Source organism: Leptolyngbya sp. GB1-A1, from assembly GCF_039962475.1.
In the GTDB taxonomy this organism is placed as follows: domain Bacteria; phylum Cyanobacteriota; class Cyanobacteriia; order Elainellales; family Elainellaceae; genus Leptolyngbya_A.
The window spans coordinates 1-46,643 of record NZ_JAMPLI010000042.1 but is presented as its reverse complement, the minus strand read 5'-3'; the positions used below and the strand labels follow the sequence as shown (position 1 = coordinate 46,643).

At 49.6% G+C, this 46,643-nt stretch carries 37 protein-coding genes and 1 pseudogene; 15 read left to right on the top strand and 23 right to left on the bottom strand.

The genetic code is table 11. The features are described from left to right. A partial coding sequence (locus tag NDI45_RS24640) for a tetratricopeptide repeat-containing protein (RefSeq protein ID WP_348249269.1) occupies positions 1-1,726 on the bottom strand: 1,726 nt, incomplete at its 3' end. A gap of 467 nt (positions 1,727-2,193) precedes the next feature. Here NDI45_RS24640 and NDI45_RS24635 point away from each other — a divergent pair. Continuing rightward, on the top strand, positions 2,194-2,472 hold the full coding sequence (locus tag NDI45_RS24635) for a hypothetical protein (RefSeq protein ID WP_348249268.1): 279 nt from the start codon (positions 2,194-2,196) through the stop codon (positions 2,470-2,472). 46 nt (positions 2,473-2,518) lie between these two features. Here NDI45_RS24635 and NDI45_RS24630 read toward each other — a convergent pair whose 3' ends face one another. Both NDI45_RS24630 and NDI45_RS24625 read right to left on the bottom strand, forming a co-directional pair. Then, positions 2,519-3,433: a ParB/RepB/Spo0J family partition protein gene (locus tag NDI45_RS24630; RefSeq protein ID WP_348249267.1), complete on the bottom strand. Its 915-nt coding sequence runs from the start codon at positions 3,431-3,433 to the stop codon at positions 2,519-2,521. Beyond that, entirely contained in the window at positions 3,417-4,055 is a 639-nt protein-coding gene (locus tag NDI45_RS24625; protein WP_348249266.1) for an AAA family ATPase, read from the bottom strand. The genes NDI45_RS24630 and NDI45_RS24625 overlap by 17 nt, the downstream gene beginning before the upstream one ends. 142 nt (positions 4,056-4,197) lie before the next feature. Here NDI45_RS24625 and NDI45_RS24620 point away from each other — a divergent pair, with 142 nt between their 5' ends. Continuing rightward, on the top strand, positions 4,198-5,241 hold the full coding sequence (locus tag NDI45_RS24620) for a PDDEXK nuclease domain-containing protein (RefSeq protein WP_348249265.1): 1,044 nt from the start codon (positions 4,198-4,200) through the stop codon (positions 5,239-5,241). Between the two features lie 370 nt (positions 5,242-5,611). On the opposite strand, the gene NDI45_RS24615 is transcribed toward NDI45_RS24620, so the two are convergent. The 3 genes from NDI45_RS24615 to NDI45_RS24605 all read right to left on the bottom strand — a co-directional run bounded on the left by NDI45_RS24615 (position 5,612) and on the right by NDI45_RS24605 (position 9,197). Further along, the gene (locus tag NDI45_RS24615) at positions 5,612-6,910 is read right to left on the bottom strand and encodes a protein kinase (RefSeq protein WP_348249264.1); all 1,299 of its coding nucleotides are present in this window, start codon (positions 6,908-6,910) and stop codon (positions 5,612-5,614) included. A 228-nt stretch (positions 6,911-7,138) separates the two neighbouring features. After that, complete coding sequence (locus NDI45_RS24610; RefSeq protein WP_348249263.1) at positions 7,139-8,200, bottom strand: hypothetical protein; 1,062 nt, start codon at positions 8,198-8,200, stop codon at positions 7,139-7,141. Positions 8,201-8,987: 787 nt separating this feature from the next. Beyond that, positions 8,988-9,197, bottom strand: coding sequence for a hypothetical protein (locus tag NDI45_RS24605; RefSeq protein ID WP_348249262.1), 210 nt, complete (start codon positions 9,195-9,197; stop codon positions 8,988-8,990). Between the two features lie 429 nt (positions 9,198-9,626). Between NDI45_RS24605 and NDI45_RS24600 the strand changes: the two genes are divergently transcribed. Next, positions 9,627-10,112, top strand: coding sequence for a site-specific integrase (locus NDI45_RS24600; protein ID WP_348249261.1), 486 nt, complete (start codon positions 9,627-9,629; stop codon positions 10,110-10,112). 327 nt (positions 10,113-10,439) lie between these two features. On the opposite strand, the gene NDI45_RS24595 is transcribed toward NDI45_RS24600, so the two are convergent. Next, complete coding sequence (locus NDI45_RS24595) at positions 10,440-10,652, bottom strand: hypothetical protein (protein WP_348249260.1); 213 nt, start codon at positions 10,650-10,652, stop codon at positions 10,440-10,442. Positions 10,653-10,878: 226 nt separating this feature from the next. Then, a complete protein-coding gene (locus tag NDI45_RS24590; RefSeq protein ID WP_348249259.1) occupies positions 10,879-11,280 on the bottom strand; it encodes a hypothetical protein in 402 nt (133 codons plus the stop codon). A gap of 379 nt (positions 11,281-11,659) precedes the next feature. Between NDI45_RS24590 and NDI45_RS24585 the strand changes: the two genes are divergently transcribed. Together NDI45_RS24585 and NDI45_RS24580 are read left to right on the top strand one after the other, a co-directional pair. Continuing rightward, the gene (locus NDI45_RS24585; RefSeq protein ID WP_348249258.1) at positions 11,660-12,268 is read left to right on the top strand and encodes a hypothetical protein; all 609 of its coding nucleotides are present in this window, start codon (positions 11,660-11,662) and stop codon (positions 12,266-12,268) included. Positions 12,269-12,348: 80 nt separating this feature from the next. Then, a complete protein-coding gene (locus NDI45_RS24580; RefSeq protein ID WP_348249257.1) occupies positions 12,349-12,582 on the top strand; it encodes a hypothetical protein in 234 nt (77 codons plus the stop codon). 57 nt (positions 12,583-12,639) lie between these two features. Here the strand turns inward: NDI45_RS24580 and NDI45_RS24575 are convergent, their stop codons facing one another. Next, positions 12,640-13,272: a hypothetical protein gene (locus NDI45_RS24575; protein WP_348249256.1), complete on the bottom strand. Its 633-nt coding sequence runs from the start codon at positions 13,270-13,272 to the stop codon at positions 12,640-12,642. Between the two features lie 89 nt (positions 13,273-13,361). Between NDI45_RS24575 and NDI45_RS24570 the strand changes: the two are divergent. From NDI45_RS24570 to NDI45_RS24550, 5 genes and pseudogenes are all read left to right on the top strand, one after another. After that, positions 13,362-13,475, top strand: a pseudogene (locus NDI45_RS24570) (phage integrase N-terminal SAM-like domain-containing protein); the annotation flags it as partial. A 6-nt stretch (positions 13,476-13,481) separates the two neighbouring features. Continuing rightward, positions 13,482-13,604, top strand: coding sequence for a hypothetical protein (locus NDI45_RS24565; protein WP_348249255.1), 123 nt, complete (start codon positions 13,482-13,484; stop codon positions 13,602-13,604). A gap of 186 nt (positions 13,605-13,790) precedes the next feature. Beyond that, positions 13,791-15,752: an NACHT domain-containing protein gene (locus NDI45_RS24560; protein ID WP_348249254.1), complete on the top strand. Its 1,962-nt coding sequence runs from the start codon at positions 13,791-13,793 to the stop codon at positions 15,750-15,752. 45 nt (positions 15,753-15,797) lie between these two features. Further along, entirely contained in the window at positions 15,798-16,367 is a 570-nt protein-coding gene (locus NDI45_RS24555) for a tyrosine-type recombinase/integrase (RefSeq protein WP_348249253.1), read from the top strand. Positions 16,368-16,637: 270 nt separating this feature from the next. Next, complete coding sequence (locus tag NDI45_RS24550; RefSeq protein WP_348249252.1) at positions 16,638-17,612, top strand: restriction endonuclease; 975 nt, start codon at positions 16,638-16,640, stop codon at positions 17,610-17,612. 35 nt (positions 17,613-17,647) lie between these two features. Here NDI45_RS24550 and NDI45_RS24545 read toward each other — a convergent pair whose 3' ends face one another. The 3 genes from NDI45_RS24545 to NDI45_RS24535 are packed head-to-tail and all read right to left on the bottom strand — an operon-like array spanning position 17,648 to position 24,184. Next, positions 17,648-20,869 (bottom strand): type I restriction endonuclease, encoded by a 3,222-nt coding sequence (locus NDI45_RS24545; RefSeq protein ID WP_348249251.1) that lies wholly within the window; start codon positions 20,867-20,869, stop codon positions 17,648-17,650. After that, positions 20,862-22,214: a restriction endonuclease subunit S gene (locus tag NDI45_RS24540; protein WP_348249250.1), complete on the bottom strand. Its 1,353-nt coding sequence runs from the start codon at positions 22,212-22,214 to the stop codon at positions 20,862-20,864. The genes NDI45_RS24545 and NDI45_RS24540 overlap by 8 nt, the downstream gene beginning before the upstream one ends. Further along, the gene (locus NDI45_RS24535; protein WP_348249249.1) at positions 22,211-24,184 is read right to left on the bottom strand and encodes a class I SAM-dependent DNA methyltransferase; all 1,974 of its coding nucleotides are present in this window, start codon (positions 24,182-24,184) and stop codon (positions 22,211-22,213) included. The genes NDI45_RS24540 and NDI45_RS24535 overlap by 4 nt, the downstream gene beginning before the upstream one ends. Positions 24,185-24,642: 458 nt before the next feature. Here NDI45_RS24535 and NDI45_RS24530 point away from each other — a divergent pair, with 458 nt between their 5' ends. Next, complete coding sequence (locus NDI45_RS24530; RefSeq protein WP_348249248.1) at positions 24,643-24,993, top strand: hypothetical protein; 351 nt, start codon at positions 24,643-24,645, stop codon at positions 24,991-24,993. A 186-nt stretch (positions 24,994-25,179) separates the two neighbouring features. On the opposite strand, the gene NDI45_RS24525 is transcribed toward NDI45_RS24530, so the two are convergent. Further along, positions 25,180-27,912 carry a hypothetical protein gene (locus tag NDI45_RS24525; RefSeq protein ID WP_348249247.1) on the bottom strand — a complete coding sequence of 911 codons (2,733 nt, stop codon included), beginning with the start codon at positions 27,910-27,912 and terminating at the stop codon, positions 25,180-25,182. 901 nt (positions 27,913-28,813) lie between these two features. Between NDI45_RS24525 and NDI45_RS24520 the strand changes: the two genes are divergently transcribed. Next, positions 28,814-32,170, top strand: coding sequence for a pentapeptide repeat-containing protein (locus tag NDI45_RS24520; RefSeq protein WP_348249246.1), 3,357 nt, complete (start codon positions 28,814-28,816; stop codon positions 32,168-32,170). An 81-nt stretch (positions 32,171-32,251) separates the two neighbouring features. On the opposite strand, the gene NDI45_RS24515 is transcribed toward NDI45_RS24520, so the two are convergent. The 7 genes from NDI45_RS24515 to NDI45_RS24485 form a co-directional block, all read right to left on the bottom strand. Then, positions 32,252-34,027: a peptidoglycan DD-metalloendopeptidase family protein gene (locus NDI45_RS24515; protein ID WP_348249245.1), complete on the bottom strand. Its 1,776-nt coding sequence runs from the start codon at positions 34,025-34,027 to the stop codon at positions 32,252-32,254. After that, positions 34,024-34,476 carry a hypothetical protein gene (locus tag NDI45_RS24510; RefSeq protein ID WP_348249244.1) on the bottom strand — a complete coding sequence of 151 codons (453 nt, stop codon included), beginning with the start codon at positions 34,474-34,476 and terminating at the stop codon, positions 34,024-34,026. Before NDI45_RS24510 ends, NDI45_RS24515 begins: the two co-directional genes overlap by 4 nt. A gap of 3 nt (positions 34,477-34,479) precedes the next feature. Then, the gene (locus NDI45_RS24505; RefSeq protein WP_348249243.1) at positions 34,480-34,866 is read right to left on the bottom strand and encodes a hypothetical protein; all 387 of its coding nucleotides are present in this window, start codon (positions 34,864-34,866) and stop codon (positions 34,480-34,482) included. A gap of 193 nt (positions 34,867-35,059) precedes the next feature. Then, on the bottom strand, positions 35,060-36,526 hold the full coding sequence (locus tag NDI45_RS24500; protein ID WP_348249242.1) for a hypothetical protein: 1,467 nt from the start codon (positions 36,524-36,526) through the stop codon (positions 35,060-35,062). A gap of 4 nt (positions 36,527-36,530) precedes the next feature. Further along, positions 36,531-37,358 (bottom strand): hypothetical protein, encoded by an 828-nt coding sequence (locus tag NDI45_RS24495; RefSeq protein WP_348249241.1) that lies wholly within the window; start codon positions 37,356-37,358, stop codon positions 36,531-36,533. Between the two features lie 72 nt (positions 37,359-37,430). Then, on the bottom strand, positions 37,431-37,931 hold the full coding sequence (locus tag NDI45_RS24490; protein ID WP_348249240.1) for a hypothetical protein: 501 nt from the start codon (positions 37,929-37,931) through the stop codon (positions 37,431-37,433). Further along, positions 37,918-38,190, bottom strand: a complete 273-nt coding sequence (locus NDI45_RS24485) for a hypothetical protein (protein ID WP_348249239.1) — start codon at positions 38,188-38,190, stop codon at positions 37,918-37,920. The genes NDI45_RS24490 and NDI45_RS24485 overlap by 14 nt, the downstream gene beginning before the upstream one ends. A 161-nt stretch (positions 38,191-38,351) precedes the next feature. Between NDI45_RS24485 and NDI45_RS24480 the strand changes: the two genes are divergently transcribed. From NDI45_RS24480 to NDI45_RS24470, 3 genes are all read left to right on the top strand, one after another. Further along, a complete protein-coding gene (locus tag NDI45_RS24480) occupies positions 38,352-38,531 on the top strand; it encodes a hypothetical protein (protein WP_348249238.1) in 180 nt (59 codons plus the stop codon). Between the two features lie 12 nt (positions 38,532-38,543). After that, entirely contained in the window at positions 38,544-38,930 is a 387-nt protein-coding gene (locus tag NDI45_RS24475; protein ID WP_348249237.1) for a hypothetical protein, read from the top strand. A gap of 577 nt (positions 38,931-39,507) precedes the next feature. Further along, the gene (locus tag NDI45_RS24470; protein ID WP_348249236.1) at positions 39,508-42,678 is read left to right on the top strand and encodes a plasmid replication protein, CyRepA1 family; all 3,171 of its coding nucleotides are present in this window, start codon (positions 39,508-39,510) and stop codon (positions 42,676-42,678) included. A 265-nt stretch (positions 42,679-42,943) separates the two neighbouring features. On the opposite strand, the gene NDI45_RS24465 is transcribed toward NDI45_RS24470, so the two are convergent. The 3 genes from NDI45_RS24465 to NDI45_RS24455 form a co-directional block, all read right to left on the bottom strand. After that, on the bottom strand, positions 42,944-43,930 hold the full coding sequence (locus NDI45_RS24465; RefSeq protein ID WP_348249235.1) for a hypothetical protein: 987 nt from the start codon (positions 43,928-43,930) through the stop codon (positions 42,944-42,946). A gap of 8 nt (positions 43,931-43,938) precedes the next feature. Then, positions 43,939-44,322: a hypothetical protein gene (locus NDI45_RS24460; protein ID WP_348249234.1), complete on the bottom strand. Its 384-nt coding sequence runs from the start codon at positions 44,320-44,322 to the stop codon at positions 43,939-43,941. A 35-nt stretch (positions 44,323-44,357) separates the two neighbouring features. Then, positions 44,358-46,643, bottom strand: a 2,286-nt coding sequence (locus NDI45_RS24455) for a CHAT domain-containing protein (protein WP_348249233.1), incomplete at its 5' end; no start/stop codon positions are given.

Below are 46,643 nucleotides of genomic sequence, written 5' to 3'. Positions count from 1 at the left end.
TCACCGTCAAGGCTTGCTGGCAGGCGTCAATGGCTTGCTCCAGGTTGTCGGCTCGATTGCCTCGGATGCGGTTGAAGTAGGCACTTGCCAAGTTATTCATGGTTTGTGCCCAGTCCACCGGCATGTCCTGCTGGGTCGTCACCGTCAAGGCTTGCTGGCAGGCGTCAATAGCTTGCTCCAGGTTGTCGGCTCGATTGCCTCGGATGCGGTTGAAGTAGGCACTTGCCAAGTTATTCATGGTTTGTGCCCAGTCCACCGGCATGTTCTGCTTTGTTCTCACCGTCAAGGCTTGCTGGTAGGCGTCAATGGCTTGCTCCAGGTTGTCGGCTCGATTGCCTCGGATGCGGTTGAAGTAGGCAAGTGCCAAGTTATTCATGGTTTGTGCCCAGTCCACCGGCATGTTCTGCTTTGTTCTCACCGTCAAGGCTTGCTGGCAGGCGTCAATGGCTTGCTCCAGGTTGTCGGCTCGATTGCCTCGGATGCGGTTGAAGTAGGCAAGTGCCAAGTTATTCATGGTACCCGCCCACTGCACCGGCATGTCCTGCTGGGTCGTCACCGTCAAGGCTTGCTGGTAGGCGTCAATAGCTTGCTCCAGGTTGTCGGCTCGATTGCCTCGGATGCGGTTGAAGTAGGCAAGTGCCAAATTATTCATGGTGGCTGCCCAGTCCACCGGCATGTCCTGCTTTGTTCTCACCGTCAAGGCTTGCTGGCAGGCGTCAATGGCTTGCTCCAGGTTGTCGGCTCGATTGCCTCGGATGCGGTTGAAGTAGGCACTTGCCAAGTTATTCATGGTTTGTGCCCAGTCCACCGGCATGTCCTGCTGGGTCGTCACCGTCAAGGCTTGCTGGCAGGCGTCAATGGCTTGCTCCAGGTTGTCGGCTCGATTGCCTCGGATGCGGTTGAAGTAGGCAAGTGCCAAGTTATTCATGGTACCCGCCCACTGCACCGGCATGTCCTGCTGGGTCGTCACCGTCAAGGCTTGCTGGTAGGCGTCAATGGCTTGCTCCAGGTTGTCGGCTCGATTGCCTCGGATGCGGTCCAAGTAGGCATTTGCCAAATTATTCATGGTGGCTGCCCACTGCACCGGCATGTCCTGCTGGGTCATCACCGTCAAGGCTTGCTGGTAGGCAGCAATGGCTACCTCCTGGTTGAGCCAGCGCTGCCCTAGGGGAAATTGATTGATTAAGTTGCCAAACTCAACAAGAACAGCCGCTACAACTGGTCGTTGCTTAGGGTTGCTTGCTAGTAACGCTGCTGCAAGCTGGGGCAGGATTTGTAAGAGCGCTAGATTGAGCTTGTCTTGATGCTGTGCCAAAAACTGATAGACTTGCTGAGTATTACTTTGACTATCTACAATCAGCTGCAAGACTGCGCATAGAAATTGCTCTGCATCCTCTGGTCTCTCCTCAGTCTGAGTATTCATGCCTCCCAAGTGTGCTGCCAACTGTTGAGCAAACTGCCGTAACCATCCTGCTGCTTGTGTATTGCCTTGCTGCTCCAGCGAATCGGCATATTGCTGCATTATCACCAGCAGCCCTCCATCGACCAGTTCAGCTTGCTCTTGCAAAATTGCAGCTTCCTCGCCGCTCGCACAACTCAAGAGCTGCTTAATAAGGGCTACATATGCCTGAACGTGCTGCTCATCCATGCTTTTTACTCTGCAAGTCGTCTTACCCAACTTCACCAAGTTTCCCCAGTTTTCCAGCCAATTCGGGCTGAGCTTCATACAAATCTGTAAAAATTCGTCCCTATATTAGCTTTCCTATATCAGAAGCTTCAGCCTGATTCACCTAATGGCTTATTAGGGCTTTCACTCAAAAGCATCTCAAGCAAGGCGGAAGTACCATGCAGCTACAGAGGAGCGATCACCTGCGTCAAATCCTCCGGCGTCGCCTCTACATAACGGCAAAGTAACCGATCTATTGCAAGTTGATGATAGTGAACCCAAAGAGGGCAGTCCTATTTCTTAAAGAAGGATGGAGAATAATCGCCATTCCTAGAGAACTCTCCAGATGAGGCTCCTAGAACCAGTCATTTGTCTCTGCTCATTACGAAAATGGAGTACCTCCAAAAAGTAGCGGCTGGGCACGACGGTAAGGTTTTCCGTAATTTGCATCCTGGAAAACCTGCTGTCTTCTCTTGCAATCAAGAAGGAATTTTTGTAGCCTTAACATACGTTTGTACTATTCGCTTATGGCTACTCACGACCCCACCTCTGCTCCTAACTACTCGCTTGACCGAGAGGAGTTGTTACGGATTCGCAAGTTGAAGCTTCTGACCAGCGATCGAGACTACGTTTTCTTTGCACTACAGATTGACTACCCAGGTAAGCTCAATCCTGCCATTGACGTGGCTGCCTTTTGCAATCGCTGGAAGCTAGATGACGGCGACCTCTACAAAGCTCTAGGTGACCTGCGGAAAAAGGGCATTGTCGTCTCTATCTCCAGTCGCCTAGACATTGAACTGTCCTAGATTTTTCTAGCCCGTGTAATTGCTCTGTCAGTCAACAATCCCTGCTTCAACGTGAGTCATCAGCAAGTAATGCTTTAAGATCTGCCAATATTTTTTCCAATCGTCGCTGCTTCTTGGGGTTATCCCATACTTTAGACCGCCTTGCTAAATACAAAACGTCACCAATCTGGCTCTTTAAAGAAGGCTCACTGTCATTATTCGGTCTAGGGGATTTGAGGATAGCTATCCTATCCTTAATTTGATTTAGGGATAAGTCTTGAGAAATTGCTTCCTCTAAAAGTTCTTTACGCTGGTCGTCATTCTTCACACGAGCAATCGCTTGCGCCTTGGTGTAGGCGATCTTGCCACCTCGGAGTGCCTCAAGGATTTCTGGCGGCAGCCGGAGCAGAGGTAGGCGGGTCGTTGCAAAGGACTCCCAGGTAATCGTTCCTACTTCAGCAAAAACAGCTTGAACTACCTGAGCTTCTGAGTTAATCAAAACGTTTTGATTAACTGTGCCGATCGCCTCATTCCGCATTTTATACAGGAGTGGAGGAACGTCGATCGGTGGAATTTTGAGCCTTAGAGCTAGCAGTTGAAGGATTCCTTCTGTCTCCTCAACAGGGTTCAGATCCTCACGCTGCAAGTTCTCAACCAGAGCAAGCTGTAGTGCTTCCTCATCACTCAGTTCTCGAATTGTCACTGGGATATCAGTCAGTCCCACTTCCTGGGCTGCTCTAAATCTTCGTTCCCCAGCGACCAGTTCATACGCCCCCTTCTTCCTAGAAGGTCGTACTAGGACCGGCTCAAGGACACCGTGCTGCCGAACAGACTCCGTAAGCTGCCGAAGCTTTTCAGGGTCAAAGTAGCGCCGAGGCTGACTCGGTGAGAGGGTGATTAAACTAATTGGGAGGCTCTGCTTATCTGAAGTGCTTTCAGTCTCAAACTGCCACTCATCCTTCAAACTATTTCGTCTTGCCATAGCTCAAAGCCTCTTCAAACAGACTGTCATAATCCTTAGCCGCTGAGGCTGCAGCTTCTCCCGACATCGTAAATACTGTTGCAGCTTGTCCAGGTGCATCAGCGATCGCTTGGCGCTGGTAAATTACAGAATTCATCAGAACAAAGCCCTGAGTATTACTCAAAGCTTCCTGTGCTTCCCGCATTAGTACCGTCCCCCGCGCTGCACGGCTCAGAAACATCGCAGCCTTGGGTGTACCCTTTCGGATCTTCTGTGCCTGATGGACTAGGCGCACAATGTCCTTAGCAGAGAGCAAGTCTAAGTTGGAAGGCTGTACTGGGACGATCGCCAGATCCACACTGAGTAATACAGACTTAGCTGGCTCACCTAGAACAGAGGGGGAATCGACAACGACTGAATCATACTCCTCAGATAGCTTTGCGATCTGGTCAAACAGGTCATCGGGATCATCAATTACGACAGAGGGCATATTGAGCTTCTTGAGCCACTGACTGGAACTCATCTGACCATCTGAGTCAATCAGGATCACACGTTGCTGCTTCTGAGATAGCCAATATGCTAGATGGACAGCCGTCGTTGACTTACCACATCCCCCTTTTCTGTTTAAGACGCCAATGAGCATTGCTGTTCTGATAACCTCTTTGCTCTTTATGATGCCAGGAATTGCATCTTTGGTTGACTAAAATCCTGCTAATTTTAAGCCAAAAACATAAGGTTGTGTCACGATAAGGGACTGAACCGCAGATTTCCAGAGTGCTAGTTTTGTGAGCGATCGCCGGCTTTCCCTGCCCCAGGGCTACGATGATTTTCTAAATCGACTCAAAGAGCGCATTAAGACTGCTCAGGTAAGGGCAGCGCTGGCTGTAAATCAGGAACTGATCTATCTCTACTGGCAAATCGGGCGATCCATTCTTGAACAGCAACAGAGTGAGGGATGGGGAACCAAGGTTATTGAACGTTTGGCGAAGGACTTACGGAAGGAGTTTCCAGAGATCAAAGGGTTTTCCCGCTCCAACCTGGGTTACATGAGGGCTTTTGCAGAGGCATACCCAGATGAAGCAATTTACCAACGCAGCGTTGGTAAATTACCGTGGCGGCACAACATTACCCTCCTCGACAAGCTAAAGACCCAGGAACAAAGACTTTGGTACGCAGAGAAAGCTATTGAAAATGGCTGGAGTAGAGATGTCCTAGTCTGGCAAATTGAAAGCAATCTCTTTGGACGGCAGGGTAAGGCTGTCACCAATTTCGATCGCACCCTGCCTCAACCTCAGTCAGACTTGGCAAAGGAGTTAATCAAAGACCCCTACAACTTTCAATTCCTTTCCATACAGGGTAACGTGCAGGAACGCGAGCTTGAGCAGGCTCTTGTCCACCACATCCGGGACTTCCTGATAGAACTGGGCATTGGATTTTCCTTTGTGGGCAGTCAGTACCATCTTGAGGTTGACGGTGAAGACTTCTACCTAGACTTGCTCTTCTACCACCTTAAGCTACGCTGTTTCATCGTAATCGACCTAAAGATGGGAGAGTTCCAGCCTGAATACTCTGGCAAGATGAATTTTTATGTGTCAGCGGTGGATGACCTCCTACGCCATCCTACTGATAACCCTACGATCGGACTGATCCTTTGTAAGTCTAAACGGAAGACCAAGGCAGAGTATGCCCTGCGAAATTTGAACACCCCGATCGCGGTGGCAACCCATGAGCTACCTGGAGGGCTTCAGGCAAGCCTCCCTTCTATAGAGCAGTTAGAGATGGAGCTAGAGGCGATCGCCTCTGATATAGAGAAAAATTTACCAGAGTGACGTGGTTATTATCCTGCATGACTTTGCACGTATCCTGTCTCATCCCCTTGTTTTTTGGGTTTGCAGGAAGATATATCCGTCGTTCTGAAACTTTGCCGAAAATAAGTGTTGAGCGGATTGTTGTAGTACACCCGAAACTCGCTCTATTGCGTTGACCCTATTAGATAAACTGCCGAACTTACTCATTTTCAGCAGTGTTCCCAAGTATTACGATACGTTAGCAGGGCTGCGACCAACTTGTATGGATTTCAGAAACTGCGCGACCCATAGCTTCGGTTGAACCGATTGTTAGCTGTCATCTGCTGTGGTGGCCAATTCGTTTGAACCTCGCAGCTCATTTTGAAATAAGGCACACCTCCCTCGCACTACCTCAAGGAAGCTGCCTTGCAGCTTTCATCAAAAACTCGAATATCAGATCGCTTCGATAGGGTTCGCTCGAATTCTGCCCGTCTGAGTAACGAAAATCTGCCCGTGTCTCATCAGAGTTTCCGAGAACCGTCAACTCTGATGAGGCGACACGGGCAGTCTGGTCTTCAACACGAGCGACGAAACGGATGGGAGTGTTTGCGTTGGCTGGAAAGAAGCGTGTGTTGAGGAGAGTCTTCTGGAAGAAGACATTTGACACTGGAGCATCCGATTCGTGTTCGGCTACTTGATTGATGAGTGCCTGTTGTGACTGACCGCGAATCTGAGTTTCATTAAGCCATTCACGGAAAAGTGCAGACTGTGGCAGGGCGTTGTGCAGTCCATCTATAGCTTGAAGGAAATCGGCATGGATAGCGCACACGAATTGTGCCGCAAACGCTTGCCGCTGTTGATACTCAATGTCCCTCTGCGCCTCTTTGCGCAACATAGCTGCGTTTAACTCATTATCGTTCAACGAAAATTCTCCCGTTTCTGTCAAGGTCAGTTTTCGAAAATTCGTTGCCAACTGGGCAAGCGTGGGTCTTACCTCAGGACGGATGTGGCTGGTTTGGGCAATTAAGACCATCGTGTGATGAATCCTAGGTATCGCAGGAAACTTTCGCGTGAGGTCGAACTCGTCCAAGAACCAGACAGGTCCTGGAAAGACCACATGTCGCTGCCCATTCACCATTGCCCAGAATACCTTTCCGAGACTGAAAACATCACCTTTCTCGTCGACAGTCTCGATGCGCCCGATGCTGTACTCCGGTGGCCGATAAGCCCATGCGCCGATAGCGCGATGAGTCGGTGTCAATCGCTCATCCTCTGCAAGGTATGCGCAGCCGAAGTCGCTAAGAGCAAGTTGGATTTTGCCATTACGTAACCGATACAGAAGATTCTCTGGCTTGATGTCCCGATGGTGAACCGGCTGTGGTCTGGATGCCAACCGCGCAAGTGTCTCGACAATTGGAAGCAGCGCATCTGCTACTTTTTTCGGCTGGCCAGCAAACTCACCAATCACTGTAGCGAGGTTGCCATCGAGCAATTCCATAACGATTTCGATTTCTCCAGCTCGCTTCCGCACTTCGACGATAGGAACAATTGCAAGTTCAGGCTCTCCAGCCAATTCTCTCAGGATCTGAGCTTCGCGAGCAAAGCGAGCTACGGGCTCCCTCGACGCGTTAGGCCTCAAGCGCTTGATGGCATATGTGCCATCTGTCCAAACATGAGCGTTGCCACCGTCGCCTTTGTGTTTCCAGGACAAAGGTATTCCCTCGTGTTTAGGATTCCACGGGGGTCCCTCAGCATCAACTTCCTTTATGTCCATGAGTCATTGTCTACAAGAAAGACGTCTATTGTTCATATGAATGGCAGCTAACGCTCCGCTTCACCCACCGTTAATAACTTTTCGGACTCAACCAGCTATTTTATACGGTCGGCGTGCAAGCGGAGCGTTAGCTTGCATAACTTTTAGTTTTAGCAAAAACTAATTCTAATCACCTCTATAAAATCGATTAAGCCATCTCCATACGTTGAATCTTACGAAGCGAAGGAGAAATACAAATATAAAGCAAACATATAAGGTTAGTATCAACGAATTAACCATTGTTGTTTCTGTAATATTTTTAGGAATGAGAATATCTTGAATACCCCACAAGCCAAACAGAATGCCGACCGAAACTTCAAGAAAAGTTCCATTATCTGCTATAAAAAACAGAGAAGTAATCAATAAAAACAATGATCCGAGTAATATTAATGTCAAGGCTCTATAGGCAATTGGTCTATAAAAATAAACTTCGATATACGGTTCTTTCCCATCGATGTTTTTGAGCAAGATCTTCTCATCTGATTTAGGTGCTGTAACCCAGCCAGCGATCTCATAGTCAATTATTCTTTGTTTCTCACCATTATTTTCATATAGGGTGATAGCTGGAAAAATTGTTACAGATCGCTCATCAAATGGAAAATAGTAAATAGATTGCTCACTTATTATAAGCTTTTGTTTCAGCCCTTCAGAATTATTCTTATTCCTCAGTAAATTATATCCATTCAACCGAATTTGCTCGCTTCTTGAACAGCCATAAACATCATATCCTCCAATATCCCCTGCGCCCCAACCAGAGGAACTGCCTCCGAAAGAAGGGCTGACCCTGTAAGGGAGTTCATAACCAGAATAAGCACCCAAAAGGGTCATTCCGTCAACACAGATATTGGGGGGAAGAACAATGTGGTCTAGCTCAAAACCTATAGAGTTTGACGACTTTTCAATCTCATAAATATGAAAAACAATTAATGGTTTACTTACTTTCTGTAAGTAAAGATTTCCAAATTCAGATATCCCTAGGTTTTGACCAGTAATTAAAGGGATGATTAATGATAGGAGTAGAAAAAGAGTCAAAAGAAGAATACTGACAATACTTGTCTTTAATATTATTACTATTACTTGTCGTGAACGATGTATCGCTTCGCGTGTATTAGCAATTCCTGTCTTTAAAGCAGTTACTATCACTCGTCGTGAGCGGCGCATTAATTCGCGTATGGTTCTCTTGATCATTGACTTTTGTTAATTTGGTAGAATTATGAAAAGTCACTTCCTATCTACAGACTCAAAAACTGATCTGAGGTTAATCGCCTATAGTATCTTTGTCTAAAGTTATTCTGGGGATAGTCATAGACCTTATTCTAACGGGCGATTATCATTAATTTGATTCTCATGCCAACGTGTAACTTTCAGATGGTACCCCCAATAACTCAGCTAACTATTATTATTATTAGAGAGATTTTTTCTGCCAACCCAACCCAGAACCGGGCAGATCGGCAGAATTTTTTTGCTAATCATTCCAAATCAGGTGGATCGACAGAATTTTTTCGCATAATAGGCTTTTTTAGGTGGATCGGCGGAAATTTTCCGGATATCTTCACTTACGTCCTAAATCGAGGGGGCAGGAAGTGTGAATTTCACTGGACTTGTGAGGATTCATTGAGGCTCAACAATTCCAGAATCTATCCATGCATTGGCATAGCCGAAAATGCCTCTTTTCGGCGAAAAGCTGTGCATACCTAGCTGCCGTCGCTACTCTAAATAGACTTCCAGGTACGATCGCGCCTCCCGGCTGAATGCCACCTCACTCACGTTTTGCCCCTTCGATCGATGAACCGTTAAAATCTTGCCGTTCCAACGCATACTTTCCTGTATTCAAAAACCTTCTGCTAACTGTGAAGTGCATTAGACAGCAGACTGAAATGTCCTCCGCTCAATTATGAGGAAAATTTGATGCGTGTCAGATTTGAAAGCAACAGTCAAATTTTGACACGCATCAAAACGATGATGCAAACTCAGCTTAATCAGGTAGCTCCAACCCTAGCTCAGCTGCCTTCGCTACCCATTGCGCCATCTTCGCTTTAAGTTTTTGCTGTTCCCGCTCCAGTTTCTTGAGCTGCCGACCCTGCTCGATCGCTGCTCGCGTTTCTGCCACCTGGGCAGCTTTCAAATAGCGCGCTTTTTGCCCCTGCACTCTCAAGCGATACTGAACTGAGGGTTGCCCTCGCACCGTTGTTCTGCCTGGAACTGAGGAGTCAATTCGAGCACTCAGCAGGATCTCTCCCGCTGCTTGAAGGGCAGCGATCTCGGTTTCTAGCTCTGCGAGTCTGGCTTTCAGTTCTTGATAGCTCAGTTTTGATGCGTGTTAGATTAATCATGCTTGAGCTTATTTTGACACGCATCAAATTGAACTGAGGTTTAACAAGATCCCGATCGCCTTCAAAGGCTTGATGAGAGGGACTTTGAGCAGATCGGGAAGAAAAGTTGTCTTAGAATTGTCAGGTAGAGATAAGTGATGTTATCTCTACCTAAAACTGAAATAACTTGACGATCGACGATAACTGACTCCCCCATTGACCCTGTTCTACCGATCGTCAGCGTGCCCCTTGAGGGCGGGAAGAAGGAGGAACCCTAGGCGGATCATCTGGAGACTGAGGATTTGAGCTTGCTCTGGGAAGCCTTGAATTTTGATGATGCGACACGGGTACGCGATCGGGCGATCGTGGCGGTGCTGAGTCATGGACTGCGAGCCTCAGAAGCATCTGCTCTCAATGTCGCGCATTGGAACGGCAAGATTTTGACGGTGCATCGATCCAAGGGGCAGAACGTGAGTGAGGTGCCATTGATCCGGGAGGCGCGATCGTACCTGGAAGCTTATTTAGAGTGGCGACAGCAGCAGGGCGGCGTATTTGAACCGCTGCTGGAGAGTCCCATGTTTCTAGCGCAGGACCCAAAGAACAAGGGGCAGCGGTTGGGTTACAAAGGGCTGCATAAAATGGTGCGGAAGCTGGGAGCAGTTGCTGGAGTGGAAGACATTAATCCCCATCGCTTCCAGCATACGTTTGGAATGGAGGTGACGCGACGCGGGGTTGATCCCCTGTTTGGCAAGGAGTTGATGGGGATCAAGAGCGTGCAGCTTCGCTGATCCGGAACGGATCGCGTGTTTCAGTGGTACACGAAAGGGGTGTTCAAGCAGGCAGCAGCTGAGGCGTATCTCAAGGCGATTGGGGAAGCGGACGGTGAGCGATGACGGTTTCATTGTTTCAGGCGGATACGCCTAATTGACTTTCAGTGCACGCTTGCTTCAATTAGGCGATGTTGAGGCGCCTCAAAAACGCTGGTTTATTTTGCTAGCGGCATGGAGATAGTCGGTAACTCCAGAAAACAAAGTTAGGAAGCGCTTCGCTAATTTTATATGTCTCCTACTGACTCAGCTTGACGAGTTTTGCGACACAACCGGAATGGAGCGAGGCTAGAGCAGGAGCAGTAACAGTAGTCCGATCGGCAACGTAATCCAACCGAGAATACTGCTATTTCCCGTCTCCGATAAATCACGCCGAAAGCCGCACCAGAGACAGTCAAAGCGATCGTTGTCTCGCTGCACCAGGGATTGCTTAGAACACTTGGGGCATTGATGGAAAGGTTCTTTCCCTCGCTCTCGAAACTCTATAATTTCACTTCTCATCGGCGCATTCCTCCAGGGTTTAGTCACTTATTAATAAGTGCAGAAATAGAGGAGCCGTGTGACATTACGCTTTGCTGTTTCTGAACAAGTTAAACAAACTTGAGAAATGATTGAATGAAAAAAAGGAGCATAGCGATCATACGCTCCTAGTATAGTTTCAGCTTTACTCTAAACCTTAAAAAGCAGTTGCTCGCGGATATTACCTGTCTAACCAGTCTTGTCTACTCTATGAATATCCCATTCTGCCATGTTGTGTGTCCCTTCCATTCCCGAAAATCTTTGCATTGATCAATTTGCCCAACGCGTCCTTGTAAGGACCTGGATGCACTGAAATCGTTCGTTCGTTCGATGAGATAGTGTCGCCCTGATTCCAACGTAAGGTGTTTCCAAGTCGAAGCTGTTGTTGTTGGATAAATGCTGGATTAACTAGCTCCATTTCGTGTGCCAGCATATGATCAGCTTCATCAATGAGAAAACTGAGATAAGGATCGATTTCAGCTTTTGCTAAAATTTGATCAATCTGCTCTGCTTCGGTATCGGTTAAGGTAGGTTTTGCACAGAGGACGCAATATCGATAAAGTAGCTCTTTATACGGTGTAGACTTCTCCATCAGGTTCCAACTATTCATAAATTTCACTCCAGCGTGTTCCAGGCTTCATAGGGACTAGGTTCGTATTCCGCTCCTATAGTCGCCTGGTGATAGGCAATTCAGAATCCTGTAGTCTGATTACCTGTTGTCCGGATCAAGGCTCATCCTCAGTTGAGGACAATGAAGGATTAGACTAAGGCATCGCTCCAGAAGGAGTGCGTCGCTAGACTACTATGTATCTAGTGTCCAAACGGCATCAGTGCGTGACGGCTTCTATGTAAAGATTTTGTAAAGAAGCTAAAGCAATGTTGCAATTACTGTAAAGCGAGGCGGAACGGGCATAGCGCACGAAATTAGAAAACCTTGTCACATTAGAGTGGGGTTTTAACACTAAGAGGTATATACTCACGCCTCGCCTATGCGTCCTAATTCTTCCAAAGACGTTTTAGACCTTGCAATTCATGACATCCTGGCTCCGAATAGCCCCTATGCTTATTCCACCCTGACGTTCATTCAGAGAATACTTCACCAATTTAAACTTACATCTCGCCTAGAAGCCTCTGATATTCTTGCTGACGCCTACCTGCGGGGCAAGAAGTTCTTGCAACAGGGAGGGGAAATTCAACATGCTCATGCTTGGCTCAAGCGTACAGCTTATAACATTATCCGGGAGCAAAGCAGGCTGTTGTCACCCCAATATTTAGTTCAGCCAGATTCAGTTGAAATTTTCTGCCGCATCATTGATGAAAGTTGGCAAACATCCGAGGTGTTGAGCGATCGGCTCACTATGCTGTGGAGAGCATTTGAGGTTTTTCAAGCGACAGACCCGGAAGGAGCAGAACTCATAGACTTGAAATGTTTGCAGGGTCTCCCGTGGAGCGAGGTACGCCAGCAGTTGATTGAGCAGGGGCGGGATGTTCCGGATGTTACTGCGCTAAGGCAAAGAGGCAGTCGAATCAAAAAAACGCTAAGACGGATTTATCACGATCTCTGCCAATCCGATCAGCAGCAGGGCATTAGTGTCTGAAGAGTGAATCTGATAATAATGACGTAATGACGGTCTACCAGGATTAGCTTCATCGCCTGTCAGCTAGAAAGCGAATTCCGGTGTGGTTTGGCGAAGCGGTGGTGTGCGGAAGATATTGGCTCGATAGTGGGCTAGTGGGGTATTTAGAAGAAGTGCGGGTGATGCGGGGACGGATGGGGTGGTATGAAGTGATGAACTTTGTGCTGCTGTTGAATGTTTATACGACACAACCGGACGGCGGAGCTTTCTTTGTTTTTCTACATTTGACCTCGCCCTACCCGCCGCCAAGCTCAGCGGCGCGTATAGACAATTGATGATAAAAGATCGGCTAATTGCGCGTTTGCTACATGCCGATGTTAGAGCGTGCTGAGTTACACATGAGCCTTCATTTCCGGAAGGGGAATCGTAGAGCACTCATTGAGAATAGATTGCACAACTCTCCCTATGTCATTAAGGATTCTTCCGGCCTCAGAGCCCAGCTGAGCCACTTCCAACATATTGATTGATTTTATTGATTCAAGCAGTGAAAGCCCATCCAAGTCACGATGAGCAGCCGACATACATCGGACATCACTGAGCTTTTTCTGATGCTGCTCCCAGAATTTATCAAGCGGCTGACGCACTCTCCGAAGATCAGAATCAAACTTCGGCAACAGTCCGAGAGTTTCAAGAGGCTTCCTTATCTTTTTGCCTAACAGTTGAGTCATGTCTTTGGTAACTTCATAGATTGTTAAGACTATATGGCGAGCTATCTGTCTACGAGTCCAGGAATCTCGCTCAAAATGAAGCTGCATGACCAAAACAGAAAGGTCATGGGCAGCAATGTTCATGTAAATTCCAACATTCCAGAGCTGGGAGTGAATATCCCATCCACGATTCCTACAAACTTCCAACGCTTGCCTGAAGACCTCCGTTGTGGCAATAAGCTGATTATGCTTTTCGGCAAAGGTTCGCTCTAACTCTGCTCGGTCTTGGTCAACAAGACGATCAATCTCTTCCATCATCCCTATCTAACTCCTCAATCTGCAAAAACATCAATCAGTACCCTAACAGTTTGGGTCAGCAATTGCCGAGATCTTTGCATTAGACCCACCGCTTCATCCTATTTCACAACAAATGTCATCCGAGTGAGATGGGAACAGCAGAAGTCACTCAATTTCTCACCCATCTCGTTGTACAGGAGCAGGTTGCAGCTTTGACCCAGGATTAAGCCTTGAGTACGATCGTCTTTCTCTATCGAGCGGTTTTGCAGCAGGAACTTTTGGAACACAAGGACGTGACAATGACAATGATTTACACCTACGTTTTGAGCCGAAGTGGACGAGGCGTGATCTAAGCTTGCTTAGTCTCACTTTGTTATTACTAGGTCATCTATTTGCAACAATAGGGAGGTATTCTCAATAAGCAGCATTCTTTTCTGCACCGATTCCTTAGAAGAATGAAGTATCAAGGCTTTGACCCCTTTAGATGAACAAAGTATAATTTCTTCATCTACTCCTAAGTCCAAATCAGTCGGCTGCTTATGTCACGTCTCAACTTGTATTGGCAGTCTTTCCTGATTGGAACGACGGGCATGTTGGCTGGATGGGCTGTTAATAATTTGCCCTCCGCTAAAGAACTGAATCTTCCGCTTCCCGTGTGGGCAGTGTTAGCGATCGCGATAGGAGCATCGGCTGGGCTGAGTCTTCTGCCTGCCCTGCTGGGAAATGACAACCGGACAGATGCACGGACTAGTGCTTGGTCGTGGCTCAGTTGTCTACTGCCCCTACTTGCGAGTGGTGCACTGTTTTTCCTGGTGAAAGCTGGGCAGATCCCTCCAGAGATGACAGCAGGATGTCTGTACACCTCGCTGGGGCTATTCGTTTTTGCAGCGGTCTTTCCACCAGTGCTAGTTCTTTTGAATACTCGAACGCGATTGCCGAGCGCAACTCAAGCGATCACCTCTGCTTCTACTAAGCCTCAAGATGAATTGCGAATTCGTGCCGAATTACTCAAGGCAGTGTCCGGTGAAGTTGAGGGGCGATTAAAAACAGCCTTCCATAATCGCATTCGTTTGCTGTTGGGAAAGGAGGAGCATCCGGCAGCGGTTCAGCGGCCTTGGGACCAAGAGGTAAAATTTCGCAATGAAGCACCGCTGCCCCTACCGGCGGGAACTAGTGTTGTTACTGTTTTTGATCGGACTGAGGTTGCAGGTCGATTGCTCATTCTCGGCAAGCCTGGAGCTGGGAAAACAACGACATTATTGCAGCTGGCGGCTGAATTGGTTAAGCGAGCACAAAGCCAGGCTGAGGGACCAATACCAGTAATTGTCGGGCTATCCTCCTGGAAAGGTGAGCGACAGCTAATTTCAGACTGGTTAACAGCAGAACTGAAGTTGAAATACGGATTGCGGGAGGCGATCGCCCAGCAGTGGTTGAGTGAAGGAAAGCTTCTGCCGTTGCTGGATGGACTGGATGAGGTAGCTCCTGAACAACAAACGGACTGTGTGCAGGCAATTAACCGCTTTCAACAGGACTATGCTGGCAGGCAACTGGTTGTGTGCAGCCGCATTGATGAATACCAACAAATGCAAGCGCAACTACATTTGAATGCAGCAGTGTATCTGAAGCCCTTAGGACCCAACCAGATTCAAGAGTATTTATTACAAGCTGGTGGGTCAAAGTTGTGGGCAATGGTGGAAGCTGACTCGTCCTTGATGAGTTTGGTCCAAACTCCGTTTTTTCTGAATGTGGTGAGCCTCGTATGGCAGAATATTGCTTTCCCATCCAAGCAACAACATCGGGCTATCCCAGAGTGGCGGCGGCAGATTCTTGATGCCTACATTAACCGGATGTTAGAGCGGTCAACGTCATGCACAGCATATGCTAGGAATGCTAAACATTGGCTCAGCTGGCTGGCGAACGGTTTGCAGAACCAGAGCCAAGATGAATTTTATATTGAGAAATTGCAGCCGACCTGGCTATCAAACTCGATGTTGCTGAATTGCTATCGTGTTTCCAACTATCTGATTGGTGGGCTGATTGGTGGGCTGATTGGTGAGCTGAGTTTTGGGCTGTTTTTTGGGCTGATTTGGGGGCTGGAAAGTACAGATTTAGAAATTAGAATGAAGCCGAATCAAGGTATTTGGGTTGCACAGTCAAACGCTTTGATTTGGGGGCTGATTTTTGGGCTGGGTTTTGGACTGATTTGGGGGCTGTTTTTTGGGCTGGGTTTTGGGCTGATTTTTGGGCTGATGAATGGGCTGATTTCTGGGCTGATTTTTGGGCTGATTTTTGGGCTGCTTCGTGGAGGTGCGACCGTCATCCAACATCTTGTCCTGCGTATTACTTTAAAACTCTGTAACTATGCGCCTTGGAATTATGCTCAGTTTCTCAATCATGCAACAGACGATCTTATCTTCCTACAACGGGTAGGTGGTGGATATCGGTTCATTCACGCGCTCCTGCGCGATCGCTTTGCCGAACTTTGGAGGGAGTCTCAGTAGATTCAGTTTGTAGGTTGTGTCGTTCAATAGGAATGCAGTGAATCTATGAAAATCGATCGCCACGGTCAAGCCAAAGTGTTATTGCCGGATGAAGCGAAGCTGCTGTTCGATGCGTTCCCCTCCGATCGCGATCGGGCTTTGTTCGGAATCTGTCTGTTCACAGGCTGCCGTGTGAATGAAGCCTGCACGATGTTGAGTGCCGATGTATTCGATGGCTCCGGCAATGTGCGAGCCAAAGTGACCATCCGAAAGGCAAACACAAAGGGCAAAGCAGAGACGCGACAAGTTATCACCCATCCCACGCTGCGAGGGTATCTGGAAGCCTACAGCAGCGATCGGGGTAAAACTCACCTGTTTCCAGGGCGGCACGGGCGCGGGCACATTAACCCACGGTCAGCCGATGCCATTCTGCGGGAAACGTGCGATCGGCTCGGTCTAGAGGGCATCTCGACACACAGCTTCAGGCGAACCGCATTAACGCAGATGAGCAGTGCTGGCGTTCCCCTGCGAGTGATTCAGGAGATTAGCGGTCATCGCAGCCTGCAAGCTTTGCAGCGGTATCTGGAAGTATCGGAGAAGCAAGTTGAGGCAGCAGTAGGGGCGATCGGCTTCTGATAGTGTCTGGTACGTTAGAATCGATAATCCAGAACGGAATTTTTTGTCGTGAAGTCTCCTGCATCTACTGAAGGCATGGGTTTCTATCAAGACACCAATCGATCGCTGCTGAATTTGATAGCCCCTTGGGATAAGCAACACGATAGCCAACCATATTGATGCCATCTAAACAACAATTGTCGCGCCCTGCAATCGCATTAGCTGATCCCACCTTGGTACACTCTTCGAGCACCTCGTAGACTAGAGATGGAATCGCGAAGCAGAGACCCGATGATCCCGGTAGAACGACTCCTTCAGTTATTGCGCTCACTACCTGATCAGATAGTTGAGCGCGAGATAGACTTTATTCGCCTGGTAGTGCCACCGCTAACGGAGATTCTAGGGTACTCTGCCAACGAAACATTCTATGAGTATCGTATAGAGCGTAGACTAGCCGACGTGGTTCTCTCAGCTTCGATCACGTCCAAGCCTTGGATTGTATTGGAACTGAAGAAGTATCTACCCCGGAACACAGCAGATTGGTTCTACCAACTCAAGTACTATCTAGACGCGTTTGACAACTGCATAGGAGCTGTCCTGTCGCCACAGATGCTCTTGCTCTCCATTGATGGCAGAGACGCTGAGCGCTTTGATCTCCGGACAATTACGCGTGAGCAAGCTGAGCAGCTTTACGCAGTCTTACGGCGTAAAGCCCAGCTACCTGCCGTGGAGCAGTCCGAGAGCAATAATCCGCTCATCCCGTTGATTGAGGCCGCCGAGAAGGCTACTACGGCGAACGAGAAGGGCAAGACCTTTGAAGAGGTTGCCAAGTTTGTCCTGGAAAGTGTGCCTTCACTTCGCTGCAAGTACACGAATCTTTACACCCGCAGTAGCGAAATAGACATAGTGGTTGAGTACGACCGATCGAGAGGAGGTATCCCGCTATTCGACGAACTGGGTCGATATGCACTGATCGAGTGCAAGAATTGGAGTAAGCCTGTAGGAGTTGGTCCCGTGCGCGACTTCATGGGTAAGCTTGACAAGTGCAAGGCACGTATGGGTATCATCTTCGCGCGAAACGGCGTCACCGGCGTAGACGCCGGGGTGGACGCCCTGCGAGAAATTCAGAGCAGGTTCGACCGCGACGGAGTATTCCTCGTAGTCTTCTCCTTGGAGGAGTTACGCGCCATAAAGAACGGACTAGACTTTGTGGCTGCACTTGATCAGAAGGCGGATACGCTTCGCTTCGACGCGGAACTTGCGTAATGCCTGCACCTAAAGAGCCAGATTCCTACAGGTTATCATCCCGCGCTGGGATTGCTTTCATCGTTTCCCTTACTAAATGCGCGGTTAGCCGTGGCTAGAATTTGCAGGACAAGTAACGCAAACTTGCGCCCTGACTCCTCATTATCCAGAACTTCCAGCGAGAGCTTTTCATGGTCGGTCATAGCATCGAGCACTGTATCGACCACCCGCTGAGGAAACAGCCCATGCATGACCTGCTCAACACTATGGTTTTTGACCTGGGCCATCACTTCATCCTGACGGCTAATACGCTGGGCGATCGTGTTGAGGAACTGCACCTGGTCTTCGTCGCTGACTTCTGCACCAAACAGATCGTTTAACGCCTGAATGATTTCTGAAAGACGCTTTTTCTCAGGGTCATGAGCTTTGCCAGTACCGATCGCACTCCCTGGTTTTAAGGGATAATCCCCTTGATTGTCGTCCAGTCGGAGCTGCTGCTCCTTGCGTTTTGTGAGCCGATAGTGGGTCAGCGAAAGTTCAGAGACATCAATATCTTCCTGCTCCAAACGATCGCGCCGCAGCAACGGGTGAAGGTGCTTGGCGTAGACACAGAGCTGTTCTAACTCCCGATCTTCGTAGTCAATGATCTGAGAGAGGAACTCATAGAGCCGGATGAAACTCTTGAGGTTCTTTTTGAACAGGTCGAGCTGGTCAATCTGTTCACCTGCCGCCTTGATTTCATTCTCAGCTTGCTTAAGGGCAGATCTGTTACCGCTGGCTTCAGCACTGCGTTTTTGATCCAGAGCCTGACGGCGGGCGGTTTCTGCCTGTTTATAGCGATACTTGAAGCGGTCTACAGCAGGCTGGCAGTGGTAGGAGAGTTTGGCGTTGGCGGCTTTCGGGTCAAAAAAGGCGAGGGCAAAGGCTGTCACTTCATTCCAGTGGTAAATACCTTCCTCATCAAGGGTCGTTTGCAGGTCGTAAATGGTCTGTGGGTCAGAGACATCTGCAAGTTCAGCTCGGTTGTAGTAAGGCAGGAAGGCTGCAAGGATGTCTTCAGAGTCGTTGAAGAAGTCGAGGACGAAGGTTTCTTTGCCAGGAAATGTGCGGTTGAGACGCGATAGGGTCTGCACACAGTCCACGCTTTGCAGTTTCTTATCGACATACATGGCACAGAGCTTGGGCTGATCGAAGCCTGTCTGGAATTTATTGGCGACGATCATGATGTTGTAGTCAGCGGTGTCGAAAGCATCTCGCATATCGCGCCCGTTCAGGTCAGGATTTAACAGTTTGCTAGTTTCGCTAACTTCTTCAGGAATGACATCATCCGGTAGAACTTTGCCAGAAAACGCTACCAGGGAATGGACATCGGTATAACCCTTCTCTTTAACGTAGGCTCTGAGGGCAAGGTGATAGCGCACGGCTTCTGGGCGGCTACTGGTGACGAGCATCGCTTTTGCCTGCCCATTCAGCAGGTGGCGCACCTGATCTCGGAAGTGCTCGACAATCACTTCAACTTTCTGACTGATGTTGTAGGGGTGCAGACGGACCCAGCGAGCTAGTTTAGTGCGAGCCTGTTTGGAATCAACTTCCTGATCTTCCCCGTTAGGATGGGCAATCTTCCAGGCAGTGGCGTAGGTGGTGTAGTTGAGCAGCACATCGAGAATGAAGCCCTCTTCAATGGCTTGCCGCATGGAATAGACGTGAAAGGCTTCGGGCTTGTTGTCTGAACTGGGGGGCAGATTTGGGTTGGGAGAACGACCAAACAATTCCAGAGTTTTGGACTTGGGTGTGGCGGTAAAGGCGTAGTAGCTGATTCGATCGCTCGGACCACGAGTCTGCACTGCGGCATCTATCAGATCTTCGGCACTGATTTCTTCCTGTTCGGGATGGTCGCTGACGAGGATCGCTTTGAGCTTGCTGGCGGCGGAGCCAGTTTGGGAAGAGTGAGCTTCATCCGCAATGACGGCATAACGACCGCTGGCAAGGGCAGGGTATTTATCTAGAGCATCGAACAGAGCCGGGAAAGTCTGGATGGTGACGATGATGATGCGGGTTTTCTTAGTGAGGGCTTCGGCAAGTTGTTCAGACTTGCTCTGGCTCGTACCCTCGCGGGTAATGGGGACGACAACGCCCTGAGCGTGCTCGAACTGGTAAATGGTGTCTTGCAATTGGCTATCAAGGACAGTGCGATCCGTGACAACAATGATGGAGCTAAACAGCTTTTGCCCCATGTCACCGTCAGGATTGTTGTCGGGGTCTGCATAGAGTGAGGCAAGCTGGTGAGCAGTCCAGGCGATCGAGTTGGACTTGCCCGATCCGGCACTGTGCTGAATCAGATACCGTTTGCCCACCCCTTCGCAGCGGGTAGCATCAATTAGTTGGTTTACCACCTGCCACTGGTGATAGCGAGGGAAGATCAGCGTTTCCTTTATGGTGGTGCTGCCATCGAAATTCTCCTCTTCGGTTTTCTCGAGGTGCAGAAAGCGACCCAGCACCTTGAGCCAGGCATCGGGCTGAAAAAGCTGTTCCCACAGATAGCGGGTGGCGTAGTCATCTTCGTTGTCGGGGTTTGGGTTTCCGGCTCCCCCGTCGGCAGTGCCCCGGTTAAAGGGCAAGAAGGAGGTGTCTTTCCCTGCCAGCCTGGTAGTCATGGCAACTTCTTGTTGACTGACGGCAAAGTGAACCAGGGCACCTCGCTTAAAAGTCAGCAGCGGTTCGGCTTTGCGGGTAACGGGGTCTTTAACGGGGCGATCGTCACAATACTGCCGTTTGGCGTTTTCGATGGACTGCTTGAATTTGCTCTTGAGTTCCAGGGTAGCAGTGGGGATGCCGTTAACAAACAGCACCAGGTCAAGGCGGGGATTATATTCATCAGAACGAGCATGGGGTGAGTAGGAGACTTCGGGCACGACCCGCAGCCGATTAGCTTGGTAACGTGCCAGGGTATCAGGGTTCATACCGTGGTCGGGCTTGAAGCTGCACAGATCGACCTTCACTCCCGGCAGTTTGTAGCCGTGGCGCAGCACATCGAGGGTGCCGTTTTTCTCCAGGGCGCGGACGGTTTGCTGAATCAGGAAACTTTCGGGATCGCTGGGGTTGTTTTTGCAGAGTTTTTGCCAGCGATCCGACCACGCAGTTTGAAAGTACGCCAGCAGGTCTTCAGTGTAGAGAGCGGTGGTGGGGTTATAACCCGCAGAAGTGCCAACAAGCCAGCCTTGGGCTGCGAGGGCGTTGATGATGTCTTGCTGGAAGGCGGGTTCTTTACTGTCAGCCATAGGCAGCCTCTAGGGTAGCGGTGGGGGTATCGCTCTCTGGAGCTTTCCAGCCCCGTACATCTATCTTTCCCGTCACTGCAGCAGAGATCAGGGCTGAGCGGCGTTCTTGGAGAAGGGCTACCTGTTTTTCAGCTTCATCTGCCAACACCTGCATTCTGTTTAACGCATTGCTAATGTATCTTTGAATTTCGTCCTGCTCATCATTCGGTGGAACAGGTAGGAGTGCTAATGAAAATTTTGAATATCTAAAACGTGGTGCTCTTTCTCTTACCGCTTGACACAATACAAAAATGAAATTACGTTGAGCCATAACCCTAAGAACATGTGCAAAGTATTCGCAATTAATGCCCTGGTCATAAGGTTTTAAAACGACATATTCTGGTGTAGATTTTCCATCATCTTCAGAAACTCCAATTGCCCCAGCAAAAGCATCCATACTATGAACTACTAAATCACCCTTACGAATACCTTGATATCCGTGTTCAAGATCTGCCAAGGTGAAGCCACTTTCCCTCCTTCGTGATCGTAAGCAAACCTGACCATCTCTAAATACAGTGACAATCTCATCGCACTCACGGACAGGTCTGCATTGTTCTTCAAAGAGAAAATTTGCTTTTATAACTCCCCAGTGCTCAGGCACTTCGCCTAACCACTCGATGCCGGAATCTTTCATCGGGACGGTGGGGTCGAGTCCCTTAGTGACAGCATGGGAAATCACCGCCTGACGCTTTTCCTTGAGCAGTTCAATCAGCCGCTCCTGCTCCGCAATCAATGCGTCAATATGGGCAGTTTCATGGTCTAGGAACCGAGCAATTTGGGTTTGTTCAGATTTTTCGGGCAGTGCAATAGAGAAATTGTTGATTACTTCACTCGGAACTCTCTGTAATCCGGCTACACCTGTCATGGATGCGATGCAAAAGTCCATGAAATTGTTTTCTTGCAGACGATAGTAAAGAAATCTATTTGAAATAGCATTAAAGGCTCTCAGCACATTAATTTCACTAGACCCAAATCCAACTCCATTAGTCAAATTTTCTGCTATTGCAATATTTTTGTTTTCAAAACACGGCGTTACTTTAGCTTGAAGGACATCACCATTCTCAAAGTAGGTATAACCTGCATACACATCTGAAATAGTGCGTTCTTCATCCAGAATGAGCGTCCCTGTTTTAAGCTTTTCCATTGGTACAAAGCTGCAAAGTTGGCTCTGATCTCCTTGATAGTCTGATTTCTTAGGATTCAGAACTGCCAGATGCTTTATGGGTACACGAATCCAATGCTCAGGCATTTCCCCCAACCATTCCACCCCAGATTCCTTATACGCCTCATACTTCGGAAACGTCATGCCGATAGCTCCTCGATCATCTGCTTAATCCGATCCGTACAAGCCTTCAGAGCGTGGTCTATCTCCTCCAACGGGCGAGGCGGCTGAAACACATAGAAGTGCCGATTAAACGGAATCTCAAACCCGACAGTACCCACTTCCCCATCTAGCTCATCGCGCTTGTCCTCATCAATCCAGGCATCCGGCACATGGAGCTTCACTTCCCGCTCAAAGTAGTCATAGATTGACTCGCCCAGGGGCACATTCTCATAGTCCCGTAGTCCTGCATCTGGCTCTGGCTTGCCCTTGCTCTTACAAATCTCCGCCTCTGGATGTCGCTCTCCCAACGCATTCAGCAGCGCATTGAACTGCGGTGGTTTCAGTTCCACATTCTGCGCTGCCAGGGCTTCCTTCAGGACTTTGGTAAACTTGCTTCGGTTGAGGTACACCGTCTCTCCATCCATTCCGTTCAGTGCCGTGATCAGACGGCTTTGCTCATCCCCCTCCAGCTTTTGGATCGCCTTTTCTGCCAGTGACGCCTTCACCCGCTCTGGCGTCACCTGAAACGCCAGTCGCAACGGACGCTCAACTGTGATGCGGCGATAGCCAAATGCTTCCACTGGAAAGATCTTGCTCTGGGGCGTTTCTTCAAACCGACCATAGAGGCGCACCAGGGCGTCAATTTGTTCCTCGCTGAGGTACCGGCGCTTGCTGCCCAGCGACTTCATCTTGCTGAAAGGCTTGGTGCCATCGATCAGCTGCACCTTGCCTCGGCGCTTCTCCGGCTTGTGGTTCGACAAAACCCACACATAGGTAGCAATACCCGTGTTGTAGAACATATCCGTCGGCAAAGCGACGATCGCTTCCACCAGATCGTTTTGCAGCAGGTGGCGACGAATTTCTGACTCCCCACTACCCGCCCCACCTGTAAATAGCGGCGACCCATTGAGAATAATGCCAATGCGAGAACCACCCTCGCGGGGGTCACGCATCTTGCTTACCAGGTGCAGCAAAAACAATAGCGACCCATCTGACACACGGGGCAACCCAGGACCAAAACGCCCATCAAACCCTCGCTGGGTGTGTTCATCTGTGACCTGCTTCTGTACCTTCTTCCACTCCACCCCAAACGGCGGGTTGCTGAGCATAAAGTCGAAGCGGCTACCTGAAAGCTGGTCATCTGATAGGGTATTGCCAAACTTGATATTGCTGACCGTCTGCCCCTTAATCAGCATATCTGCCTTACAGATGGCATAAGATTCTGGGTTCAGCTCCTGCCCGTGCAGCGATACCGTTACCTTCTTGCTGATGGATTGAATATATTCATCTCCCTCTGACAAGAAACCGCCTGTCCCCGCCGTGGGATCGTAGATCGTGACAATACTGTTGGGCTTGAGCTTGTCGTCCTGCCCCGTAATCACTAAAGAGGTCGTCAGGTGGACGATATCGCGAGGGGTGAAGTGTTCTCCCGCAGTTTCGTTTGAACTCTCGGCAAACTTGCGAATCAGCTCCTCAAAGATGATGCCCATGCCAAAGTTGGAGATAGTCTGCGGGCTGAGGTCTGTTGCCGCGAATCGCTGCACCACTTGATAAAGCAGGTTGCTGACATCTAACTGCTGAACAAACTCCTCAAACCGAAAGTACTCAAAGATCTCCCGTGCATCACGGCTGAACGACTGCACGTAGCTCATCAGGTCATCTGCCGTTTGAGTATCTGACAACGTGCCCAGAGTCAGGGACGAGGCATTGTAAAACTGCTGTCCTGCCACCCGCAGCAGCAGCTTTTCCCGCACCAGATCAGGCTTATCCTGATGCTTCCTGGCTTCATCAATTACAGCTTGTCTAGTAGGCTCCAACACACATTCCAACCGTCGCAGCAGGGTAAACGGGAGAATGATGCGACCATACTGGGATTGCTTAAAATCGCCTCGCAGCAAGTCAGCAATGGACCAGAGAAAAGCAGCAGTTTGGGAGTGGTTCGTCGTGTTCATGCAAAAGTAGGACGGACTGGCTAAGGAAAAGTATGAGGAGATGCACTTTGGGCTTTAGATAAGACCATGAAGCGGTTGGTTATCCCAAGGAGAAGAGCTGAAGTTTAGATTGCCCTCTGAGTTCCCTAATTTCCCAAGTGTGCATTGAGCTTCATCTATTTGACTGATATGGAGCATATCCAGGTTAGCAATGAGCATGGCCGATCCGTACAAAAATCAACACTTCTCACTGATATCTCTAACTCGAACCCGAGCGATTTTCCATAGCCCTACGGAGTCCCATGAGAGGACTCGCATAACCAACGCAGTAATGCCTTAGCACAAAGCTAGCAACTTCAAAGAACCTTCTCCAATCCCCCCTCCCCTCCTGCCTAGTACGCTTGGTGCAATCGCCCTTTCTCCCCTCCTTTTTATTCGTGTTACATTCTACTTGGTCTTTTCAGATGTAACACGAATAGATGAACCTTTCAGAACTGAAGGCACGGCTGGCAGAATTGGAGCAGGAAGCCGCAGAACTTCGGGGATCGGGAGACTGCCTACAAGGTGTGCGACTTGAGTTTGCGCCTGGTGGTGGAACTGCATCTGTATCGGCAAAACAATCACTCAAATATGCACGGCTCCGGGCAGGACGGGGGAAGCTGCTGCCCAGTGGCAAACGATCGCAGTACGTTCCCCTTGCCGATATCTCCCGCATTGAAGCAGCGATCGAACGAGGGAAAAGGCTCACGGCGATCGAGAAAGAGATCGGGCGAGTGCAGGTGAAAATTGAGCGGGTAGAAGTAAAGGTAGCTGCTCTAGAGGGAAGATAGCAATTGCGCGACCGCACGCTACTACTGCTCATGTTTCGTCATGAGTTACGGGCAGGAGAAGCGTGCCTACTGAAGTGGGATGCTTTGATGTTCGATGAAAAGGCGATCGCCTTCAACCAGACGAATTGGAAATGTTACAGCAGTTAAAGCAACAAGATTCAGGTAGCTATTATTTGTTAGTGAAACCTATGCAGTACCAGGAGCAATTGCCTTTATACTGCTCAAAGTTTTATAAATAAAACCTTCGTTTGCTTCCATTACGGGTCGCATTTTGTCAACAGTTTGTCGCATATCATAATGTGTCATGTGCATTCTTTCAGAGTGTTGCAGCAACAATGCTGCGCTTTCTGTATATTCTGGAAATTCACTAGTAAAAATCTTACGAACATTCTTTGGTGAAACTGGCACACCCGTCCACCGTTCAAAAATTGTTTTGATCCGACTGTTCCAATTACAAACTTCCATAGGGCCTGGGCTTCGTTCTTTTCGGAAGAAGAAATTGTGAGGAACTGTCCCTTGCATTGCCCGTCCCCATTCCAACCAGCGCCGAATATAGTCATAGAGACAGGTATTACCAAACGAGATATTAGTTATTTCAGCCCACCACCCCTCGCTTTCCAGCAATGCAGGTGTCATTGACTTACCTACTTTGAAATCCTCTTTTTCATGATGGATGTAGAAGCGAATTTCGTCCTTATATTGCTCCCATAGACCTTGTTTCTGAAGATCTTGAATTGATAATAGACCTAACTTAGTTAAGACCCCCTCCTTAAAAGTTTCTCCAATACGAAGGTCATAAAAAGTTCGCGAACGAGAGGGAATAATAATACAAAATGCGATACTCAGAAAACATTGTAGGTCGTTTGCAATTGCTGTGTCAGGTCGTCTTTGAGTCTTGTACCCTTGACGCATTCGGCTATTTCTGACGTAGATGGTAACTAGATCAGCACGTTGCCGTTCTTTCTCCATAGCTCTAACAAGTTGCTCCCATGAAGTTGAAGTTTCGCTGTACTTCACGGTTTGCTGAGTTGCTTTACCTTTTTTCTTAAGATCCGCTTGAATATCCAATAAACGACGAAGGATAGGAATGTCCCTATCCTCTGGATAATCATCAGAACCGAGTACATCCCTATACAGAAACTTAGCGATTGACAGCGCAATGAACAAGCGACGAGATCTAGAATTCGGATTTTCGCCTGTAAAGGCTAGATATCGTTCAACACGTTCTTTATCCTCATCTGCTCGCTTACGAGCTTCTTGAATACCGATCTCCTTTCTCATGAGGTACTCCTCATAAGATGAGTACTCAAATGCCCAAAATACTAATTTGTTCCTAGTAATCAGGTGTTCAAAAGATAACTCACTTAGGGGAATACTTTCATAGCGATGTAGCCATCCTAAAACTTGAAGAATTTGCTCTTCCTCTGTAGTGAGTGCTCCAGGAGTAACATCGTTATCTCGTCGCCATTGTTTATACGTATTCAACTGTTCCTTTAAACCATCATTCAAATAATCATCAGGAAATTGTTTCGCGCATAATGCATGGACAGGACAACGTTTCTCATGTAGCTCCATTCCAGGCTTCTTATACTCACGCTTTACACCGTTAGTGTAGAACGTATTGAAAACTGGTTGAAATTCTTTACCTTCTATAGTCTCTCCATTTCGCTCCATCGCCCAATTAAACCATGCTCGTAATCGCGATCGAATTGAGCGGCGCTTTTCAAGAGGGACATTAAGCCGATCGAATTCTGTCTCAGTTAGCTTAGTACCATTAGAAAGTTGGTTTAGTGGTACGGTTTTTAAGTAGGCTAATGCTGCTTGAACTTCGTTTGCAGTAGCTCTTGTATGTACTGGTGCAGGACCTCCACAACCTGGAACAAAGTAGCGGATAATGGCTGTTCTTAAGGCGTTGAGCTCTGTTGATCTACCGATCTGTTCTAGATGTCGGCAGTATTCCTCATAATACTCAAATAAAGTTTGTTGCTCTTCTTGTACTACTACTCCTAACATCTCTTGAGATGAAATATCCCCACCCCAAGGAGCAACAGAGTTTGGCTTAGGCAAATATTGTTCTGCCACAGCCCACTTGATTAGGTCACGCAAAGCATTACGAATACGGGTTCCATGCCTCAGTGTGAGACCCAAGGCATCTAGAGCAACAGTCGCGATCGCAGGAGATTCATTGAGATACTCCAAAGGGATTGTTTCAAGATATTGAAGTCCAGCCTCAACTTCAATATCTAGTGCGGGTTTGTGATGGGGCAGCGGTCCACCACAAGCAGGAACAAAGAATCGAATAATTGCGTTGCTCGTATCCAACGTAACTTCCTGATCCTCAATCTGCTCTAAGTATTGCTCCAAAATCTGACGAGCATTTGCAGGTTTTAGATTTAACCCTTCAAACAGTCCTACTTTGATATGGCTACAAGCCCCGGCTGGAATTGGATTCTCTGGCAACTCAAGGTAAGCTTGTTTTTGTGCCCATTCTACTAAGCCTCTGAGGCTGTGGCGCACCCTCTCTCGCTGTGATGGCGAACTGTCCAATTTCTCCAGAACGCTTAGAACAATATCTGGTGCATTTGAGAGTATGTTCAGAGGAACAGTTTTTAGGAATTCAAAGCCTTGCTGAAATTCACTTAGAGAAATTGATTTGTGCTTTTTGGCTGAAGGTGTAGGACCGCCAACACCAGGCACAAAATAACGGATTAAGGCATTCTTAGTATCATTAATATCCTTTTTATCTTGAAGTGAAGCAAGATATTGAGAACAAATATATAGGGTATCAATAGGGGCAGTTTCATCTGTTGCAAATATTTCTATTGAATCTACTGCGATCAAATCACTAGAATCTGCTGCATCTAAATTATCAAACAAATCTAACTGAAAGCTAGTTAAAGCACTTGCCGTATCAACCATAGAAAAGTGCTAAATTGAATTAGTATGTAGTACATAAATTCTAATTTACCCTGTTTCCAGAAAATTGCAAGGATATTTTGCAAAGATTAAGTTAGATGTATAAATAAACTTCGACGATATAAAAATTGAGCGGAAGCAAGATTTCTTGTAGGTTAGGACATAGTTTATCAAAGCTCACTGTAAACAGTGAGCTTTGAATTTTGCACACTAAAGAATAAGCTGCTTTTGCTTTTAGGCGTTGTATAAGTGTGCAACGCCTGTTTTTTCTTGCAAAAATTCTGAAACCTTTTTCTGGCAATCATTCTAGCTGATAAATTGATAGGTGCTAAGCGATAAAGGTAACGGTGATAGGATCTTTGAAAATAGTGATAGATGCTCACCCAAAACTTGCATAATGAATTTTTTAGTAAGGTACTCTAGCTCACCAGTGTTAGGGTAGAGCATTAACTATAGGAATTAGGTTGTTAGCCAGAAAATCTACTGCTCTTTTGGCTAACTAGGAAACCCTTTTGCACAGACAACCGTTATTAGAATTGGAGAACTATATAGCCAAGTTCATACGAGAGTTTGGCTTAGGCTCATCAGGAGGTAGTGTACAAAGCAATATCCACGGATTGCGGAATTAAATGGAGCCGCTATTTTGGGTATATATTAACTTTAAGTATCGAGACAATCGCTAGCAAAGCTGACTGGATACACGGATTGCGCCCAAGGGAATGTAGTAGTGGGATCAGTAAAGTACTTTTCCCAGATATCGCAGTCTTACTTGATCATGGTGCTTGCTGAAGGGGGGCAATTGAAATGAGTTCGTTTAATTACAGAGACACAGGTACTTCACATATTTTCATTCTGCTGGTAAATAGGCTAACGTCGAGTCAGACTGTACCAGAAGAGACTAGCCATGAAGCTCTGGACGTTTTTGACCAAGGACATTCGCGAGCTAAACTTGCAAAAAGTTGAGGAAGTGACCAAGACGGGAACAGATGCAGCAAAAGCAGTGCTGGATTTAGCAAAAGCGGTTAATGAGCAGGGTAATAAGGTTGACACCCTGCGACCCTATGTAGGCGAAATCTCTTCACTGCTGGATGTGCTGAACTCACCTCTAGCTCAGGTCATTAAGGACACCATTCCGTTTGCACCCCTTGCAATCACAGCCCTTAAACTTGTCGCTGAGTCAACCAAGAAAGAGCCAACTCTAGAGCAGTGCATGATGCTGGTGAGCCAAACAGCATATTTGGACAGTCTTCGATTGCTCTTAACACCCTATGCTCAGCTAATAGCTCAAAGAACGCAGAAAAAAGCTTCAGAGGCGATTGCCCGTCAACTTAAACAGCTAGGGGAAAAGGAGTTCAGTGATCAGGATGTGAAAGACGCACTGCTGAATTTTCCTAACTCAAAGCTGGCAGAAGAATTTAATAAGATTCTCAAAGCACGACTGGAAGAGGCAGGAATCTCAAAACATTGGGCAGACAGCTTAACCAACCGAATTGCTTGGAATACGCCCCGCTATATCAACGCAGCACTTGCCCAGAACGCAGATATCCTCAAGCCTCTAGCAGAATTGCATCGAAATGGTGGGCGAGAAGTGCTGGAGCGCTACAACAGCATTGACACCTACTTGACTGAAAAAATTAAGCCTTGCCCGAAAGAGAAGGTTTTTGCAGAATCATTTACCTTTCAAGATATTTATGTCCCTTTAAAGGCACAATTCATCAAAAACGATGGAGAAGTAGACAAAAGTAGAGCTCTAGTTGATCTAGAGACTTGGGCAAGAGCTTTGTTGAGCGATGACCGGCGAAAAGACAAAGTCCTGTTCATTCAGGGCGGGCCTGGACGCGGCAAGAGTGTCTTTTGCCGCATGTTTGCCGATTGGGTAAGACAGTTTGAATATCCTCGCTGGGTGCCTATCCTAATTCGATTGCGCGATATCCGGGTTTTAGAAAAGGATTTTGAGGAAACGCTGAAAAAAGCTGTAGATCGGGATTTTGCCAAAAACGATCCGGGTTGGCTAACCGATCGTAATATTCGATTCCTATTTCTGTTGGATGGCTTCGATGAACTGCTAATGGAGGGCAGAACTAGCGGGGGACTGGAGGAGTTTTTGAAGCAAATCGGCAGATTTCAAGAGAGTTGCAAGGAGAACTCTGAGAAAGGGCACCGAGTGTTAATCACAGGCAGAACTTTGTCTTTGCAAAGTATTGAGCGGCAGATGCCGTCTAATTTGGAACGGGTCGAGATTCTACTAATGGATCAAGACCTCCAGAAAGCGTGGTTCGACAAGTGGCAAAAGCTTGTTGGAACCCAGAAAGCTCAAGCTTTTCAAACATTTCTGAAAGACCCACGTTGTCCAGAGCGTATTCGCGGTTCTAGAAGCGAAGCTGGACTCGCTCAGGAACCCTTGTTGCTGTATCTTCTAGCAGCAATGCACCGAGATGAAGAATTAACGCTTGAGATGTTTGACGGGGCAGAGGGAGCCAAAGCGAAAATCTTGATTTATGAGCAGTCGTTGAATTGGGTGTTGACGAAACAACGTCCGAAATGGCTCAACCGGGATTTAACTGAACTAGAAACGGAAAGCCTGCGTCGCATTTTGGCAGAAGCTGGGTTGTGTGTAGTTCAGACAGGCACCGAGTGTGCGCCTATTACCATGATTGAAAAACGATTGAAAGGAGATGATGGCGCAAGAGAACTACTAGAAACTGCTCGAACTCGACTCAAAGATAATCCATTACGAAATGCCCTAGCAGCATTTTATCTACAACCAGGACGAGGTAGTAGTGGATCGGTAGAGTTTGCCCATAAGAGCTTTGGTGAGTTTTTGTGTGCAGAACGATTAAAAGAAGCATTGGAGGACTGGACTCGTCCTGGACTGAAGCGACAAGAGTTCTACATTTCTACCGAGAAATTGCACTGGGAAATCTATGACTTGCTGGGACAACCTGTGCTCACGCAAGAAATTGTGGAACATCTGAGAGTCCTCCTGCTTAATAGCCGAGACTTTCGACCTACTATCCTATTTGAACGGCTACATAATTTTTATGAACGTTGGTGCGAAGGAGAATTTATTGATGCATCTCCTCCTGCGGAAAACTTACCCCAGAAAAAGCTGGCACAACTGAAAGCATTATCAATTGCTACTGGACTGCGCCAGGTAGATGTGTATACCGGGCTGAATGTGATCATCCTGCTGCTAGAACTGCATCGCTATGCTCAAACTACAGAGGAATTCAAAAACGCGATTGTATTCTATCCCAGTGGACAACTCCGCGAAGGAGCTAGCAAATACGAACTGACAGAACGTTTACTCAAGGTAGTTCATTATAGTGATGCAATTGCACAATCTACATTCACTCGCACTGTCGGAAGGTTCCTCACCAGTGCCAACCTCACCAGTGCTAACCTCACCAACGCTGACCTCACCAACGCTGACCTCACTAACGCTGACCTCACTAGCACTAACCTCACCAACGCTGACCTTACCAGTGCTAACCTCACCAGTGCCAACCTCACCAGTGCTAACCTCACCAGTGCTAACCTCACCAGTGCTAACCTCACCAGTGCCAACCTCTACAGTGCTAACCTCACTAGCGCTAACCTCTACAGCATTAATCTAATCAGCGCTAACCTCACTAGAGCCAACCTTACCAGAGTCAACCTCACCAGCGCCAAACTCGGCAGCACCGACCTTACTAGCGCTAACCTCACCAACGCTGACCTCACTAACGCCGACCTTACTAGCGCCGACCTTACTAGCGCTAACCTCACCAACGCTGACCTCACTAACGCCGACCTCGCCAACGCTAATCTCTACAGCGCCAAACTTTACAGTGCCGACCTTACCAGTGCTAATCTCACCAACGCTGACCTCACCAGCGCCAAACTCTACAGAACTAGCCTCTACAGTACCAATCTCTACAGCGCCAAACTCTACAGTGCTGACCTTACCAGTGCTAATCTCACCAGCGCCAACCTTGCCAGCACTGACCTTACCAACGCTGACTTTACCGGCGCTGACCTCACCAGTGCCGACCTTATCAGCGCTAACCTCACCAGCACTAACCTTACGGGTGCCGACCTTAGCGGCACTGACCTTGCCGGCGCTAGGGTTTGGAGCGCAATTTTGACCAATACGAATTTAACCGGCGCTGATTTAAAGGAAATTACCTGGAACGAGGAGACAAAATGGGATGGAGTTAAGGGATTGGGAACGGCGAGGAATGTGCCAGAAGCATTGAAACAGCAGCGCGGATTGCAATAAGACTGGCAATCAGAGAGATGTAGAAGGTGTACCTCAGTGAGTTTATCCTTCTACAATCTCGAACATATAGAAACCTTAGCTCTACGGCATTCTGAACTGCTGGTGAAAGACTTCGATCGGAATACTCACTCCCTCGCCGCTGCTCTCCTGGATTGCCCGGTTCACACCAATGACCTCCCCCCGATCGTTCAAGAGCGGACCTCCAGAGTTGCCGGGATAAAGGAAACCGGACGGCGTTCTGATACATCTGCCGTCTAAGACTTGTAGACCACAAACGCTGTCTACAGCAATAACGGAGGCTTCAGTCTGCTTCCAATGGCTTCCCATCGGAGAGCCGATCGCCTTCACTACATCCCCCACTTTCACATTGGCTGATTGAGCAAGCAGAGCGATAGGCAAGTTAGCGGCTCCGTCGAGTTGCACCAGGGCAAGATCTAAGCTGCTGTCACTGGCGATCGTCTGTCCTTGGAACTGCCGCCCGTCTTTCAACTTCACGTACAGCAGCCCGTTAGCGATAACGTGATGATTGGTGAGAATCAGCCCGTCTTCTCGAATCATGATGCCGCTGGCTGGAGCCGCGCCTGCGTTCGTCTGAATCCAGACTTCAACAGTAAAGCGGTCGGGGTCAGTAGTGGCTACCGTCTGGTGCTGCCAAACAAAGGGGACAAAAGGCACCTGAATCTTGGATAGATCCCACTGCGATTTTTCCTGGGGATCTGTGCCAGGCTTAACGTTGTTTTCTGCTCCATTGCTAAGCGGTGTGCTGCCAATCGACTTCAGGTAAAGCGTAGGGTCGATCGATTGCCCTGCTTCAATTCTTTCAAAATGCAAATGCGGTCCCGTACTGCGTCCAGTGCTGCCCACTTTAGCAATCACTTGTCCTACACTCACCTGATCACCTACCTGCACCAAAATCTCAGATGCGTGGCAAATTCGCTCCCCATTACCGTCGCTATGCTGAATCTCGACCTGTCCGCCACAAGCGTCGCTGCCCATCTGCGCGACCATGACCCTCCCGGCTTGCGTCGCCAAAATCGGAACCCCGATCGGGGCAGCCAAATCAACCCCATAATGCATCCTGCCATCCCGCATTCCATAGACTGAATTGATGTTTGCTACCGTGAATCCGGCGATCGGAAAAACTTTGCCTGATGCTGCGCTGCTAGCAGGCGTTGCTTCGACCGCTTTCAGTAGTGCGTCTGCGGTTTCTGCCCACTGCTGATAATGCTGCTCGTATTCCTTCGCGGGGCGCTGGACGGTGGCGATCGCCTTCCATTCCGGCATCGCATGACGATCGCTCACTTTTAGGAGGGCGTCATAGAACCAGTTTGCAGAGCAGGTCGCATCAATGCGGCATTCTCGGCTCCCCCAGCCGCGCTCCCGCTGCTGAAAGGGACCGAGGGAGTCCGACTTGCCCCAGCCCATCGCTTCAAAATACCAGTCGTCTCCGCGCTCCAACTCCTGCATCGTGGACTCTTGCATCGCTGCCATTAACGCCAGTTTGATGTCCACCGGGTCTAGCCCCCGATCGATCCCCGCCTGAATAATTTCCTGGGCAACGGCGATCTGTTGCCCATTCAGTCCTGCCGTCCCTACTGCGATCGTTGCCGCTCCTGTTCCTGATTGGGGCAGTGAAACCAATCCAGTGAGCCAGTGGAGAAAGGTCGCACCTCGATAAACTGACTCAACCACGTCATGCACCGGCTGGAATACCACAAAGGCGATCGCCGGGCTGCAGAGCAACCAGGTGAGAAGCCAGCTTCTCCCAACGCGGTTGCGTTCCCGTTCCCAAAGCTTGAACTGGAGGTCAGGGCTGAGCGCTTCGACCGGAGGAGGCGTCGCAGGAAAGCGTGTCATTTCTGCTTGAGAAATTCATAGCCGGTGGCGGCATTCTGCTGGAACTCGATGCGGAGGAAGAGCTGCTGGTTGAAGAGGGCTTGCAGTTTCCAGACGTAAATCGCTTTGCCGTTCTCGCTGCTGTAGCAGGTGGGCTGACCCAGTCGTCTCCGCCAGTCTTCCAGCGTCGAGGGCATCTGCAAAAAGCGAACGATCGAGGGAATGCCAGGGACTTTGATGGCATCGGCTGCCGGGCATTCCCCCCAGTTGCCAATTAACTGATTTGCGCTACGCGCAAGAGCAGAGCTACTGATCGCACTCCAGGGGATAGGGTCATAGAACTGGAGATAGCCTGGCTCTTTCAGGTCCAGATAAGCAGCTCCCCACACCGCAGCAACTACGCCGATTTGAAGAACACGCCTGCCCCAGCGATTGAGTGATACATCGAGGCGATCGATCCAGCGTCGCATGAGCTATCTCCGATATCCCGGTTCGTCTGCGGGTTGTCCAGCTTCTCCGGGCTGCACTTCGTTTAACTGCATTCGGATCAGCTGCTGCCCGGTGTTGATGCCAGGACGGATTGCATCGACGGCACTCGCACCCCAGGTCGCGGGTCGCCACAGATCGAACTGACTGGTCCCCGGTTGCCCTGCGAGCAAGTAGGCAACGCCACCAATAATTGCGGCAGTGCCACTCCAAATTCCAATCACACCCACGGTACGCAGAAATGATTTTCCAGGGTGGGTAATGGTCCAGATAAACCCACTCATTCCAGTCGCGATTTCTCCAACAAATCCGCGTGTGGTTTGACCGGCTCGGTAAGCCGTGTCATGGGTTGAACGATTGCTTTGTTCTGACATTTTGGGTGCTCCTATTTGCTAACAGTTGAAAACTCGTTTCTCGATGATTCTTGACAAACCTTTCTCGTTTCTGGTAATGCTAATGAGCAGATCCATTGACAGGTTTCTATGAAGGTGTGGACCTGCTCAGTCTTAAGCGAAAGGTGTGCTGAAACTGCGATCGAGCAAGGGATACCTGTACATCTGCTGACACCTACACCTGCCCAAAGTTGGGTGGCAAGTCTGATTTAGCAATCCTTGGCTTCCAGCAGGTGCGCTCCAAAACTGCAATCTCGGCTGTCACCGTTTCCATTAGAATGACCTTGAGCTGGTCTGCCAGAATCCCTTTGTTTTTCGCCCAATTTTCGCGTAGCACTTTTACTTCCAGCCATCCTTCTGAATTGGTATATTTTTGACCTTTATCGAAGTAGTAAATGAGCAGTTGCTTGGCAGTATCAGACAGTTGGGAAACGATTTCGAGCAGGTCGATCGAGGTACATCGATTCACTTCTTTAGATGACTCATAAATGCGATCGAGCAGGGTCTTGATTTGCGGCAGATTCTCTTCCGCCAGTGCCTCGTCAATCAGCTTTTCGATCTTGGGGTCGTACTGAGGCGGCTGTGCCCGCTGCTCTGCCTGCTTCAGCCCCAGGTGGGCAAAGAGGTGGGTGAACTCACTGCGGATGGCGGTCGGGTTGAGGAAGTCCGGGATCTGGAGTGGAGTGTAGGCGGCATCGTCGTCGAAGCTATTGCCTCCGGGTTTGAACCGGGCACGTCCTGAAAACACCGCTTCGCCCCACTCGTCGTAGTCCGTCTCTAGTTCCAGCACCGCACTCTTGTAGGTCCAGCTATCCAGGTAGCCGGAGGGCATGGCTTCCCCACCCATCTGCCCTTTTGCCCTGCCATGACAGAGGAAGATGTAGTGGTTGTGGAACTTGCGATTGTTGCGAATGGCATTACCGACAATCTCAGCAGCAAACCGGGCGGTGGCAGAATTCTTGTCCGCGCAGAGTGCGCCAAACTCATCCAGAATGGCGGAGTGCGCTTCCTGCTTGCTATGACGCGCTGTAATCGTTGCCTGCGTGCCCAGGATGTCTACCTCGGCCTGAACCACATCCCCGACCAGCCAAACGCCTCGCTCGATGTTGATGGAGCCGTGGGGATCAAGGATGATCACCCGATGCCCGCGCAGGATGGCTCGCAGGAAGGCAATGACCGAGGCGATCGAGCTTTTGCCACCTCCAGCAGGCGCAATCAGGATCAGACTCTCGCAGGCAATGCACTGCTTCAGCCAGGGATAGTCACTCAGCAGTTCCGCCAAGCGCGATCGCAGGAGTACTAGGGCATCTGGGGGAGCCGGGATATTGCTCTTGGGAGTGTCGGCAGGATCAAGCGACTTGGGCAATATCCGACGAGGGGCTGCCTCCGAGAGGGGAACCGCCAGCATGAGGCAGCCCATTGCCAGCGCCATCTCCAGCACACCCACCACAGCAGCTTCCTTCTTGCCGGGTAGAGCAACGGATTCGCGTCTTAGTCCGAGGTCATGGATGCGTTGAATGTCCTGGCGGGTTAAGGTCTGAGGATTGTTCAATACCTTGTTTCCACCATGCACAAACAGCAGAGCAGCAACACCGAGTAAGCCTGCCGTCATGCCTCGTTTTTGTGCCTTGCTGAGGTACATAATGCTACTGTCCTCCCATAGGAACGGGATTGGCTTGCTCGATCGCGCTGGCTCCATCCTGTTGGGTCAGTTTGGGGTCAAGCTTTTGTGCAAAGGGATCAGCAGACGGTAAGCGTTGCAACAGGGCATAGGCTAACAATCGATAGTTGAGCAGTCCTTGCAGTGCCATTGAGCTATCGGGTGGGGTTGGCTCTTGGGGGTAAAGAGCGAGTAAGGCAGCACGATAGCGGGTATAGCCAAGAGCAACCGTTTGAGCATCACGGGCGATTGTTCCTTGCTGGATCAGCTTGAGACCGTCCCCAGCAAAGCGGAGCAGGACACACCGCTGTCGGTTCACCACATCAGGACACTTGCCTAAGTCAATGTCGATCGCGGGATCAGTAGCGTCATAGCGCGATTCCTGGACTTCTTTCAGTGCCTCGTTGTTGAGCCGGACTGCTTCATAGAGCAGCATCGTGTCCATGTGGGTTGAGGCAGCTTCAGACAGGATGTATTCGTAGTTGGGGATGATGGCATAGAGTTTGGCGATCACCTCTGGTTCTGGTGTTTTGGGAGTAATGCCTGCCAGCATTTCGGGGCTGAAGTCTTTGGCAAGATAAGACTCTTGCGGAGGAGTGGCAGCCAGTTGCAGTCCATCCTGACGGAATATGAGCCAGAACAGAGAGCCTGCACAGCTAATACCCATGCCGCCGATGGCGAGCCAGAGCCAGGTCTTAGCCGAGAGGCGCTGGCATTGGCGGACGATCGAGCCGAAGTTAAACCAGGAGAGCTTGCCTGGGGAATTAGGGCTGAGTTGTAGTTGACTCAGGGTGCGATTGTCGATCGGGTCCATGATGGAATGTCCTTAGCGAAAGGCTGGAGCCTAGAGGGGCAGTAGATGCGGTTGTGGCTCACTGTTGGCAATCTAAGAGGCGCTGCGCGGCAGACCGAACCCCTTCCCCGCTTCCGTTCTGGGTTTCCCATTGGAGGTTGTTTTGCTCTCTGTGGCATCGGTCGGGCTGCGGTCGTTGCTGTTGGAGCAGGTAGGCAATGCCGCCACAGCATAGGATTGAGGCAACTGCGGCACATATCGCCGCGTTTCGGGTAACTCGATCGCCTCCAACTCGAAAGGGACGAAGGATTTGCCCTCCAGCCGCGAGAGTGTTTTAACGGCAATTTCTGCCTGGATAGATTGCGGGTCGAGGATGGCAGCAACGCGATCTGCGGCATGGTCAGTTACCAGGTCGCGCTGGTCTTCTAGCTTTTCTGCCAGCTGGGTCATGGTTCCGATCGATTGGCGGATTGTACCTGCTGCGGTCTGGGTCAGGGCTGCGAGGGCTGTAGTTTCGTCCGTCGTGGGTTGAGCTTGGGCTGGTTGCTGTGCTTTACCGTTGCCGTTGAGGACTGCATTCTTATCGACTGGCATTCTGCATCTCCTGTTGTTGAATGATTTGAAAGCCTTTTGCACTTCCGCCGCGCTTCAGCCAGAAGCAATAACGAATCAACCACTTCAAATCCTCTGGCTCATAGCAGCCGACCTCATTGGGTCGAATTTTGAGAACAGCCAGCCAATCCCGCAACGTACTGGGAGGTAACTTCTTGCCGCGATACTTGGCAAGATGCCAGCGCAGTTCATCGAAGGTGTAAAGCTGATGCTCTAGAGGTGTGGCTTGAGGATGAAGCATGTCTGTCGTGCGCTCGTCGTGCTGTGACTGTTGCGCGATCGTTTGTCAATTTATGGCTTTAACTGTAGCATATCAGTAGCTGACAGCTACACATAAGCTTCAATTAATTAGCTTTTGGCTTCATTACTGACGCTGAAATGTAGGATAGGAGGCAGAATTCAGTGGATGACAGTGTGAGCAAGAGAGTTTTCATGACACTGCCTGATGCAGTTTTCGAGGAATTAGAGCAGTGGGCGAACCAGCAGGGTAGACCCACAGCAAACCTCGCTGCTTTTTTGGTTGAAACAGCACTTAGGGAAGCCAAAGAAAAAGGGGAATTTAAGCCTCCTCAGAATAAGTGAGACATAGTCAGAATGGCTAGAAACGCAATTCGATTCCAGATAGAAGCTACTGACGCGCGGATAAAAGCAATAGATCAGCGCATCACAAAGCGGCTCGATCGCATCATGCAGATGATGGAAGCCATCGGCGGCAAGCTGGACACCGTTGCAAACAGTGTTGATGGGCTGGCTGATCAGATTGTGCAGATGAACGCCGGGGTGAAACAAACAACAAAATCACTAGATCGGCTAATTGAGGCGATCGATCGCCAAACTGCCACCATTAACACCCAGATTGAAGCGATTAATGGGCATCTTCAGGTGTCTCAGCAGCAATCAGCTAATATCTCGGAGTTGTCCAGGCTGGTTGCAACTCAGGCTTCTACAGTCGATTTTTTAATTCTTAGAACAAGTGCATAGAGACGATCACCATGACGATAACTACTGCGAAGTGCTGTCAGGAAGCTAGGAATAATCCAAGCTGTGCAGTAGATATAGCCCCTAACCCAGCCAATTCCAAGATCTCAATTTTCTCTCAAACGCCGATCGGATCTATACTTTGCACATTAGTCGCGCCTCAACCCGATCGGGCGAGTGCCACTAGATACCAAGTTTGTCCACTAAGCCAAGGAGGTGAAACTAGCGAACCAATGCTCAAACAAATAAAAACCAGTAGCAGAAAGGCAAAAACCACTGGTTAACGAGCGGGCAATCTCTAACACCAGTGGTTTTTAGTTCTTAGACAGTCTATTTGGTTTTTCATAAGTCCCCCTGGGGGGTTGAATCGCTGAAAAAGTCACTTCTTCAGCGGCGGGGATTTTTTGTCTAAAAATCACCCAGACTTGAGACAAAGATAACACACTGCCAGATCAGTGCGTCAATTTTTGCTGCAATTTTTCTCAAGCCTGATGGGGAACCGCTTCAACACTCAACCCCAAAAGTCACAGGAGAACCTGCAAATTCAGCAACACATTCACTAAAGCGTAAGAACGTCACTATGAATATTTCATCGATTGGGGCGAGGACATCCTCGTCTCCACAGGGTTTTGTATCTCAAAATTTGTCACAGCCAGAGAGGGCTGAAGAGAACGGCACAAAGCCACAACCCTCCATCTCACTAGAACAGTTCCGCACAGCGATCGCACAAGAGTTCGTTCACGGCAGCGCGATCGACCCTATCCTTTTTGCTGCTACTGTGCGAGTCGTTCCCGACCTCATCTACGAGTGCGGGGAAGTGTTGGAAACGCCCATCCACGACGCACTGAACTGGAAATACACCCGCTTCTGGATTAATAAGCCGATCGCAACGGTCGCGGCACTGCTGCTCAATGAAGACCATTCCTGCTGGCAAGCAAAACTGGGTCAGCCCAGGGTGGACCAAAAAGGGAAGGTCTGCAAGTATGAAACTCCGGTTGGTAACGGTTCAAGAGCCTTTCTGTCCGATCTCCCACCCGTCATCCGCCAAAGAATTGCTGATCGTTACGGTGTAGCAGTGCCCCTAGACGGCTCCTTCTGGGACTGGGTAGCTGACCATCCTGAACTTCCGATCGTCTGGACCGAAGGTGGTAAGAAAGCCTTAGCTCTCCTCAGCCTGGGTTACGTTGCGATCGCGCTTTATGGGGTGAATGGCGGTTACTCCAAAGGTGCAATCGGGGATCGCACTTTGATTGCCGATGTCCTGCGCTTCTGTCAGGTGGGCAGACCGCATGTGCTGGCGTTTGACCAGGATGCAGAAGACAAAACGCGGCAGCGGGTCAATGTTGCCTTATCTCGTTTTGGTGGACTACTGCACCAAGCTCAGGGGACAGTGGCGATCGCCCAGTGGAGCGGCAAAGACGGCAAGGGGATTGATGACCTGATCGTGAATTGCGGGGTTCAAGCCTGGGAAAAAGCGAATATTGAAGCACTTCCACTAGAACACTGGCGCATCTGGCAGCAGCTAGCCCAGCAGCTCACCTGGACGCCTGCCATTAGGCTACAAACTGCTGACTTGTCCACCCTGGATCTGCAACGCCTTCCGGCTGAGGGCATGATCGCGCTGTGCAGCCCTAAGGGCACGGGAAAGACCAAGTGGATTGCGGATCAGGTCGAGGGCTTGGAGAAAGTCTTGTCAGCAGGACACCGGCGATCACTGCAACGGTCCCTCAGCCAACGGCTGAAGCTGGATTACATTGGCGACCTGGACAAAGCAAATGGAGAGTTTATCTCCGGTTCTGCCTACACCCTCCGCGTTAGCTTTGTCGTTGATTCTCTGCTGGCGATCGATCCCGACAAATTTCGCGGATGCGACCTGGTGATTGACGAGGTGGTTCAGGTCATTCGCCACCTGCTGACCTCCAGCACCTGCGCCAAGGATGGTAAGCGGCCAGCCCTGCTCGCTCGATTCCGGCAATTGATTCGAGTCGCTCGTCGGGTCATTGTCGCCGATGCGGATTTGGACAACGCGACGCTGCACTATCTCAAGGCGTTAAGGGAAGAGGCAAACCCAGTCTTCCTAATCCGCAACGATTATCAGCCGCAAGGGTATGCAGTGCGAATGGTTAACTGCTCCGATCGCACTGCAATCATGGCAGATTTGCTAGAGGACATCAGCACGATTGAAGCCGGTAAAGTAATGTTTGTTGCAACAGACAGCAAAGCAACCTCTAAGGCATTGGCCAGGACGATCGAGCAGCAGTTTCCAGGGTTGCGGGTGCTAGTGATTAACTCTGATACGTCCGGCGGAGAATTTGAGCGAGCCTTCATCCAGAGTCCAGACTCCGTATTGGAGCGAGGTGAGTTCGATGTTGTAATCTGCTCTCCCTCCCTGTCTACCGGGGTCAGCATCGAAGCTCAGGGCATCATTGCCAGAGTCTATGGCATCTTCGGAGGGGTCAGTTCTACCGATGCAGATATGGCACAGGCGTTAGGACGAGTCCGGGAGCCGGTGGAACGGGTCGTTTGGTGCGCGAAACGGGGCAGCAACTATAGCAAAGCGTCCCGTTCCACCAATTCTCTAGAGCTAAAATCTCATTTGCAAAGCCGCACTTCTGCCACGGTCAGCTTAATTCGCTCATCCTTGCGGGAAGATGTTCCAGACCTCAAAACCTACGATTGGCAAGCTGATCCCCACCTCGACCTTTACTGCCGGATTGCCGCTGCCCAGAATCGATCGATGCTGCATTTGCGAGAGGCATTAATCGTGCGGCTCCGTTTTGAGGGCAACCAGGTCACGATCGAGAACCGAGAATCGAATGGCGGTATTGGCGAACTGCTGAAGATTGCTCGCGATGAGTTGCGGCAACTGGATGCGGAGAGCATGGTGACAGCAGTCGATTTGACGATCAGCGAAGTGCTGCAACTGGAGGCACAGGAGAGTGTTTCCCCAGAGCAGCAGCGATCGATCGCCAAGTTTTATCTGAAAGAGTTTTACTGCCTGGAGGAATTAACGGTTGAAGACGTATTGGCAGATAAAGAGGGCAGAAGACGGGGGGAACTGCGGAGCTTAGAAGAACTGCTCTATCCGGGAGTGGCAGTCGATCGCACCGTGAAGGCATTAGAGAGCCAGTTGAAGTGGAATCAATCATTGTGCCCGTGGGACATCTCCAGTGCTGAGCTCCGTCGAGCGATACGAGAGCAGCTAGGGCTAACGGAGTTTCTGGACCCCAATAAGGAATGGACGAAGTACACCCTTTATCCCTATGCCTGCCAGGTTCGGCAGTGGGCCGCTCAGATCAAGCAAGCTCTTAGCCTCACGATTACCGAGGACATGAGTGATGTGCAAATCGTCCATCAACTGCTGTCGCAGATGGGCATCAAAGTGGAGTTCCGCTGGTCGCGCTCAATACCGGGGCATGAGGGCGAGAAGCTGAGGGTTTACCGCTTGCATCAACTCGCTTGGCAAGCGGCGATCGGCATTCTGGAACAGCGGCAGATGAGGCGCGATCGGGCAGTAGCCCCTGGATCACCTGGTCCTTTAAATTCAGAAAAACGACCAGGTGATCCAACTCAATTCCTTTCCCAACCTTCAGAAGAATGGGCTTCTCAAGCAGTGCTTGAAGATGTGCGGCAACTGTGGCAGGAGACTGATTCAATAGAAGCGCAGGCAGAAATAAGGCAAGTCATTCCCATTAAGTTGCTGAGGAGAGCAATAACTCTAATTCCTACTCCCCAGTGGTTTGGGCAGTAGTTGTAGAGTTATTCCTGTGAATCCAGAGGTAGTAATAGACTCCCCTCAAACTCTCTAGATCAGATTCCCTGCTGCTTGCTGCGTTGGCCATTAGCGGGGGTGCGTCTCAAAGGAAAACTTCCGTAATGCCTCGTCCGCTTGCGGCGGAGATAGGAAGTTTAGCGCCCCGCATGTTTTACTTGGGTCCTTTCTATTTACAACAGGTCTAGTAGTCGAGGGTCCCATACAAAGAGTAGATCTGGCTAGTGCCTACTTTTTCTCGGAACTAGTTTGGATTGGTGAAGGTTGGTTGGGATTTATTTGACCCTCGCCAAAGATACTGAGTGAGTGCAGCACCCATTGCCTGCTCCTCTTTAGGATTGGCGGGTAGGGTCCATCTCAGCGATTGATAGAGCAACGTACGGTACAGGTCGAACGCTGACTCAATCAAATCGGCATACACAATCGCAGCATCGATCGCCCAGCCATAAGCAAATAATGCGGCGATGATTGCCACGGGAAGTGCCCACCAGGTCCACACGGTCCACACGGCAAACAACACACTCCAAAGCCAAACCCGCACAGCCGTATTAAGGTCAGCCCGAGCTTCCTGCAGGTCTTTTTTGGCAGCATCTGGTATCAGCAGCCACAGACGAGACCAACACACGATCGCATCCAGTCCATACTTTTCTAACGGTCGTCGTTCGGCGGCGCGGAGGATATTCCCTAACCGGGTAGGCATGACATCGGCATCGTCAGTGGGAAATTGGTGCAGGGCGTTATCACAGCGAACATATTCACGGCGAGCGCGTGTTTCATCCAGCCGTTGCCATCGTTCCTCTAGCCATTGCTTGCGCCACAGTTGAATCGGGATAAGTCGTTTCAGCAGACGACATGATTTTTGATACCACTTAAAGCCTCTCAGCCTTCTTGATACTGCCGCATCAAACCATTGGGCAACAGGTGCTGTGAATGGCTGGAGCCAATAGCGCAGAGCGAGATATCCATAGCCTTCCAGTCCTCGTAATACGGCTAAGTCAAACCGTTGGGCAACGAATGCCGAGGCTCCTACACCACAGAGGCAACCCACGAGAATAGCAATTTGGAGGGGTTCTGGCTGTTGAGAGAAGCGGGTGGCAATGCTGTTCCAACTAAAGTGTTGGATGGCAGCCGCAAGCCCACCTGCCCAAAATATAAATGCCGGAGTGAGCAAGGTAGCAACCCATTGCTCTGCCAGTTTGCCACCAAAACTTTCCAACACTTTTGCAGTCATGAGGCACTTTAGGGCTGATTAACAGGAATGAGAGGAACCTGGTGGGTTGGACAAAGCGGCGGTTGTTGTGCGCTAGTGCGTTGCTTCCAAGTGTAGTCGTTGCCAACGGGGCAGACGAATTTATCAGCTAAAACCGGTGAGCCTTCTCCTGCTAAAGGACTGAATCCCTTCTGTGCTTCCCCAAGAAAATTGGCAAGCCAGACTTTGATCTCATCATGGGCTGTCAAGACTTCTAAAATTTGTGGGGCAACCTCTCCTGCTTCGTCATCGCTGTTCAACAAGTCAGAGAGTTGGCGATCGCATGTTTGAGCCGTTTGAGCATTAAGCAGTTCGGGTAGGGAGACACGAATCGTTCGAGCTGCTTCAAAGATTTCTTCGTCTGTAAACAACATCTTAAAATTCCATCTCAACAACACATATTGCAAAGTCACACCCCGACATAACTAAAAGCACCCCAATAGTAGGGATGGGCATAGCTATTTGCCTCTCGCTCAAAGGTGTGAAACCTGAAGTAGTCTGCTTTTTCGCCATCGGTCGAGTCTCGCAACCACTGCTGTGCTTGACGCAGAGCAATGGAACTATCCAGTCCCTCATTTCGCCAGAGATCGTAAAACTTGACCAGCAACATCATGGTGCTGCGATCACTCACCGACCAGAGCGAAGCGACCACTCCAGCGACTCCAGCTTGCAGTAGCCCAGTAGGAAGACTAATGGCTTCATCCGCGAGTTCAATGCCTTGAAGACCAGTTTCACAGGCAGACAGGACAGCCAGACGAATGCCGCCGGTTCCACTTTCGGTGAGTTTCAGGTCTAGGAGGTCTCTGAGGGTGAGGATAGCAGCTTCACCTTCGCCCGACATAGCAAGTCCACTGGTAAGAGGTTCAAAGGCGTTGGCGTTACCGTGGCAGGAGCAGTGGAGAACATTGGCATGGGGTAAAGCGGCAAGGATGGCTTCACGGGTGGCTTGTCCGTGGAGGAGAACAGTAGCATTTTGGAAAGTAGCGCTCGCCGCTTTCACTTCCCGACTGGAGTTGGGCAAGGGGTTAACAGCTTGATAGTTGCCTTTCTCGTCTTTGTACCTATGCCTAGGTTCATCAATCGCCAAAATTGAATCTGCTTCAACTCGCTGAGCAATGGCTGCTGCGGCATTAATTGACCGAGCATTAGGAGTATAGGTAAAGTGAATTTCGTCGAGGGCATAGCGTTTGCCAGTAGCAGTGGTTACGTCTTCTGTCCAGGCAGCGTGGAGTGGGAGCAAGCTGAGGTATCCTCCGGTGGGAATGAGGATAGCTTGCTGGAAGGAGTGCTGTTTCAGGTGGCCAATCAGCGGTGCCATCAGCAGGGGCCAAAGTTGATGAGTAATTTGTTCGATCACCTCTAGCCAAGCTTGGGGATTATCTCGAGATTGCTTGTAGGCATTGAACCAGCTGTTGTTAAGCAGCTCGATCAGCTCCGTTTCGTTCAGTTCATCTAGCCAAAGATCAGCAATGTCATCTTGGGTAATGATGAGGGCGAGGCTGCCACTAGAGGTTGGAACCAGGTAGACCAGTGGAACGTGAGGACGAACGGCTTGCTGAATATCCTCGAAGTCAGGTTGAGCTAGGAAGTTTGCATAGCCCTCCACCTGGCGAATCTGCTCAATCGTTTCGGTTAGGGTTTGGCGCAGTCGAAGGGCTTCGGTGCGAAGGGCTTCAGGGGTGAGGCTATAGCGTTCTTCTGAGGTCATGCGCGATCGCTGTTGGCTCTCCAGGTTACGAAGCTGGGTAGTAATGTCCTGGTATTGAGTAAAGAGAGTTGGATGCGTTTGCCGGAGTTGGGTCAGGTCAGTTCGATCGCGTTCTAGGGTTTCGCTGAGTCCCCGAGCACGTCCTTGCTCCAGAGTGAGAACAGCAGCTTTTAGATGACCAGTGCGAGCGAGGGCATAGGCAGCAAGACGAGGCAAATCTGCCGTTGCTGCCAGTTCAGCCGCTTTGCTATCGAGCAGGTTGGCACTTTGGTAGAGCAATTCTGCGGCATGGAGTGCTTTTTGGTAGATGGGGACAGCTGCTGCCCAGCGGTGTTGCTCCGCATAGAGGTTACCTAAGCTGCGGGCTGCTCTGCGACAATCATTAGGAAACGACTCAGCGTCATAAATTTCTAGGCTAGATTGGTAGGCGTCAATGGCTTGCTCCAGGTTGTCGGCTCGATTGCCTCGGATGCGGTTGAAGTAGGCACTTGCCAAGCTATTCATGGTGGCTGCCCAGTCCACCGGCATGTTCTGCTTTGTTCTCACCGTCAAGGCTTGCTGGTAGGCGTCAATAGCTTGCTCCAGGTTGTCGGCTCGATTGCCTCGGATGCGGTTGAAGTAGGCATTTGCCAAATTATTCATGGTTTGTGCCCAGTCCACCGGCATGTCCTGCTGGGTCGTCACCGTCAAGGCTTGCTGGTAGGCGTCAATAGCTTGCTCCAGGTTGTCGGCTCGATTGCCTCGGATGCGGTCCAAGTAGGTATTTGCCAAATTATTCATGGTTTGTGCCCAGTCCACCGGCATGTCCTGCTGGGTCATCACCGTCAAGGCTTGCTGGCAGGCGTCAATGGCTTGCTCCAGGTTGTCGGCTCGATTGCCTCGGATGCGGTTGAAGTAGGCACTTGCCAAGTTATTCATGGTTTGTGCCCAGTCCACCGGCATGTCCTGCTGGGTCGTCACCGTCAAGGCTTGCTGGCAGGCGTCAAT

Excerpts from the sequence above, each read along its gene's own strand:
- NDI45_RS24635 (WP_348249268.1), top strand. The coding sequence starts at position 2,194 with ATGGCTACTCACGACCCCACCTCTGCTCCTAACTACTCGCTTGACCGA.
- NDI45_RS24630 (WP_348249267.1), bottom strand. The coding sequence starts at position 3,433 with ATGGCAAGACGAAATAGTTTGAAGGATGAGTGGCAGTTTGAGACTGAA.
- NDI45_RS24625 (WP_348249266.1), bottom strand. The coding sequence starts at position 4,055 with ATGCTCATTGGCGTCTTAAACAGAAAAGGGGGATGTGGTAAGTCAACG.
- NDI45_RS24610 (WP_348249263.1), bottom strand. The coding sequence starts at position 8,200 with ATGATCAAGAGAACCATACGCGAATTAATGCGCCGCTCACGACGAGTG.
- NDI45_RS24595 (WP_348249260.1), bottom strand. The coding sequence starts at position 10,652 with ATGAGAAGTGAAATTATAGAGTTTCGAGAGCGAGGGAAAGAACCTTTC.
- NDI45_RS24590 (WP_348249259.1), bottom strand. The coding sequence starts at position 11,280 with ATGAATAGTTGGAACCTGATGGAGAAGTCTACACCGTATAAAGAGCTA.
- NDI45_RS24585 (WP_348249258.1), top strand. The coding sequence starts at position 11,660 with ATGCGTCCTAATTCTTCCAAAGACGTTTTAGACCTTGCAATTCATGAC.
- NDI45_RS24575 (WP_348249256.1), bottom strand. The coding sequence starts at position 13,272 with ATGATGGAAGAGATTGATCGTCTTGTTGACCAAGACCGAGCAGAGTTA.
- NDI45_RS24560 (WP_348249254.1), top strand. The coding sequence starts at position 13,791 with ATGTCACGTCTCAACTTGTATTGGCAGTCTTTCCTGATTGGAACGACG.
- NDI45_RS24555 (WP_348249253.1), top strand. The coding sequence starts at position 15,798 with ATGAAAATCGATCGCCACGGTCAAGCCAAAGTGTTATTGCCGGATGAA.
- NDI45_RS24550 (WP_348249252.1), top strand. The coding sequence starts at position 16,638 with ATGATCCCGGTAGAACGACTCCTTCAGTTATTGCGCTCACTACCTGAT.
- NDI45_RS24545 (WP_348249251.1), bottom strand. The coding sequence starts at position 20,869 with ATGGCTGACAGTAAAGAACCCGCCTTCCAGCAAGACATCATCAACGCC.
- NDI45_RS24540 (WP_348249250.1), bottom strand. The coding sequence starts at position 22,214 with ATGACGTTTCCGAAGTATGAGGCGTATAAGGAATCTGGGGTGGAATGG.
- NDI45_RS24535 (WP_348249249.1), bottom strand. The coding sequence starts at position 24,184 with ATGAACACGACGAACCACTCCCAAACTGCTGCTTTTCTCTGGTCCATT.
- NDI45_RS24530 (WP_348249248.1), top strand. The coding sequence starts at position 24,643 with ATGAACCTTTCAGAACTGAAGGCACGGCTGGCAGAATTGGAGCAGGAA.
- NDI45_RS24525 (WP_348249247.1), bottom strand. The coding sequence starts at position 27,912 with ATGGTTGATACGGCAAGTGCTTTAACTAGCTTTCAGTTAGATTTGTTT.
- NDI45_RS24520 (WP_348249246.1), top strand. The coding sequence starts at position 28,814 with ATGAAGCTCTGGACGTTTTTGACCAAGGACATTCGCGAGCTAAACTTG.
- NDI45_RS24515 (WP_348249245.1), bottom strand. The coding sequence starts at position 34,027 with ATGACACGCTTTCCTGCGACGCCTCCTCCGGTCGAAGCGCTCAGCCCT.
- NDI45_RS24510 (WP_348249244.1), bottom strand. The coding sequence starts at position 34,476 with ATGCGACGCTGGATCGATCGCCTCGATGTATCACTCAATCGCTGGGGC.
- NDI45_RS24505 (WP_348249243.1), bottom strand. The coding sequence starts at position 34,866 with ATGTCAGAACAAAGCAATCGTTCAACCCATGACACGGCTTACCGAGCC.
- NDI45_RS24500 (WP_348249242.1), bottom strand. The coding sequence starts at position 36,526 with ATGTACCTCAGCAAGGCACAAAAACGAGGCATGACGGCAGGCTTACTC.
- NDI45_RS24495 (WP_348249241.1), bottom strand. The coding sequence starts at position 37,358 with ATGGACCCGATCGACAATCGCACCCTGAGTCAACTACAACTCAGCCCT.
- NDI45_RS24490 (WP_348249240.1), bottom strand. The coding sequence starts at position 37,931 with ATGCCAGTCGATAAGAATGCAGTCCTCAACGGCAACGGTAAAGCACAG.
- NDI45_RS24485 (WP_348249239.1), bottom strand. The coding sequence starts at position 38,190 with ATGCTTCATCCTCAAGCCACACCTCTAGAGCATCAGCTTTACACCTTC.
- NDI45_RS24475 (WP_348249237.1), top strand. The coding sequence starts at position 38,544 with ATGGCTAGAAACGCAATTCGATTCCAGATAGAAGCTACTGACGCGCGG.
- NDI45_RS24470 (WP_348249236.1), top strand. The coding sequence starts at position 39,508 with ATGAATATTTCATCGATTGGGGCGAGGACATCCTCGTCTCCACAGGGT.
- NDI45_RS24465 (WP_348249235.1), bottom strand. The coding sequence starts at position 43,930 with ATGACTGCAAAAGTGTTGGAAAGTTTTGGTGGCAAACTGGCAGAGCAA.
- NDI45_RS24460 (WP_348249234.1), bottom strand. The coding sequence starts at position 44,322 with ATGTTGTTTACAGACGAAGAAATCTTTGAAGCAGCTCGAACGATTCGT.